The sequence below is a fragment of the Streptomyces subrutilus genome, from assembly GCF_008704535.1.
Classification (GTDB): Bacteria; Actinomycetota; Actinomycetes; order Streptomycetales; family Streptomycetaceae; genus Streptomyces; species Streptomyces subrutilus.
The window spans coordinates 7,303,195-7,360,865 of record NZ_CP023701.1; the positions used below are offsets into that span (position 1 = coordinate 7,303,195).

Consider the following 57,671-nt stretch of genomic DNA (forward strand, 5'->3'; position numbering starts at 1 on the left):
GGCGGGGCGCTCGCGCCAGCGCGGCCTGGTGATGTCGATCTCGCCGACGCACCGCATCCCGTACCGGTCCAAGTAGGCCTCGATGGCGTCGCGCGCTTCGCTCCCGCCCGCGAGCTTCGCCAGCTCGTCCAGGAAGCCGTCGTCCTCGACGCCCTGGAGGAACGCGACCACCTCCGGCCGGGGGCGGATCACGTCCGCGACGTCCAGCAGCGCCAGCCCCATCTCCGACGTGATGTTGCCGGGGGCGGAGAGCGTGAGCGTGTCGGCCGCGTTCTTCTCGCCCAGCCACTCCCGCAGCGTGTCGTTGAGCCACCACGTGGCTTCCATCCCCGCCATGATCACCTGCATGCTCAGCGGATCGGCGAGGACCCGCTTGTGCTCCTCGAAGGCCTCCAGCAGGAAGTCGAACAGCGCCGGTCCGCTCTTCGTCCGGATGTCGCGCTCCACGGCGGCGACGGACACCCGGCTGCGCTCGATCAGCTCGGCGACGAGCGCCGGATCGGTCGCGATCGGGGCGGGGGCGCCACCGGCCGGCGGCCCGCCGGGGCCCGTGTCCGGAAGGGTCGGGACGAAGTCCCCACGGTCGAGCACGGTCTCCAGCGCATCCCTGACCAGCGGATCGCCCTTCCCCATGACGTCCAGCAGGGCGGCGCGGCCCGCGGTCGAGGCCAGGCGCCCGGTGACGTCGACGAAGAGCCTGCCACCGGCCGTGAGCATCGGCGCCATGGCGGTCAGCTGCCACATCGAGAGGCCCAGGGGCCGCATCGGGTCGGTCATCATCTGCTGGTGGCCGACGGAGACGTAGACGTGGTTCTCCCCGTCGTCGGTCTCGGGGACGGGGAACAGCGTCGTGATCGGCCGGCTCTGCACGATCTGGAAGCCGTCGTCGACCAGGCACCATTCGATGTCCTGCGGGCGGCCGAAACGCGCTTCGATCCGCCGGCCGAGCCGCACGAGCCGTACGGCCTGCGCATCCGTCAGCGCCGGCTGCTCCCGCAGCCGCGGATCGACCGCCACCTCCCGGGTCCCGCCCTCCGGCAGGGCGTGCAGGGCCCGCCGTTTCGCGGCGATCACCCGGCCGACGACCTCGTCGTCCCGCACCGTGAAGACGTCCGGATCCACCAGGCCGGAGACCAGTGCCTCGCCGAGGCCGAAGCCCGCGTCCACGGTGGCGACCTTCCGGTTGCCGGTGACGGGGTCGGCCGTGAACAGGATGCCGGAGGCGTGCGGGAAGACCATCCGCTGCACGACCACGGCCATCCGCACCGCACGGTGGTCGATGCCGTTGCGCCGGCGGTAGATCACGGCCCGTTCGGTGAACAGCGAGGCCCAGCACCGGCTGACGTGCCGCAGGACCGCCGCCGGCCCCACGACGTTCAGATACGTGTCCTGCTGGCCGGCGAAGGAGGCCGTCGGAAGGTCCTCGGCCGTCGCGCTGGACCGGACGGCGTACGCGGCTCCTCCGCCGAACCGCGTCAGCGCGCCGGTGATCGCCGCCGCCGGCTCGTCCGGGACGGAGATCCCTTCGATGGTGCGGCGGATCTCCGCGCTGAGCGTGCGGATCGCCTGCCGGCCCCCGCGGTCCTCCGGGTCCAGGCCCGCCAGCGCGTCGATCCGCTCACCGATCGACGGCGCTTGCGCCATGACCCGCCCGAAGGCCTCCGTCGTCACGCAGAAGCCGACCGGCACGCGGACGCCCTCGATCCGTGACAGGGCGCCGAGGTGGGCGCCCTTGCCGCCGACGAGCGCGACGTGCGTCTCGTCGACCTGTCGCAGATCACGTACGTACTGCTCCGACGACAACAGCCCAGACACGTCGTGGCCCCATTTCCGCAGGTAGTGGCGTAGACCGACGATTCTGCGCCGTCCCCCCGGCCTTGTGGCAAGCCCCCCTGTGCGCTATATGTTGACAGTGGCGGGGAGAGTGCTCTCACCGCCCTTTCTTCTGTCGCCGTCCCGCACTCCTCGCGGCGGCCTCCGGCGTCGCCCCGGGTCAGCCCACGAGGTCCGGCGCCCGCAGCACGGCCGACGGGATGCCCCACGCGTCGACGAGGTCGACCGCGAGGGGGCGCACCTTGCGGCAGAGGTCGTTCACCTCGCGGCTGATCGCCTTGGACCGCTGCACGGTCAGCCGCCCGTGCTCCATGAACCAGGCCCGGTCCGCCTCGATCGTCGAGAGGGCGAACAGGTCGCAGAGCAGGCCGAGCGCCTCCTTCTCGCCGCCTTCGGGCAGCGCGCGCACCTTGTCCACGAAGGACTCCGTCACCAGCCGCTCGACGTGCGCGCGCGCGAGCGCGATCACATGGTCCTGAACCTGCGAGAAGACGGCGCCCGGGTCGCGCTTCTGGTCGATCCCGCGTTTGATCCGGCGCGCCAGACCGGCGAGCATGTGCTCCTCGCGGAAACGGACCATGGCGAGCTGGTACTCGGAGTCGAGCAGGCCGGCCTCGCGGTCCCATTCGTCGCCGCCGGGCAGCAGGTCGCGGACCCGTTCGAGCAGTTTGTGGGCCGAGGTCCGCTCGATGACCGTCTCGACCGCGAGGCCGGTGACGTAGCGGACCATGCCGAGCTGGTCGAGGTCCTCGAACTCGCTCGCGTGATCGGTGAGCAGCCCCTTCGCCACGAGTTGCAGCAGGACGTGGTTGTCGCCCTCGAAGGTGGTGAAGACGTCGCTGTCGCCCTTGAGGGCGGCGAACCGGTTGACGGCCAGGTAGCCCGCGCCGCCGCACGCCTCGCGGCACTCCTGCACGACCCGGGTGGCGTGCCAGGTGGCGAGCGCCTTGAGGCCCGCGGCCCGCGATTCCAGCCGGCGCCGCGCCTGCGCGTCGTCGTCGATGCCGGAGAAGACCTCGTGCAGCTGGGTGCGCACGCCGTCCTGTGCGAGGTGCAGGGCGTACGTCCGGGCGATGAGCGGCAGCAGGCGCCGCTGGTGCAGGCCGTAGTCGAGGAGGACCTGTTCCCCGGTGTCCGCGGCCGCCTCGAACTGCCTTCGCCGCACGGCGTACTTGGTGGCGATCGCCAAGGCGACCTTGGCGACCCCGACACCGGCGCCGGCGATGCTCACCCGTCCCTGCACCAGGGTGCCGAGCATGGTGAAGAAGCGTCGGTTCGGGTTGTCGATCGCGCTCTCGTAGACGCCCTCGGCGCTGACGTCGGCGAACCGGTTGAGCAGGGCCTCGCGGGGCACGCGCACGCCGTCGAACCAGATGCGGCCGTTGTCCACGCCGTTGAGCCCCATCTTGCGGCCGTCGTCCTCGATGCGGACACCGGGCGCCGTCGCGCCGTCGATCCGTAGCGGGACGACGAAGGCGTGCACGCCCCGGGACCGGCCGCCCACCTCCAACTGGGCGAAGACCACGGCCAGTTCGGCATGGCGCGCCGCATTGCCGATGTAGTCCTTGCGCGCCTGGTCGTCGGGGGTGGTGATGACGAACTCCCGGCTCGCGACGTCGTACGCCGCGACGGTGCCGAGCGCCTGGACGTTGGAGCCGTGGCCGGTCTCGGTCATCGCGAAGCAGCCCATGAGCCTTCCGCCGACGATGTCCGCGAGGTAGGCCTCGTGGTGGCGTCCGGTGCCGAGCTGCAGCACGGCACCGCCGAAGAGTCCGAACTGCACGCCGACCTTCACCAGGACCGACAGATCGCCGAAGGCGAGCGTCTCGAACGCGGCGATCGAGGCCCCGACGTCCCCGCCCCCGCCGTACGCGGCGGGGAACCCCATGCCGGTCTGGCCGGTCGAGGCCATGTCCACGACGACCTCGCGCACGCGCTCGCGGAACGCGTCGATGCCGAGTTCGTCGGCCTCTTCGAGGACGGAGGCGTGCTTCGCCAGATTGGTGCGGACGAGGTCGCGGATGCCCGCGTACTCGCCGTCGAGCACCTCGGTCAGCGTCGAGACGTCGATCTCGGGCCGGAGGTAACCGGTGGCAGGGGTGGAAGCGTTCTCGGAGGCCATGGCGCTCCGCTACCCCGCCGCGGGACGATCAACCGCGGACGAACGGCGGCGCGTCCCCGACCGGTGCGGCGACGGGGCACCGGGGGTCCCGGTGGGCGCCGCGCGTCACTAGGGTGGGCCGATGGCAACGATCAGGCAGTTCCAAGTCACCTTCGACTGCGCGGACCCCGAGCGCGTCGCCCATTTCTGGTGCGAGGTGCTGGGGTACGTCCTACCGCCGCCTCCGGCCGGGTTCGCCACGTGGGAGGAGTTCCGCGGTTCGCTGCCGCCCGCGGACCGGGGAGCGTGGTCGGCGTGCACGGACCCCACGGGTGCGGGTCCGCGCCTGTTCTTCCAGCGCGTTCCCGAGGGCAAGGCCGTCAAGAACCGGCTGCACCTCGACGTGCGGGTCGGCACCGGGCTGGTGGGCGAGGAGCGCGTCGCCGTGCTGGAGGCCGAATGCGCGCGCCTGGTCGCGCTCGGCGGGGCGCGCGTGCGCCTGCTGCTCGCCGACGACGACAACGAGTCGTGCCTCGTGATGCGGGACGTCGAGGGCAACGAGTTCTGCCTCGACTGAACGGCGCCGACGCGTCCGCCCCGGCCCGCGTCGACGGGCCGCCGGTCCCTCGGCCGCCGCCGTGTGCGGCGGCGGCCGTGCGGGCCCTATCCGTCCGGCGGCGGCGTCCAGACGAGCGGGAACGCCCCGCCGCCCGCCCGCTCGACCCACCGCAGCCGCTCCTCCAGGACGGCCCGCCGGCTCGCGGGCGCGTACCGGGCCAGCCGGAGCAGCAGGTCGCGCAGCCTGCGCAGGACCATCGCGGAACCGGCGGCGGCGTAGCCGACGTCGTCGACCGCGGTACGGACGTACCGCTCCCAGTCCGGCACGGGCACCGTCACCCGCAGCCGGCCCGCGTCGTCCCGGAAGCCGCCCACGTCCAGCTCGCGGCCCACCAGACGGGCCAACAGGTCCTCGACGCGGTCCAGGGCCTCCACCGCCGTGGCCGGATCGTTCACCGCCGGCGACAGCGCCCGCAGGGCGATGTCGGCCAACAGCCGCAACGGCAGTTCGGGGTCCTGGTCGAAGGTCCGCTCCACCCCGGTCACCAGAGCCCTCCCCAAGGCCGTGCGCAGGGCGGCCTCCGCCGCTCCGCCGGCCGTCACCTCGGCGATGGCCGCGCCGCGGGTCAGCGTCACGCCCGGGGCGACGCGGAAGGCGACCGAGCCGCCGTGGTCCGCGGCCGCGCGCACGAGCGCGGTGACCTCGATCCGCTGCAGTACGGCCGCCGCTCCGGTCCAGTGGACCGTGATGGCGGGGGCCGTCGCCGTGGGGGCGCGCGGCCCGGGACCGGGTGGCGCGCCCCCGCCGTACGGCCGTTCGTACAGGGCGTCGAAGACGTGGTGCGCGCGGTCGACGATGGCGCTCAGCACGTGGCCGAGCTGGATCGAGGCGAAGGCCCTCATCTGGAGCGTGCGCATGAGGGCGAGCGCCACCAGGGTGAGGATCATGGCGGCGCACGGGACGGCGGCGGAGACCTCCGGCCGGGCGCCGACGGCGAGGGCCGAGGTGATGCAGAAGACGAAGACGCCCACGGTGAAGGCGAACGCGCGCCAGACGATCGGCTCGTCCCGGAAGAGCCCCAGGCGGGGCGTGAACGTGCTCGCGGAGAACTGCACGACCAGGAACAGCATCGAGTAGATGATGCTCGCCAGGCTGATCACGCCGAAGCCGATGGTGAAGAGCATGCTCACCACCCGGTCCGAGGCCACCTGCGGTCCCGCGTCGACCAGCGGGGTCAGCAGCCCCAGCAGCAGACCGGCGACCGCGCAGACCAGCTGGGACAGGTCCCGTCGCAGCGCACGTCCCGGCAGCCCGAGCGGCGCGCGGGACCGCCGCCGTACGCGGGGCCCGTGCGGCTCGGACGGCTCACCCATGGCACTCCCGGGGACGGTTGGGGCGCGAAGCCGCGTGCGTCCATTGCAGGGGGCCCGGGCCCGCGGCGCATCCCGGGGTGGGCCCATCGGGTGCGTCGGCCGCGCTTTCGCGGGTCCGTCACCCGCGGGCCCGCCGGATGGTTGACTGGCCCCATGCCGCTCGATGCCTACGGGGTCCTGTCAGGGACGCTGCACCGTCACTTCCGCGACCAGCCCGACGCCCGGGGACACTGGCACCACGTCAACCTGGAGGTGGACGCGCCCGGCGGGCGCCACCGGTGCGCCGTCGACGTGGACGGCAGTCGGCCCGGCACCGCCGTCCAGTGGAAGGCGTTCCGGCTCGCCCCGTCGATCCTGGAGCCGGTGCCCGCCCTCGGCGAGGGGTACCACGAGCTGTCGACGAGCTCCGGTTCCGGTGCCCTCGACCACCTGCGCCACCCGGCCCTCGTGGACCGCCCCGGCTTTCTCTTCGTCCGCCGGCCGCCCGCCCCGGTGCGGCGCTTCCTGGACCGGATCAAGCCGCCCCGCCCCTGGGTCTCGGGCTCGCACCTCGACGCCACCGCCGCGCTGGAGTCCCTGCTCGTACCCGGCCGGCAGGCGATGGTCTTCGGGGAGCCCTCCGCCGAGGGTCCCGGCATGCGCAACGTCCACCAGAACCAGGGCGACCCGGTCGACTCGCCCTGGTGGCCGGAGAACGGCGTCTGGCAGGACGGCGCGGTCCTCACGCGCCGGCCCGACGGCTGGTACGACGTGTTCCTGAGCAGGTTCACCGGCCAGGCGGAGCACACGGACGAGGCCGGACACCCCTGAACCGCACCCGGCAACGGGCCGGGGGCCCCGCCGGTGACGGGGCCCCCGGAGGCAACCGGTCGAGCGGCCGGCCGGGTATCCGGCCGGCAGGGGTCAGCGGCCGGCGGAGAGGCGCGCGAACTCGGCCCACTCGCGCTCGCCCTCGGCGGCACACGAGCTGGTGTACGCGGGGCCGAAGCGCGCCGGAACCGCGGCGGCCGAAGAGCAGGTGGAGGCGAAGCGCGACGCGCCTCCGTCGAAGTACTCGCCCTCGACGCCACCGTTCGCCAGGGCCGCGCCGGCGCCCCCGAGGAGGATGCCGGCGGCGAGAACGGACGCGGTCAGGGCGGAACGCATGCGCATGATGACTCCTATGGATCTCGGAACGACGCGTCATGAAGCAGCCGCGTCAGACCGGAGAACGCCCTCCGTCCCGGCCAGGACATGCCGGATCACCCCAATGGCCCGTCGTCGGACGTGAAGTATCGGTACTCCTTTACGCCGGACGGGCCATCCCGCAGCGCCCGGGCGCCCCGCGCACCACGCCACGCGCCGGGTCGGCGCCCCGGCCCGGCGGGCCGCGGTGGCTGCGGCCCCGTGCGTGACGGCCGTGCCGGATGCGTCCGTCAGGCCTGGTGCGACTCGCGCACCCGGCTGAGCACGGCCTCGCGCTGCCGCGCCCGCAGCGTCCCGGGACAGGCGTGCGCGCCCCACGCCGCACCGCCCATGGCATGGGTGCCCAGGCCGCGCCCGGTGGGGGAGTCCGTCACCTCCAGCGGCCAGCCGTGGGCCCGGGCGCCCCAGGCGTAGACGCGGGCGACGGCGTCGACCTGGGCCGCGGTGAGGGGGCGGCCGGTGAAGCCCGAGGTCTCCACCGACACCCAGTCGACATTGCCCGCGCTCTGCGTCCAGGCGCGGTCGTGCACGGAGACGTACTGCTCGATCTCACCCGCCTGTGACACCCAGAAGTGCGCCGAACTGCGTGTCCTCGGATCGGAGAACCGCTCGAACAGCGACCCCTCACCCTCCTGAACGTGCAGGACCAGGCCCCGTTGCCCGGCTCGACCGCCCTGCCCGAAGTTCGCGCCGATCGGCTTCCGGGTGGCGCCAGGCATCCACCCGGGCGGCGGGGGAGCGGGGGAGGCGGCCGCGAGACGGGGCGGCTGGACGTCCTCGGCCTCCGGACCCGCCGCCGGCTGCCGCCGGGGCCGCTCGTTGCCGAGCAGCACGACCACCGGCAGCGGAGCGAGGAGCAGGCCGCCCACGAGGACGAGCACGCGGCGCCGGGGCGGTCGCCGGTGGGCCGCCGCCGTCACGGGCAGCACCGGGTCGGCGGGCCGGAGGGGAGGGGGGTGTCGCGGGGGGTGGGCATGCGGTCCAACGTGACCCGCGCATGTGATCGCCACTGCACCGAGATGTGATGAAACGGCAACAGCGGCTGCGCAGGCGGCACTCGACCGGCGGCGCGGTCCGGCGCCCGGCCCTCTGCCGGGCGACCGCGCCCGGCGAGGGGTACCGGTTCACGCTTTGGTGAGAGGGTGTCACGAAACCTCTTGACGATGGCCACTCGCAACCGTTACAACTTCTCACTAACGGCACTGCCGCTCACGTCGCCTATCCGCGCCGGTCCCTGCCCGGCCCGTACGAGGGGGAACCCATGTCAGCCTCGTCGAACCCGCCCGCCCGCGCGGACCGGCCCGTCCCGCGGGCGGTGGCCGTCTCCGCCTGGGCCGTTCCCGTCATGGTCCTCGCCCGGTTCGCGCTGCTCGCGGTGGTGCCGGTCGCCGTGGCCCTCGTCGGTGCCCTCACCCGGGTGCGCGACCGGGCGGTCCGCGGGTCGGCCGCGCTCGTCGCCGTCGCCGTCGCCTTCGCCGTGCCGCTCGTGGTCTGGCCGGCGCGGCCCGACGGTGCGCCCAGCCTGTCCGAGGACATCCACCCCGGTTTCGTCGGCCTGATCGTCCTCGCGTCCTGCGCGCTCGTCCTCACCGTGCACCGGGCGCGCCGGGGCTGACGCGACCCGCTCCTCCCGGCAGCCGGCGTCCTTTCCGGCGCCCGGCGCCACCGCACTCACGATTCCGAAGCGAAGGGAACACCATGTCCTCCAACCACCCGCAGGTCCCGCCGAACGGCCGCACCTCCCGCCGCCCCCGTCAAGGCGGCCGTCTCGCCGCCCTGGCGCTCCCGTTCGCCGTGGCCGGCGTCCTGGCGGCGTCCGTGTCGACCGCCCACGCCGCCCCCGCCCCGGCGCGGGAGGACCGCCACGGCGGCTCCGCCACCTGCCGGGGAGAGGGCGTCGACCCCGGGGCCCGGGTCCGCTACGCCGCCGACATCGTGATCGACGCGCCCCTGAGCACCGTCTGGACGCTGCAGACCGACGTGGCGCGCTGGCCGTCCTGGCAGCCGCCCGTCCTCACGGCGAAGCGCCTCGACCCCGGCCCCCTGCGGAAGGGTTCGCGGTTCCGGTGGACCACCCCCGCGCCGCCCACCGTCCCCGCCGACGCCATGACGATCACCTCCACCGTCGGGCAGCTCAGGCCCGGCAGCTGCCTCCTGTGGCGCGGGCCCGCCGTGGGCGAAGGGGCGCGCATCGACGAGGGCGTCCACCTGTGGACCTTCACGAAGGTCGGGGGCGGCGTCCGGGTGCACACCGAGGAGACCTGGACCGGTGCGCAGGTCGACGCGGACGTACCGAACTCCACCCGGCTCCTCGGGGAGGGGCTCGAAGCGTGGCTGCGTGATCTCAAGGCCACCGCCGAGGCCCGCTCCGGCCACCCGCGCGGCTGACCCGTACCGGCCCCGGGGCGCCGCTCGGCGGGCGGGGCCGGTCAGGCCCGGCGTGCGGCCCAGACGGTGCGCTCGGTGCGCAGGGCCAGGTCGGACCGGTGCGGGAGGCCGTGCGCGGCCGTGGTGTCCAGGAGCCGGTCGAGCGCGTCGAGGTCCTCGGGCGCCAGGCCGTCGGAAGCGCTGTCGCGCAGGCGCTGCAAGCTGCGCAGGGCGTAGTGGCCGACGGCCTCGGAGTCGGCAGCCGCGATCTCCACCGTGATCGTCCGCTCGGCCTCGACGCCGAAGCCGGCGGCGTCGAGCATCGGCCCCCAGTCGGCGCCGCGGTGCGGTACCAGGCCCTCGTGGCGGCGCTCGCTCGCGGCGTGGAGGCGGTCCTCCAGCCCGGGCCGGTCCTCCGGCGCGGTAGCGGGCAGGAAGCGGGGGTAGCCGGCCAGTTCGACGACGGCGAGGAGGCCGCCGGGCGCCAGCGCGCCGTGGGTCTCGCGCAGGGCGCGCCGGGGGTCGGCCATGTGGTGCAGGGACGCCGACGCCCACACCAGGTCGGGGCGGCCCAGGTCGGGCCAGGCGGCGTCGAGGTCGGCCTGGACGGTGCGGACGCGGTCGTCGACCCGCTCGGCGCAGGCCTTCTCCTGCAGGCGCCGGAGATGCGCGGCCGAGGAGTCGACCGCGGTCACCCGCGCCTCGGGGAAGCGGGCCAGGAGGGCGAAGGTGCCCGCGCCCGTGCCGCACCCCAGGTCGACGATGTGCCGGGGCGGGGCCGCGACCGGCAGCCAAGCGGTGACGGAGGTGAGGTGCTCGGCGAGGACGGTCGCGTCGAGGTCCAGGATCTCCGAATGATCGACCTGATCGTGGGTGTGGTCGTGGTCGTGGGCATGGGTCGGAGCGGGGTGCGCGTGCGATGTCATGCGGCCAACGTAGGCGGACCATGCCGTTTCGGCACAACGTGTTGCCGAAAACGCAAGACGCGGTCCCGCTGCGGTGCCGCACGCGCAACCGCCCTCAGGCCGGGGGAGCGCCCCGGTCGTGCGGCGCGCCCGCGTCGGGGCCGTCACCGCGCTGATGGCCGCGCCGGGCGTCGCGGTCGAAGATGCCCATGATCTCGCACGGGCCGCCGGCGGTGCCGATGGCGTGCGGCAGCATGGTGGGGAACTCGGCCGCCTGGTGCGTCTCGATCCGGATGCGCCGGTTTCCCAGCAGCAGGACCGCCGTACCGGAGAGGACCACGAGCCACTCGCGGCCGGGGTGCGCCCGCAGACGGGCGGGGCTGTCCGGCGGTGGTTCGGTCATCCGCTGGCGCACCACGGACAGGCCGGGGTCGGCCTTCACGGCCCAGCGCATCAGCCCGTGGGCGGCGTCGATCACCGGGCTGGAGATCACGTCGTCCGTGGCGTTCTCGACCAGCTGGTCCAGCGAGGTGTCCAGGGCGCGGGCGAGGGTCACCAGCTGGTCGAGCGCCAGGCGGCGCTGCCCGTTCTCGATGCGGCTGAGGGTGGACTGGCTGACGTTGGCCCGGCCCGCGAGCTCCTCCAGGGACCAGCCCTGGGCCACGCGCAGGGCGCGGATGCGTTTGCGGACCAGGCCGTCCAGCTCGTCCTTCTCCTGCGTCATGGGCAACAGCGTATGCCCCTGCCGCAAGACAGGCGGAGGGCGCGACGGCCGCCGGGTCACACGGGCGTCGGGCGGGAGCCCGGGAGGTCCTCCGGGAGCAGGAGGCGCAGGTCGTCGAGGCCGGGGGAGGACACCGCGCCCAGGCGTCGCGCCTGCTGGGTCATCATCTGCTCCACCAGGATGCGGCCCGTGCGGGCGTTGCCGAACGAGCGGTCGCGCGGCAGGGCCGTCACGTACGCGCGCAGCGCCTCCACCGTCGGGGCCGGACAGTCGTACCCCGAGTCGGCCGCCTGCGCCGTGATGATCCCCACCAGTTCCTCGGAGGTGTAGTCCTCGAACTCGACCGTGCGGGTGAAGCGCGAGGTCAGCCCGGGGTTGGAGTCGAGGAACCGGCGCATCTCGGCGGTGTAGCCGGCGGCGATGACCACCACCTCGTCGCGGTGGTCCTCCATGAGCTTGAGCAGCGTCTCCACCGCCTCGCGGCCGAAGTCCGACGGCGAGCCCTCCGGGGTCAGCGTGTACGCCTCGTCGATGAACAGCACACCGCCCAGGGCGCGTTCGAAGACCTCCTTGGTGAGCTGCGCGGTGTGGCCGACGTAGCGGCCGACGAGGTCGGTGCGCGCCACCTCCACCAGCTGGCCCTTGGGCAGGACCCCGAGGGAGTGCAGGATGCCCGCGTACAGCCGGGCCACCGTCGTCTTGCCGGTCCCGGGCGGCCCGGAGAACACCAGGTGCTGGCTGATCCTCGGCGCGGGCAGCCCGGCCGCCCGGCGCTGCCGTGCGGTGGCGAGCAGGTGGACCTGGTCGGTGACCGCCCGCTTCACCGCGGACAGGCCGATCATCCCCTCCAGCCGGGTGAGCAGTTCCTCGGAGCTGGCCGCCGTCCGCTCGCCCGCGTCCTGCTCGGCCGCCACGTCCTCCGGCAGCAGCAGCGACAGGTCGCTCTCCGCCGGATCCCGCATCGCGCCCAGCCGGAAGGCCTGCCGGTCCACCATCTCCTCGAACACCCGGCGCGCCGCACGGCCGTTGCCGAAGGCGGCGCCGCGCTCCATCCGCCCGTAGTGGCCGGCGAGCGCGTCGAGGGTGCCGGGGTCCAGCGTGTAGTGGTGCGCCTCGCACATCCGCCGGGTGATGGTGACCAGCTCGTCCACCGCGTAGTTCGCGAAGTCGATGGTGCGGGTGAACCGGGAGGCCAGGCCGGGGTTGGAGTCCAGGAAGGCGGCCATCTCGTCGGTGTAGCCGGCGGCGATGACCACCACCTCGTCGCGGTGGTCCTCCATGAGCTTCAGCAGGGTGTCGATGGCCTCCCGGCCGAAGTCGGCGCCGCCGCCCTTGCCGTCGGACAGCAGCGTGTACGCCTCGTCCAGGAACAGCACCCCGCCGAGCGCCTCCTTGAACGCCTCGGTGGTCTTGATCGCCGTACCGCCGATGACCTGCGCGACCAGATCGGCCCGCGACACCTCGACCAGATGGCCCGAGCGCAGCACCCCCAGCTCGGTGAGAATGCCCCCGTACAACCGGGCGACGGTGGTCTTGCCGGTCCCGGGCGGGCCGGAGAACACCAGGTGACGGCTCATCGGGGGCATCGGCATGCCGAGCCGGGCCCGGCGCTGGGCGAGCTGGTTGAGGTTGACCAGGGTCCGCACCTGGTGCTTCACGTCCGCGAGGCCGATCAGCGACTCCAGCTCCTCCAGCGGGCCCCGCGGAGCGGCACGGGAAGGGCCGTGCGCGTCGCCGGCGCCTACGGCTGCGGCACCCCACGCGTCGGGGGCGCCGTTGCCCGAACTGGTCAGGTCCTCGACGGTGAGCCGGTCACCGGCCCGGGTCTGCTTCAGGCCGGCGCCCCGGTTGTCCCGGACCGCGCAGCCGGTCGCGCTGACCGCCTCGGCGCTGTCCACCCGGATGCCGTCGCCGAGACTGCCACTGACCAGACAGGCCTCCAGGGCGAGCCGGGCCCCGTCGGACGCCATCACGCCGTGCGCCCCCGACCCGGTGATATCGGTGCGCACCAGCGACAGTTCGCCGCCCTTGTCCACACCGATGCCGGCGGCCCCGGAGCCGTGCACGCGGCAGTCCCGCACGGTGCCCAGCCCGTCCGCCCCCACCCGTACGCCCGTGTCCGCGGCGCCGAGCACGGAGGTGTCCCGCAGGTGCGGGTTGCCGCCGGTGGCCACCCGTACGCCGCACCCCCCGGCTCCGTCGATCTCGCAGTGCTCCAGCCGGCCGCGCCCCTCGTCCACGACCTCCACGCCGTGGCCGCGCGCGGACGTCACGCGGGCACGGCGCAGCAGCGGGTTCCCGCCGCCGCGGACCAGGATGCCGGTACCGGCCGCGTCCGAGACGTGCAGCCGGTCGAACTCGGCCACGGAATGGTCGTCCAGCACCACGGCGCCCAGCGGATCGGCGCAGTCCCGCACGGTGGTGTCGGTCAGCGAGGGCGCGCTGGAACCGATGACGCGGATGGCCGCGCCCCCGGCCGAGTCGAACTCGCACTCCCGGAACGCGCCCCGGGACCGCTCGGTGACGGCCAGTCCGTTGCCCTTGGTCCGCGAGGTGCGGCAGCGCACCAGCTCGGGAGCGGCACCCGAGGCGATCACGATGCCGGGGCCGCCGGTGTCGGTGACCGTGACCTCCTCCAGCAGCGGGCGGGAATCGCTGGTCACGTAGACGCCCACCGCCGCGCCGTGGATCCGGGTGCGCAGCACGCGGGTGGCGCTGCTGCCCTCCAGGGCCAGGGCGGGCTTCTCCGTGCCGGTGATCTCGCAGTCCTCCACCACGCCCTGTGCCTCGCCGTTGGCGAGCACCCCGTTGCCCCGGGCGTCGCGGATGCGGCAGTCGCGGACGGTGGTGCGGGCCTGCTCGCCGATGACGACGCCGGAAGTGCCCAGGTTCTCGATGACGCACCCGGAGACCACCGTGCCGGTCGGCGCCGTGTCGACCACGCCCGCCCCGGCCGGGTTGCTGATCCGGCAGTCCCGCATGGCGAGCGAACCGGACTCGCGGGCCAGCAGGGCCGTCCACCCCGAACCGACCACCGTGCAGCCGTCCATGGCGACCTGGCCGCGCGCCGCGTCCACCACCGGTACGTCCTCCGTGCCCCCGCGCAGCGTGAGGTCGCTCAGCATCACGGCGTCGGCGATCAAGGAGACGGCGCTGCCGCGGCGCGGGCAGATCTCGACGCTGCCGCGCTCGCCGTCGGCGACGATGGTGACCCGGTTGCGGACCGTCAGGTTCTCCGGGTATCGGCCGGGCCGCACGCGGATCACTGCTCCGGTGCGGGCCTGCGCCAAGGCCTCACCGATGGTCCGGAACCCCTGCGGCTCCTCCGGGCTGACGGTGAGCAACTGCCGTGACACGCTGGTCCTCCTCGCTCCGACGCCGTCTCCGCCCCCCACGGGAACGGCGCGGCGCACCGCTTGCAGGCTACGTGAGGGGAACCGTGATCTACCAGGTGGAGCAGGCCAGTTCACGACTTCGCGCCGATTCGGGCCGAATGCGCACGGCCGGCGGACGCGCCGTCCCACCGGGCCCGCCCACCCGCCCCGGACAACGCGGGCGCGAGCGGCACGATCCGAAGCGGACGGCCTAGGATGCGCGCCATGAGACACGCGCTGACCCGTGCACCCGCCCCGGCGGCGGCGGTGGCCGCGGTGGTGCTCTCCGCGCTGTGGCCGGTGCCCGCCGCCGCCGACTCCGATCCCATCAGCCTGCCCGTGGTCCGCTCCTCGCTGGACGCCGGCGAACCCTGCGCGGCGGCCTCCGGCCAGGTCGCCAAGGTCGAGCCCTGGTCGGTACGGGCGCTCGGACTGGCCCGCGCCCGGAGCCTCTCCGAGGGCGCCGGGGTGACCGTCGCGGTGGTCGGCACCGGTGTGGGGGACGGGGTGCCCGCACTGGCCGGGCGGGTCCGCCACATCGGCCCGGCGGCCCTGGACTGCGTGGGCCACGGCAGCTTCGCCGCCGGACTGATCGCCGGCGCGCCGCTGCCCGGAGTCGGCGTCGTCGGCGTGGCGCCCGCGGCGCGCCTGCTGGCCGTACGGGGCACGGACGAGCGCGGCGCCGCGACCCCGGAGTCGCTGGCCGCCGCGATCCGCGCCGCCGCGGACGAGGGCGCCGGGGTGGTGTACGTGGCCTCGGCGCTGCCGACCGGCGGCACGGTGCTCACCGAGGCCGTCGCCCACGCGGCGCAGCGGGACGCCCTGGTCGTCGCGCCCTTCGCCCCCGACGCGCTGCCGGACGCGTCGGGCGGCGCGAGCCCGGCGCAGCAGCCCTGGTACTGGCCGGCTGCGGCCCCGCAGGCGCTCTCCGTCATGGACTACGGGCCCGGCGGGGGCCGTCCGGAGCGTGCGCCGACGGCCGTCGGCGCCGACCTGGCCGCGCCCGGTGACTCGGTGGTCGGGCCCGGGCCGCGGGGCGAGGGCCACTTCCTCGGCTCGGGCTCCTCGCTCGCCGCCGCCCATGCCGCCGGGGTGGCGGCCCTGGTCCGCTCGCGCCATCCCGAGCTGACCGCGCAGCAGGTCCACGACCGGCTCGTCGTGTCCGGGTACCCGGACACGACGCCCCGGCTGGACCCGTACGCCGCGCTGACCGCCGTACTGACCGACAGCGCCGCACCGGCCCCGCCGCCCCCGCCCGCCCGGGTGCCCGACCCGGCCCCCTCCGCGCCCCGGCAGCGGGCCCTGGTCGTCGCCGCCGCCGGAGGCGGGCTGGTCCTGCTGGTGGCCGCCGCCGCGGCGGTCGTGCCCCGCGGCCGCGCCCGCCGCTGGCGGCCCCCCACCCGCGATCCGCAGGCCCCGGCCGGCCCGGCCCCGGGCTGACCGCGGCCCCGGTCAGGATTCCGGGTCCCCCAGGAACGCGGTCTGCACCTGCACCGTGCGCCGCCGGGCGATGCGGGTGGCGCGTCCGGGCGGCAGGAGGCGGCCCTTGGTGTTCCCGAGCACGTACCCCTCGGACGGGGGGCACGAGAACAGCAGGGACGGGGTGTTGACCTCCTGCAACCGGCGCATCAGCGGGTCGCTCATCCCGCGTCCGGCGCCGCTGGCGGAGCGGGCCACGATCAGGTGCAGGCCCACCTCCCAGCCCAGCGACAGGTGCGGCAGCAGCGCCTCGAACGGCGGGTGCGCGGGACTGCTGCCCACCATGTCGTAGTCGTCCACCAGGACGAACAGCCGCGGGCCGGTCCACCAGTCGGCGAGCCGCATGCGGCCCGGCGCGATGTCGGGCCCCGGCACCCGGGTCCGCACCGCGCGGGCGGCGCCGTCCACCAGGTCCTTCAGCGCGTCGATGGAGACCGCGTGCCCGAGCCGATAGTCGTCCGGGACCGCCTCGACCAGTTCGCGCCGGTAGTCCACGACCATGATCCTGGCCTCGGCCGGGGTGTATCGGTCCATGATCGCCCGTGCGACCAGCCGCAGCAGGTTGGTCTTGCCGCTCTCCGTGTCCCCGACCGCGATCATGTGCGGGCTCTCGCTGAAGTCGTGCCACACGGTGGACAGCTCGTCCTCCTCCAGCCCGATCGGGATCCGGAAATCACCCTCGGGAGCGGGGAGCCGCGCCAGGGCGAGCTCGGTCGGGAGCATCCGGACCTGCGGGGCCGACGGGCCGTTCCAGCTCTCCCGGACCGCCGAGACCAGACCCGCCACGCCCTCCGTGAGGTCGTCGGTCCGCTCGCCGCCGTCGATGCGGGGCAGTGCGGTCAGGTAGTGCAGCTTGCCCTCCCGGGTCAGACCCCGGCCCGGGACCCGGGGCACGGTCGCGGCCCGCCGGATGTCGATCTCGGAATCCATCGCGTCGCCCATCCGCAGCTCCAGATGGGTGCCCGCCTGGTCACGCACCGCCGACGGCAGCTCCACCCACCGCGCCGTGGTGACGACGAGGTGGACGCCGTAGTTGAGGCCCCGGGCCGCGATGGCGCCGAAGGTGGAGACGTGGCGGTCGTAGTCCTGCCGCACCGTCGACCAGCCGTCGATCACCAGGAACACGTCGCCGTGCTCCTCCGCGGGGAACTCGCCGGCGGCCCGTCGCCGCCGGAAGGTGGCCATGGAGTCGATGCCGTGCTCCAGGAAGAACTTCTCCCGGGCGGCCAGCAGCGTGGTCACCTCGGCGATCGTCCGGCCCACCCGCTCGCCGTCCATGCGCGCCGCGACGCCCGACATGTGCGGCAGCCCCGACAGCCCGGCCAGGGTGCCACCGCCGAAGTCCAGGCAGTAGAACTGCACTTCGCGCGGGGTGTGGGTGAGCGCGAGGGAGGCCAGGATGGTGCGCACCATGGTGCTCTTGCCGCTCTGCGGGCCGCCGGCGATGGCGATGTGCCCGCCGACCCCGGACAGGTCGACCGTCAGCAGGTCGCGCAGCTGGTCGAACGGCCGGTCCACGATCCCGATCGGCACCCTCAGCCGCCCCCGGTCCGGGGAGTCGGCCGTGGTCAGACCGCGCTCCGGGTCGGGCGTCAGCGGCGGCAGGATCTGGTCGAGCGTCGCGGGCAGGTCCAGCGGCGGGAGCCACACCTCGTGCGCCGGCGGGCCCGCCGCCCGCAGCCGCTCGACGGCCACGGACAGCAGCGAGTCGCCGCCCTCCTCGGCCTCGGGCTCGGGCACCGGCAGGTCCGGCGCGGCGCGCGGCACCACGTACCCGGTGCTCCAGGGCACCGTCTGGCCGGCGGCCCGCGCCTGGCCCGCTCCGCCCCGCCGGTGCCGGTAGGGCCCGGACACGTACGCCGCCCGGAAGCGGGTGAGCGCGTCCACACCGGACTTGAGGAAGCCGCCGCCCGGCGCGGAGGGCAGCTCGTAGGCGTCCGGTACCCCCAGGACCCCGCGGCTCTCCATGGCCGAGAACGTGCGCAGACCGATGCGGTACGAGAGATGGCTCTCCAGCTGGTGCATCCGGCCCTCGTCCAGGCGCTGCGAGGCGAGCAGCAGGTGCACGCCGAGGCTGCGGCCCAGCCGTCCGATCATCACGAACAGCTCCATGAACTCACGGTGGGCGGAGAGCAGTTCGCTGAACTCGTCGACGATCACGAAGAGGCTCGGCAGGGGCGCCAGCGGGGTGCCGGCCGCCCGTGCCTTCTCGTACTCCAGCGCCGAGGTGTAGTTGCCGGCGGCCCGCAGCAGCTCCTGGCGCCGGATCAGCTCGCCGTGCAGCGCGTCCTGCATGCGGGTGACCAGGGCCGCCTCGTCGGCCAGGTTGGTGATCACCGCCGAGGTGTGGGGCAGCTCGTCCAGGCCGAGGAAGGTGGCGCCTCCCTTGAAGTCCACCAGGACGAAGTTCAGCGTCTCGGAGGAGTTCGTCAGCGCGAGGGCCAGCACCAGCGTGCGCAGGAGCTCGCTCTTGCCCGAGCCGGTGGCGCCGATCAGCATGCCGTGCGGCCCCGTGCCGCCCTGTGCGGACTCCTTGATGTCCAGCTCGACCGGCACCCCGTCCGCACCCACGCCGACCGGTACCCGCAGCCGGCTCGGTCCCGTGCCGCGCCGCCACAGCGTGTCCGGCTCGTGCCCGTACAGGTCCGTGATGCCCAGCAGCGTCGTCAACTCGACGTCGGTGGAGAGCGGTTCGGCGCTGTCCGTGCCGATGCCCATCCGGTACGGCGCCAACCGCTTCGCCAGCGCGGTCGCACCGCGGGTGCCGAAGGCGTCGGGGCGGCCCAGGGGCGCCACCTGCTCCTTGCGGTCGCGGTCGGTACGCACCAGGCGGAAGTCGCCCCCGGCCACCTCGAAGCGCAGCGTCACCCGCCCCGGACGCCAGCTCAGCGCACCGGACAGGTCGAGCACCACGGTGTTGCGCAGCCCTGGCCCGTCCAGCCGGTGCCCGCCGGGCACCGTGCCGCCGTCCACCACGATCACCGTGTACGGCTCCTCGCGCCCGGCCGGCGCGTCCGGGTCGAAGGGCGGACGCTCCAGGAACTCCGCGCCCAGCAGGTCCTCCAGCTCGCCCAGCGTCGAACCGGTCATCCGGGCCGGCCCCGCCCCGTCGGTCTCCTGCGGGTGGAGGTGGTGGGGGAGCCACTTGGCCCACTCCCAGTCCGCCCGCCGCTCGTCTGACACGCACAGGGCGATCCACAGGTCGTCGGGGGAGTGGAAAGCGGCCAACTGTGCGACGAGCGCCCGGGCCAGCGCGCGGATCTGCTCCCCGTCCCCCCGGAACAGCACCCGCGCCCAGGCCCGCATGCTGATGGCGATCGGCTGGTCGGGCACGGTCGCGTACGCCCGGATGAAGCTGCGCAGCGCGTGGGCGGCGAGCGGCTCCAGGTCCTCGACCGGGCTGGTGGCCATCGGATTGAGCCGCAGCCCCAGCTTCTGGTCGCCGACGGCCACCCGCACCTCGCCGAAGTCCTCGTCCTGCGGGCGCCGTTCCCACAACCGCGTGGTGCCGACCATCGACCACAGGGCACCCGGGGCCGGGTGCCGCCAGGCCAGGGCCCGCTGCTGGTCGATCACGGCGGTCCGCACCTTGCGCCGGGTCTGGGTGAGGTAACGCAGGTAGTCGCGCCGCTCGCCCTTCACCCGCTGCTTGCGCTCGCTGTTGCGCCGCATGACCTGGCCCAGCATCATCGCGGCCGACGCGATCACCATCATCCCCAGCGCGAGGTAGATGAAGCCGCTGCCGCCGGCCGCCCCCGGCCGGATGAACATCAGCATCATCGACACCGACATCAGCGCCATCGGCAGGTACGTCCACACGGCCGAGGAGTCGGGCACCACCTCCGGGAGCACGGGCGGCTCCTGCAGGGTCAGTTCCCCGTCCGGCATCTCCGGGCCGCGCCTGCGGGCCGGCCTTCGGAACAGCACCACACTCACCGAACGGACTCCTCGCGCCAGGGTCGCGGGCCCCGCCGCACGCGGGAGCGGCCGGTACCTCGGACAGGTGAGTGATACTACGATCGTTCGTGCTGACCGCCCAAGGCCCCAAACGGCGTCCCGCCGATGCCTGTTGGCCTGCCGACCGAACCCGGAGAGGCGTGAGCCAGACCGATGAGTGACAACCAGGTGGCCGGACTGTGCCGCCTGACCGTACGCGCCCCCGCCCGCACCGTCGACCTCGCCGTCCCCGCCGACGTCCCGGTGGCCGACCTGCTGCCCGCCGTCCTCGGCTACGCCGGGGACGACCTGGCCGAGGCCGGCATCGACCACGGCGGCTGGGTGCTCCAACGCCTCGGCGGCGAGCCGCTGGACGAAGAGCGCACCCTCGACTCCCTCGACCTGCGCGACGGCGAGACCCTCTACCTGCGCCCGCGCACCGAGGCCCTGCCCGAAGTGCACCTGGACGACCTGGTCGACGGCATCGCCACCGCGCTCCAGCGCCGGCCGCACGGCTGGACCCCCGCCGCCGCCCGCGTGACCCTGCGCGCCCTCGCGGTCACCGTGCTGCTCACCGGCCTGGCCGTCCTCGCCCTCCCGGGCGGCTCCGGGACCGTCCGCGCGGTGTGCGCGGTGGTGGCCGCGCTGCTGCTGCTCGCCGGGGCCGCGGCGGCCGCGCGCGCGGTGGGGGACGGCGGCGCGGGAGCCGCCCTCGGCCTGCTGGCCGGCCCCTACCTCGCCCTGGCCGGCTGGCTGCTGCCCGGCGGGGCCGTCACCGGCCCGCACGGCCAGGAGGGCCTGGGCGCTCGGCTGCTCGCCGCCTCCGCGGCCGGAGCCGGCGGCACGGTCCTGGCGCTGGCCGCGGTGGGCGCCTACGCCGCCTGCTTCCTGGCCCCCGCCGTGCTCGCCGCGTTCGGTGCGCTGACCGGCGCCGTGATGCTCACCGCCGGACTGCCGCTGCGGGAGACGGTCGCCGTGACGGCGCTGCTCGCCGTCCTCCTCGGTGCGTTCGTCCCCTCGTTCTCCTTCCGCATGGCGGGCCTGCGGATGCCACCGCTGCCCACCAACGCCCAACAGCTCCAAGAGGGCATCGAACCCCACCCGACGGGCGTGGTCGCCGCCCGCGCGGTCCTCGCCGACGGCTGGATGAGCTCGCTGTACGGGGCGGTCGGACTGGTCTGCGCGGGCTGCCTCACCGTCCTCGCCCGCGAACCGGGACTCGCCGAGGTGATCACCTCGGCCGTGCTGTCGCTGCTGCTCCTGCTCCACTCGCGCGGGCTCGGCAACGTCTGGCAGCGGCTGTCCCTGGTGGTGCCGGGCGTCTGGGGGCCGGTGCTGCTGGTGTGGACCGCGGCCGGATCGTACGCGCCCTCCGGGCGACTGCTGCTCGTGGTGGCCCTGCTCGCCGGAGCCGCCGCGGCCGCCATCGCCTCGTGGACCGTGCCCGGCCGCAGGCTGGTGCCCTACTGGGGACGCGCGGCGGAGCTGTTCCACTCGGCGGCCGCCATCGCCCTGCTGCCCCTGGTCCTGTGGGTGCTCGGTGTCTACGGGGCCCTGCGGTCCCTCAACGGCTGATCCGGGGGGAGCGCCACAGTGCAGTCGAAACGCGACCAGGTCCAGGCCCACATGTTCGTCATGGGCCGTCTCACCTCCGCCATGCTCCGCAGCGACCCGGACGCCCCGGAGAGCCCGCAGGGACGCACCAACCGCGGCATCGCCATCGGCGTCGTCATCGCCGTCCTGCTGTCGGCCGGAGCCTTCGTGTTCGGCCTGTTCAAACCCGGCACCAAGGACTCCTGGCGCCGGCCCGGCACCCTGGTCGTCGCCAAGGAGACCGGCTCGCGCTACCTCTTCCTGGACGGCCGGCTGCGGCCGGTGCGCAACTACGCCTCCGCGCGCCTGCTCGCCGGCGCCGACCTCAAGGTCGCCTCGGTGGGCAGCCGTTCGCTCGCCCAGACCCCGCGCGGCGCGCCCGCCGGCATCGCCGGCGCACCGGACACCCTGCCCGCCGCGGGCAGCCTGGACACCGGACCCTGGCAGGTGTGCTCCGGAACGCCCGGTGGCCCCGCGAGCACCGTCCTGGCGCTCGGCGCGCCCACCGAGGGCCGCGGACTGGGCACCGACGAGGCCCTGCTGGTGAGCGGCCCGGACCAGGCGGAGTACCTGGTGTGGCGCGGCAGCAGGCTGCGCCTGGACGCCGGTGCCCGGGCGGCCCAGGCCCTGGGCTACGACGCCCAGCCCCGCACCCGCGTCTCCGCCGCCTTCCTCAACGCCCTGCCCGAAGGCCCCGACCTGACCCCGCCGGCGGTCCCCGGCGGCGGCGCGGCCGGCCCCGAACTCGGCGGCCGCGAGACCCGGGTCGGCCAGGTCTTCCGCATCACCGTGCCCGGCTCGACCGCCCGCTACTACCTGTTGCGCCAGGACGGCCTCGCCCCGCTCACCGCGACCGCCGCCGCCCTCGTCCTGGGCGACCCGCGGACCCGCGGCACGGCGTACGCGGGCACCGCCCCGGCCGCGGCCGACCTGGGAGCGGACGCCCTGAACGGACGTACGGCCCCGCTGCCGGACGGCGGCGGCCCGGCCGCAGACCTGCCCGAGGCGCCGCCGCGGGCGGTGGCCCCCGCGGCCGGCACCACGGCCTGCGCCCGCATCGAATCGGGCGGCTCCGGCAGCCGGGTGAGCGTCGCGCTCTCCCCGGTGTCCGGTCTCGGCCCGGCCGCGCAGCCCGCCCCGGAGGGACTGACACCGGCCTGCACGGCAGTCGAGCGGATCACGGTCCGGCCGGGCGGCGGCGCCCTGGTGCGGGCGCTCGGCGCCGGCGGGGGCGAACTGGGCTCCACGCTCTACCTGGTGACCGACAGCGGCATGAAGTACCGGGTCGTCGGCGCCGACGCGCTCACCGCGCTCGGATACGCCCCGGGGCAGGCACGGGGCCTGCCCTCACCGCTGCTGGCGATGCTGCCGACCGGACCCGACCTCAGCCCGCAGGCCGCGGCCGCCGGCCGGGGGACCGCCACCGCGGCGCCCTGCACGGCCGGCGGCGGCGACCGGCCGGTCGACCCCGGGTCGCGACCTTGACCGGAAATCGGCGAACCGCGCGGGGAAATAAGACGTCTTCCCCGTGTAGTCGACGCAAAATGCGGTGCCCAAGGCCTGCCGAGGTGGATTCTCGTCCAGTCATCACAGAGAATCCTGAGGGCGGCCAGGGTCCGGCAGGCTGCAACCGGGCCGTACGGCGGCCCAGTTGTGCGCACGGTCCGCGGACGACGGCTGTCCCACCGGCGCCCATCCGGCGCCACCGCGGGACTCGGTGACAACCACCAGGAGGTGCGGCACATGGCAGGCTTCCAGCAGTCACAGGAACAGGCCACCCGGAACGGCATCATGGCACTGGAGCAGGCGTTCACCGGTGTGCAGAACTGCCGGCAGGACGTGGAGAACATGAAGTTCAACCTGTCCTCCGGTCTCAAGGGCTCCGACGGCAAGGCCTTCCAGGACCTGCTCAAGCTCTGGGACGACCAGGCGGAGATCATCTCGCGCAACGTGCGGGACATGGTCGACACCCTCAACGAGACGCTGCGCACGCAGGGACTCACCCAGGGGTCGAACAACGAGAGCATCACCACCGCGTACAACCAGTCGCAGTCGGTCTTCGACACGCTGAGCGGCTGATCAGGCCCTCCTCCCGGACCGGACCGCCGTCCCGGAGGGCCGGGCCCGGCGAGGACCGACTTCCGTTCCGTCCCCTCCAGTTGTGAGACGAGGCACCACGATGAGCGACTTCACCGACGGTCACATCTACGTCGACTACCGGCACATGTCGAACGCGGCGGACGACATGGTCACCCAGACCAAGGCCATCGCCGGCGTCCTGGCCAACCTGGAAGCCGAGCTCCAGGAGCTCAAGCAGACCTGGGAAGGCGAGGACCGGCAGGTCTACAACACCAAGCAGCAGGCCTGGGACAACGCTGTCGAGGCCATGAAGAACCTGCTGGCGAACCACTCCCGTCTGCTGACCGACGTGTCCGACAACTACCAGTACAGCGAGAAGTCCCTCACCCAGATGTGGGGGGACGTGCGCATCGGCCGCTGACCCGGCCCTCGGAACACCCACGTCGGTACGGGCCTTCCGGGCTCCGCGGGGCGCGCCGCGAGCGCTCCCCGCGACCCGGTGGCCGGCCGGGCGAAGGACGGCAGCGACGGCCGGAACGCCGGCGGGCGCACGAGCGGGATAGGAGCGGGACATGGCGGAGAACGCCCCGGTCAACCTGGACAAGGCCTGGCTGGAGAAATTCCTCAACGAGGACGTCAAGGAGTTCATGGCCGCGATCAAGAAGATCATGGGCGACGGCGTCGGGGCGGACGGCGTGGTCATCCCGTCCCTGGACTCCCTCCTGTCCACGGGAGACCACGGCGACTGGGTGCTGCCCGGTGCCGAACTGCCCCTCACCATCGGCGGGATGACCAAGGACGGCGCCACCAACGGCCAACACCTCAAGCAGGCCGTGGAAGAGATCATCGGCGCCGTCACCACCATCCTGGAAGACCAGAAGCGCCTCTTCGACGACATCGACGACAACCTGCGCACGAGCATCGAGAGCCTCTTCACCACACAGGGCGAGAACCTGGGCAAGATCGACGGGGCCAAGTTCAAGGACATCTTCTCGGACGTCGACGAGTCCCTCGGCGGCAGCAAGAAGAAGGACGACTAGCCGCCGCCCGGCCCGCCCGCCCCGCCGCCCCCGACCGAGTCCCCGGAGCCCGACCGTGCGCGAAGAGAACATCAAGCCGCTCACCTCCGACAACGATGCCTGGCATCAGGCCATCAAGCTCTTCACCGGCTACGACGCGCCCCAGCGGCACACCCTCTTCGACAAACTGGTCGGCAACGGTGGCATCCCGCAGATGAAGGTGGAGGTCACCAAGCAGTCGAGGGTGGACTACGCCGACCCCAACGACTTCAACTGGCGCGTGGAGAACGCGGGTTGGCGGATCGAGAACACCGACTTCGTCATCCCCTTCTACCTCACCGGTGGCGACAACCCGTCCAGCGGCGACCAGGTCTCCATGTACAAGGCGCGGATCACCCTGCTGGGCAACCAGGGCGACGGCCCGCCGGCCGGCGGCGTCGTGGAGGGCGGCGAGTTCAAGAGCCAGTACGACAACCACCTCGGCCTGACGGGCGACGCGGCCGTCTGGACCACCCAGCCCCTCACCCAGTACAGCTACGGAACCGGCCGCGCGCTGGAAGCGCTGCTGTTCGACAAGGACGGCACGCACGGCTTCCACTGGAACGGGAAGAACGTCAACAACGACCAGGCCGTCACCCTCGCGTCCTTCGACACCGCGGCCGCCGCCTTCGACCGGGTGGCCCAGTTCTTCGTCGACCGGCGCACGGAGGTCGAGGAGTGGGAGCGCCGCGTCGGCACCGAGAAGAACGAGGCCTGGCTCGGCCAGGCCGCCGCCGTCTTCTGGAACCTCGTGCACATCATCGGCAAGCAGTACGACGGCTACGCGAAGGACATGCGGCCCGCCGGTGTGACCGGGTCCAAGCAGGGCAACGAACTGCGCCAGGCCAAGACCGACTTCCGCAACGCGGCCTCCACCCTCCAGCGCAGCTGGGCCCGGTGGGAGTACATGGAGGGCAACCCGCTGCGCTGGCTGCACGACCTGCTCGTGGAGATCACCGACCACGTGTGGGAGCGCAACATCAAGATGATCACGTACAAGGTGCACGCCAACCGGTACGGGTCCAGCGTCACCTACCACACCACGTCCGGCTTCGACCAGACGGCCACCCGGTTCGGCAAGAGCGACAACTTCGGACAGCTCGACGACCTCGACACCTGGAAGAAGGTGGGGGAGCGGGCGATCCAGCTCTGGCAGGCCTCGGTCATCGAAAGCCTGGAGGGGCCCGCCAACGAGGCGCTGCGGCTGGTCCACAACAGCTGGAGCACCAAGAACTTCGACCTCGGATCCGTCCGCACCCGCGGCAACGCCGACCTCACCAGCACGTACAACGAGGACAAGGCCAAGAAGGACGCGAACCAGGCGAAGAAGGACGCGGACCAGGCCAAGAAGGACGCGGCGGAGCTCAAGGCGAAGCAGGACGCCTTCCTGGCCTGGCAGAAGGAGCAGGCCGCCAAGGCGGAGGCGGAGGCCAAGCGCAAGGAGTTGGAGGCCAAGGCGGAGCAGGAGCGGCGCGACAGGGAAGCCGCGGAGAAGGAGGCCAAGGCCAAGGCGGAACAGGAGCGCAAGGAGAAGGAGGCCGAGGCCAAGCAGCGCGAACTGGAGGCCAAGCAGGAGGCCAAGGAGCAGGAGGCCAAGGCCGAACAGGAGCGCAAGGAACAGGAGGCCAAGGCAGAGCAGGAACGCAAGGAGAAGGAAGCCGGCGCGAAGGAGGCCCAGGCCAAGGCCGAACAGGAGCGCAAGGAAGCCGAGGCGGAGGCGAAGGCCGGCCAGAAGGAGGCCGAGGCCGAGCGCAAACAGGCCGAGGCGGAGGCCAAGGCGGAGCAGAAGGAAGCGGAGCAGGAGCAGAAGCAGGCCGAGGCGGAGGCCAAGGCCGAGGAGAAGCAGCGCGAGCAGGAGGCCAAGCAGGAGGAGGCCCAGCGCAAGCAGGACGAGGCCCAGCAGCGTCAGGAGCAGCTGCAGATCGGCCAGGTCAACCAGGCCCGTGTCGACCAGGAGCGGGCCCGCAAGGAGCAGGCGCAGAAGGAGGCCGAGGCGGAGGCCAAGGCCGAGCAGAAGGAGAAGGAAGCCGAGGCCAAGCAGGCGGAGGCGGAGAAGGAGGCCGAGGCCAAACAGGCCGAGGCGGAGGCCAAGGCCGAGCAGAAGGAGGCCGAGCAGGAGCGCAAGCAGGCCGAAGCCGAGGAGAAGGCCCGGCAGAAGGAGGCCGAGGCCGAGGCCGAGCAGGCCGAGAAGGAGAAGGAGGTCCAGGCCAAACAGGCCGAGGCGGAGGCCAAGGCCGAGCAGCGGCAGCAGGAGCAGGAACGCAAACAGGCCGAGGCCCAGGAGAAGGCCGAAACCGTCCAGAGGCAGCGGGAAGAGGAGCAGGGACGGCTCCAGACCGAGCAGGAGCTGCGGCAGGAGCAACTGCTCACCGAGCAGGAGAAGCGCGAGGCCGAGCAGCGCGCCGAGGCCGAGGCCCGGCAGGCGGAGGCCCAGGCCCGCCAGCAGGCCGCCGTCGAACAGGCGCAGGCCGCCCACGAGAACGCCCGCGGCGACCAACTGCCCGGCGCAGAGCGTCCCGGCGGTGAACGCCCCGGCTCCGTGGACCTTCCGGGCGGGCAGCTGAACCCAGGTGACCTGCCCTCGCACATGCCCGGCCCCACCGGTGGGCCCGTCTACGCGGACAGCGGCCTCACCATGCCGGACGGCAGCGCGACGACCATCGACGACCACGGCCGGATCGTGACGCACCACCCCGACGGCAGTACCGTCACCATCGACCCCGACCTCCACACCGCGACCGTCACCCGCCCCGACGGCACCTCGGTCACCGGCCCCCTCAACACCGGCGACCTCCTCCCACGGCCCGACGGCAGCGTGTCCCACATCGGCGGTGACGGCCGCGTCGTGACCGACTACCCGGACGGCACGACCACCACCATCGACCCGCACACGGGCATCGGCATCACCACCCGCCCCGACGGCACGGTGATCAGCGGAGACCTGAACGGCGACGGCACGCTGCCCGGCGGCCCCGGCTCCCACTCCTCGCTCCCCGGACCCCACCGGTCGCCCTCCCCCGACGGCTCCCTGGGCTCGTACGAGGAGGAGCTGTACGACCACACACCGTACGAGCCGTCGTTCGCCGGCAGTTCCTCCGGCTCCGGCCCCGTGTACGGCGCCCCGGGCGACATGGGTACCCAGCTCAACACCGGCTCCCTGCCCGGTGCCGGCTCCGGTGCGGGCTCGGCGTCCGGCGCGGGCGGCGCCCCGGGGCCCATGGGCTCGCCGATGGGCGGGATGGGCGGCCCGATGGGCGGGATGGGCGGCGGTGGCGGGGCCGGCGGCTCCGGCACCTCCGAACGCGTCCGCAACGTCATCGACGACGGCCGGACCAACGGCGGCCAGCGCGGCGGACGGCCCCGCCCGGGCGGCCCCCGGGGCGGACAGGAGGAGAACGACGTCCGGGTCTCCGCTCCCCGGACGGCCACCACCGGCGCCACTCCCTTCACCCCGATGGGCGGCGGCGCCGCGCCCGGCGGCCAGCAGACGCAGAGCGGAGACCGCACCCGGGACGCGTGGGTGCATGAGGAGGAGGACGTCTGGGGCACCGACGAGGGCGGCGCCCCCGCGGTGATCGGCCGATGACCCCCGCGCCCGCCCCGACCACGCCCCCGACCCGGCCCTCGACCACCCGCCCGGGCACCGGCCCGGCAGACCGGAGGTACCACCGGTGACCGAACCGATCGAACAGCGCATCGCCCAGGCCATGGCCGAACTGGAATCCGTCAAGGCGGCCGTGGCGCGGGCCGAGGAGCAGCTGACCGACGCCAGCGCGACCGTACGCTCGCGCGACCGGTCCGTGGAAGTGACGGTCGGCCCGCAGGGCGAGCTCGCGGGGCTCACCTTCCTGGACGGCAAGTACCGTTCGATGAACGCGCCCCAACTGGCCGCGTCGGTGATGGAGGCCGTCGGCCGCGGACGGGCCCAGATGGCCCGCCAGGTCATGGACCTCTTCGACCCGCTGACCCGGCCCAGCACCACGGTGCCCGAACTGCGCGGCGTCGACATCGACTGGGAGCGCATCTACGGCTCCGATCTGCTCGACGAGGCCGGTGCCGGGCGTACGCGCCGTCCCGGGGACCGGCTGCGGGACGAGATCCACGAGGACGCGGACGACGCACACGGAGAGAGGGGCCGGTCATGAGCGGTGTGTACGAGGCGGACCCGCAGGCGCTGCGCAGGGCCGTCGAACGGATGCGGCGGCTGCCCGAGCTGGCACAGGGCCTCGGCCGCAGCTTCATCTCCGACGAGCGCAACTACACGCCGTGGCCGGGCTGGACGGACGACTTCGCCGGCCAGGTCCGCCCGGTCTACGAACGGAACAACGAGTACTGCCTGAACACCGGGGAGGTGCTGTACGAAGCCCTGGACGGGCTCGTGCGGGCCACGCTGGCGAACCTGTCGAGCATCGAGCGCACGCAGTCGGACTCCTCCGAACGGATCGCGGACCACCGGCGCAGGACCCCCGAATCGGTCTTCGACGACCAGGGCACCGGCGGTCGCCACTGAGGCGGCGCGGCACGGGGCAGACCGGCCCAGGGCGGCCGGGACACGGGTGAGCGGAGGTTCGGGTGCAGGAGATCAACTTCCCGGAAGACGTCCGGAGGATGCTCTGGATCCTCATCGGCGAAATGCCGTTGGAGGCACGGGAGAACCTCGCGTACAACAGCCGTGAGCTTTATCTGAGGTTCGGCCGCGGCATCCGCGAACTGCAGGACGAGATCCAGCTCTCCATCAGCGAGGCCGCCACCGCGCTGCCGAAGGACGTGGCCGACCCGTACGTCCGGGCGCTGTCGCTGCTCACCAACGACGGCGGGGTGAACCACCTCAACTCGATGGTCGACAAGCTGGACGAGATCGCCATGGGCCAGATCGACCACTCGATGCGCATCCAGCAGGCGAAGTGGGAGATCATCGCCGAGATCATCGCCCTCCTCATCGAACTGGCGCTGCTGGCAGCGCTGTCCGTGATCACCGGCGGCACCTCCGTCTCCCAGATGATGCTGGCGCGCGCGAGGAGCCGGCTGGCCGTGCTGTTCGTCGTGGACCGGCTGCTGCGCATGTCCCACTTCGCGCCCACCCTCACCGGCGCCATCGAGGAGGCGCTACAGGTCCTCGCCGTCCGGCTCGCCCAGATCGCCCTGAACCCGGGCGACCGCAAGCCCCACGGGATCGACTGGCAGGACGTGGGCAAGGGGGCCGCCTTCGGCGCCCTCGCCGGCGCGTTCGGAAGCCTCCTCGGCGGAGCCTTCGACTTCGCCGGCAAGTGGTTCAAGAAGAACGTCGACATCTTCGACGACTTCACCAAGAAGAACCCGTTCACGACGAAACTCTTCGACGGCTTCAACGACCTGGGCAAGGCCTTCGTCGTGGGCGCGGTCAGCGAGTCCGCGGCCGAGGTCCTGATCCGGGGCGCCTTCGACGGCGTCTGGGAGTTCAAGTGGGAGACCTTCGTCGGCTCCGGCACCAGCTCGATGTTCGAGGTGACGGCCGACGGGGCGCTCGGCGGCGGCGGTCTGTGGCTGCACAAGTGGCTTTTCGACCCCGAGGACTTCACCGATCTCAACCGGGTGGACCCGCCCGACGGTCCGGGCCCCCGCGGCCCCGGTGACTTCGAGGGCCCGCCGCGCTCCGGGCCGGTCCCCGTCCCCGTGCCGCCCCCCGCCCCGGTGCCCGTCCCCGTGCCGCCCGCGCTGCGGTCGGTGAGCGTGGGCGAGGACGGCCCGTTCACCGGCCCGCCGCCCCTCCCGACACCGCCGCCGCTCCGGCCCCCGTACCCGGTGGCGCCCGCGCCGCTGCTCACCAACGGTGCGCTCCCGCCCCCCGCCGCCACCGGGCCCACCGGCCCCGACCCGCGTCCCTCCGGCCCCAACCCGTTGCTCCGCACGCCGGACCCGCTGCCGCGCGTCGGAGCCCCCGACCCGACGGGGGCCGTTCCCGGGCCGCCGCTCGGCCTCCCGCCGTCCTCGGACCCGTCCCGCGTCCCGCCCCCGGACCTCTCCACGAACCTCCCGTCCGGCCTCACCCCCGACGTGCCGGTGGGCCCGTCGACCGCGCCCCCGTCGCCGTCCCCGGTGACGGGCGGCCGGGCGGGCGATCCCGCCGCGCGGTGGAGCCCCGCGCCCGACGAGCCCACCGGCACACCGGACGCCCCCGACGTGTTCGGCGGCCTCACCGGAGACACCGGCCCGGCCACCACCACACCTCCGCCGGGCACCACCGCCCCGGGGACCGGGGGCCGTCCCCTGCCGGTCGGCGCCGGACCGGGCGGTGGCCAGGACGGCCAGGCCCGGACCGCCTTCCCGGACCCGGATGCCGTGGTGGACACGGACACGGACACGACGTCGGACACGGGCGGCACCTCGGACACGGAGGCGCGGCCCGTCGGGCCCGAGCCGTCCGGGCACGACGCAGCCGGCTCGGCACCCGTCGTCGAAGGGCAGGGGCAGGCACCTCCCGCCCCGGCCCCCGCCGCCGATGCTGCCGTGCCCCGGCCCACCACGTCCGGCGGCACCCCCGAACCGCTCACCCGGGTCCGCGACTCCTCGGCCGACACCTCCGCCGCACCCGCCGACGACTCCGCTGACCGGGACACGGCGCGGCCCCCGGCCGCCGCACCGGACACCACGGCCGGTCCGGTCCGGCACGGCGGGCCCGCCCCGCTCACCGGCACCCCGGCCTGGGAGGCCGCGCGCGCCGCGGCAGCGCCCGTCACCCGTACGCACACGTGGACCGCCGAGACGGGGCCCGCGTCCGGCGATCCGGCACGGCCCGGCGAGGGCGGCCGCGCCCCCGTACGGTCCACGTTCGACGTACGACGGGTCGAGCACGAGGGCCAGGGGGTCACCGACGTCACCGTCCGGATCGCGACCGGGACGGACGGCCTGCCCGGGGACGCCTGGCACCACGTCCGCTCCGGGGCCGAGGCGTACTTCAACGCGCCGGGCCACCGGCTGCCCGGCGGCGACCTGCTCCACGTCACCGTCGAGCAGGTGGCGGAGGCCGCCCACCCGGACGGCGTCACCATCACCCCGGTCGGCCGCGACCTCCCGATGACCGCCACGCAGTGGTGGAGCGACGCCGACCCGGCCGACTACGCGGTCCGGATCGCCCAACAGCTCGGCCTGCCGCCCGAGGCCCCCGGCCGCCCGGCGCCCGCGGGCCTGACCGGCGGCCGGCTGGCACAGCTCGCCGCCCGTCTCGGGGACCCGGGCGCCACCCCGCCCGCCGAGGCCGCCCCGGACTCCGCGCCGGCCAAGGTGACCACGGTCGGCGGCCCGGCCCCCGCCGATCCGCACACCCCCGCGCCCCCGGAGCCCCGTACGACCACCGGCACCGGCACCGGCACCGGCACCGTGGAGGGTCCGGCGACCGGGCAGCCCGTCACCGCGCCCCCGGCGACCGCCTCCGGCACGTCCGCGCCGCAACCCGCCCCCGGCGCCGACCCGGCGGGCCCGGACGCCGAGGAGCCCGCGCAGGTCCCCGTACGGCTCGCGCAGTGGAGGCACCGGCGCCCGTCCGCGCCGGCGGCCCCGCTGCACCTGGACTGGTTCGACCCGGCCGCGGACCCGCTCGACGGGAGGCGCGCACCCGGCACGCTGCACGGCCGCACCACCCTGGTCCGCGCCCACGTCCGGCGCGTCCAGGCCGACGACGGGCGCTGGGTGCGCAACGTCGGCCTGCGGCTGCCGGTGCGCTTCGGGCCCGGCTTCGACCCCGCCGAGCTGCCCGCCTTCCAGGAGCGGCTGCGCGCGCTGCTCGCCGTGCACGCCAACCACGGCCTGCGCCTGCCCGGTTCGGGTGACCACCTGCACCTGGACCTCGCGCTGACCCACGCCCCCGAGCACGCCGAAGCCGTCGAGCTCAGCCGCGCCGACGCTCCGGGCCCCAGCGACCAGCTGCACATCCGCCTCGGCGGCGACCCCGGACACGACGACGCCGTGGCCCTGCACGAGATCCTGCACTACGCCGGGATGCGCGACCGCGGACGCGACCCCGACGCCCTGTTCCGCCGGCTGGCCGCCGCGACCAGCGGTGTGATGGCCGGCGCCGACGGGCTCCCCGCGACCGGCGCCGTCACCGAGGCCGACCTGCGCACCCTGGAGTCGGCCCTCGACTCCGGCCCCGTGGTGCGCGACCACCCGCTCACGGCGGAGGTCCCCGCACCCGCCGCCCCGGCCGCGGACGCGACGCCCGCCGACCCGCTGCCGCCGGACGAGCACGACGGCCGCTGGGAGTCCAGCCGGGCCCCGCGCGACTGGAGCGCGCCCCTCTCCGCCTACGCCACCGGGTACGGCACCGGCTACGACGGCACGGTCGGCCTCGTCCACGTCGAACCGCTCTCCGACACCGTGGTGGACGGACTGCACCGGCAGATCCTCACCGCCCTGGGCATACCCGCCGGCGCCCCCCAGGACCACCCCGTACGGGTCCAGCTCAGGGAGCGCGCCAACGCCGTCGAACTGGCCCGGCAACTGCCGTACCTGCGCAGCACCGGCCGGAGGTTCACCGTGACCCACCGGGGTCGCGAGCACACCGTGGACGTGCGGCTCGGCCTGCGGGACCCGGTCCGCTCACCCCGGTACGGCGAGCACAGCGTCGAGGACCCCGAGGGCCGCGTCGAGCGGCGCGGCCAGGGCGGCTCCGAATCCTCGGTGTCCCAGAACGCGGGGAACGCCCGCACGGTGCCCGTCACCTGGTCCGGTTCGTTCACCATCGGGCGGGAGGGCGTGGTCAGCCGCATCGACGCGGCGCTGGCGGCCACGCTGACCCACAACCAGTTCTCCACGAGCACCACCGTCACCTCGGCCGTCCAGACCATGACCGCCCAGCGCAGCAACGAGCTCTCGCAGCCCGTGGAGTTCGTCTCGGACTGGCAGATCCGGCTGGACCGGCCGGCGCCCGCCGTACCGGAGGGCGCGAACGGCGACCCGGACGGGAGCTGGGGCGAGGGCGAACGGCACGGACCGGTCACCGTCTGGTTCCCCCAGCACCTCGCGGTGGAGCCCAGCGGTCCGATGCCGGCGCCGGCCGCCCTCGACGACCTGCCGGTGTGGGGCGTGGACACCGTCCAGCAGCCGGCCCGGCTGCTCACCGAGGTCCGCGACGCCTTCGAGGACGACCTGTCGGACCTGTCGGACGCCTCCGCCGAGGAGCTGGAGGCCTTCCTGTCCGAACCGGTGCTGCGCGGCACCCTGCCGCTCCAGCGGGGCGGCGGCCTGTACTCCCCGGTCCTGCTCGACAGCCATGGCAAGGCGATCGGAGTCTTCCGGCTGACCGCCGTGGTCGAGCCCGATCCGGCCCCCACCCACCGCTCGATCGACGGCAAGATCAACCTGGAGGCGCACGTCTCGCAGACCGTCAAGGTGGACAGCTCCGTCAAGTACGCCAGCGGCATCGGGTTCGACGGCAGCCTCGCCCCGGTGTTCACCTCCGACACGGCGAAGGGCCACCCCGCGGCCTCCTCCCGCGCCCAGGGCAACATCACCTTCAAGGGCGGCGGCCGGTGGCAGACCAACACCGCACTGTCCAGCGGCGGCTCCGCCACCCTGGCACACGCCGTCCGCAGCAACCGCAGCCATCTGCTCACCCCGGCGCGGGTCACCTACCGGGTCACCCTCGTCCACGCCCGCGGCGGCAGCAGGACGCACCGGGCGGGCCCCTGGGACGGGGGCCTGCGGATGCGCATGCTCGCGCAGGCCGACGCGCTGGGCCGGGAGCACGCCCCCGGCACCGGACCGCGGCAGCTCCCCGACGAACTGGAGAACCTCGACGGGCTGGGCCTGTCCGCCGCTCCGCTGGCCGTCACCGGCGCCGAGCCGATGTTCCGGCGCGCCGAGGCGTGGCTGCGCGAGGAGGGGTTCCTGCCGCCGCTGCAGCGCCCCCGGGCGCCCTACGTGGAGGACGAGGAGCGGGCGCAGGCCCAGCTCACCAACCTGCGCCGCTTCGAACAGGCCCGCTCCGACGTGGGCCTGCGCGCCTCGGCCGACGCCCTGCTCGACGGCGGGGCGCCGCTGTGGCTGGACCTGCCCTCGCGCACCGGCGGCACCCGGCGGATCCAGCTGCGGCTGAGCGCCACCCGCGACACCGCCGCGCCGACCCGGCACCGCCGCACCCTGCCGGGCATCCAGGTCATGGGCATCTCCTCGTTCGGCGTGCCGGGCACCGAGTCCAAGGGGCGCTCCCACGGCTGGCAGCTCGGCTTCGGCGGCGGCCCGTCCGGCCCGGTCGGCGATCCGAAGTGGACCATCGGCGGCTCCCTCGACTACACGTACAGCCGGCAGGGCGCCGACACCCTCACGGCCGGTTCGGGCAACAACCAGGACCAGTTCTTCATCGGCAGCGGGCAGGACACCGAAGTCTTCGAGGTGCCCGCGCTGCTGTCCCTCGACCTGTACGAGGACGGCCCCCGGCCGAAGCAGCGCTTCGCCGACCCCGGAGCCCCGTCCGGCACGCGGCCCCGGCCGGCCGACGAGGAGCGCCCGCCCGTCCACACCGTCCCCGGGCGGCTGACCCTCGCCGTCCCGCACCACCGCACCCAGCCGGCCGGCACGGCACGCCCGGCGCCCGCCGCCGCCCGCCGGGTACGCGCCGTCAACCCGGCGGACCGGGCCCGCCTGGCCCTGACCGACGCGGCCGGCAACCCCGTACCCCACGTCGTCCGCCTCCCCGACGACGCCATCGTGGAGCACCTCGCCGGCTCGGCCGCGCTCATCGACGCCTTCGACCGGATCGTGACCGGCACCTACCCCGGCCACCCCGGCAAGGGCCGCGCCCACACGGCCTGGGACGCGACCACCGGAGTCGTGTCGGACCTGGCGAACCGGGCCGGCGGCATCTCCGACAACCTGGACGGCGCCGACCCCACCGACGAGAGCACCCCGTTCCGCGAGGCCCTGCGGACCGGCCTCGGCATCGGCAACCTGCTCGGCCGCGCCCACCAGATCTTCAAGGGCGGCTACGTCCTGGAGGGACTGACCCTGCCCGGCCTCGGCGCCGACCACGAGTTCTCCGTCGAACTCCAGGGCTACCTGCACGACCCGGAGCACGCGAACAGCGCGACCCAGTACCTGGAGACGGACGTCGGCGCCACCGACACCACCGCGCACCAGACCGGCACGAGCACCGCCCACCAGGGCGCCGGGGCCTTCACCGCCGCGCAGCGGCCCGCCCCGGCGCCCAACACGGCCGAGCAGGCCTCGAAGGGCGGGACGGGCAACGAGCGCCGGGGCGGACCGGGCAACGAACGCCGCGCGGCCGAGAAGGAGAAGCCGGACCCGGAGGCGACGACGCTGTTCAACCCCTCGGGCCGCCAGGCCCACACCCGCCGCACCGACCACGGCAAGACGGTCACCTCCTCCACCGGGGTGACCCGTACCCCCACCGAGGGCGGGGTGCAGCACCGCATCGGCAGCGGCGCGACGATCCTGATCACCGTCCGCCACGGCCGGCGCAGCCTGGCCGGCAACGCCCTCGGCATCACCGGCTCGCGACCGGTCACCCTCGCCGTCGAGATCCCCCGCGGCAGCCAGTTCCTCATGAGCGACACGCAACTCGGCCGGGACGCCGCGTGGTTCGGAGGCATCGGCTCCCTGACCCCGACCGCGCGCCCCGCAGCCGACCTGCCCCTGCCGGACCGGTTCGCCCGGACCGGGGAACCGGGACTGGCCGGCATCCTGTCGGTCCGGCAGTTCGCACCCGCGCCGCCCGCGGCCGTACAGAACGGAACGGGCCGGAACGGGGCGGGCCACAACCAGAGCGCGCCGCCCGCGGCCGGCTCGACCCCCGCCACGTCGCAGCCGGCCGCGGCACCCGCCCAGGCCCAGACGGGCCAGCACCCGCCCGCCCCCGTCGAGCGGCGCGACGCGCTGCGCACCGAACTGACCCGGCTGGTCGAGCGGGAGGCACCCGGCTCCACCGACCCCGGCCACGCCGCCTACCTGTCCGGCGTACGGACCCGGATCGCCGACCTCACCACCTCCACCGCCCTGCGCGCCCTGCCCGCACGCGGCCCCGGCCACCCGCAGCGCTTCCACTTCCTGCACGTCGCCAAGGGCGGTGCCCGGCTCGTCGAGGTGTCGCTCCAGGCCAGGCCCCGTCAGGACACCGCCGGACTGCGCACCGTGCGCGGCCGGCGGGCGGGCGCGGGGGCCGGTCAGGAACAGGTGCACATCCACGCCGCGTCCAACACCTCCGTCAGCGCCACCACGAGCCGCCAGAACGCCAGCACCTTCACCCCCAACGCCCGCTACACCCGACCCGCCGACGACACCCGCACCGACCGCACCGGCCCCGCCCTGACGTACACCACCAGCAGTTCCGACGCCGTCCGGAACTCCGCCACGGAGGAGGACCGCTACTGGATGCGCACCGACAACGCCGCCGACTTCGAGGTGGAGTACGAGTACACCGCCTCCGTCCGCTCCGAGCTGGTCACCGAATGGCCGCTCAACATCCCCGGCGGCATCGTCGAGGCCGGCGTGATCGGCTGGTCCGACGAGGACACCGGCTGGATCGAGTGGGCCCGGCGCACCCTGTTCGGCCGGCCCGAACGCACCGCGACCGTGCCCGCCCTCGTCACCCTGCGCTTCACCGGCAGCGAGGCCACCGATCCGCCCGTGCCCGTCGACCCGCTGCCCCCGAGCGTGTCGGCCGTCGACCCGAGGACCGCCACCGCACCCGCCACCGCACCCGCCGGCGGCCGCCGCATCGGCGACGGGCAGCGCATCGTGCCCGGCGGCCCGGCCCCGGTGTTCCACTTCAACGCCTACCGGGAACTCGCCCAGGCCCTCACCGAAGTGGCCCCGGGCCTCGCACCCGGCCTCGCCTCCACCTCGCTCTCCCAGTCCGCCGAGGCCGCCGCCGTCCGCATCGGGGAGCTCATCCAGGCGCGGACCATCGGCGTCGACCTGCCCCGCGCCACCGGAATCACCTCCACCATGCCCGGCGCGTACCCGTCCGAGGAGGACCCCGACGCCCCGCCCGGCCTGCGGATCGAGATCCGCAACCCCCGCAGGATCACCGACGCCGGGGACGTCACCCTGGACCGGCTGCGCCTGCCCGGCACCACCGCGTCCACCGCCCTCGCCGTCGGCGGCGCCTCCAGCACCACCCTGCAGACCGCCCATACCGCCGACCCGCTCGACTCCAGCCACCTGTTCGGCGTCGGTGTGCCCGTGCTCGCCCAGCAGCCCCTGACCCAGGGAGCCGGCTCGACCGTCACCGCCAGCCGCCGCGAATGGTTCAAGACCGGCGGCACCGCCCTGCCGGCCGACGGCGGACGCGGCACCCGCAGCTACGAGACCGTGGTCGACGTCCTGATCGCCGTCAACGGTCCGGGCGGCACCCGCTACGTCACCGGCAGCGCCGAAATGCGCCTGGCCGAACGCGACGTGCTCGGCCACGGCATCACCCCCGCCCGCACCGACCCGCAGGTCTACGACCTCCGGTCGATGCTGGCCGGGCAGCCGGCGGCAGACCTCCGCGACTGGACCAGGCACCCGCTCGGCGACCTGCCCGCGGTGCTGGCCGGCGCACTCGCCCCGAACGAGGACGCCGCACAGATCTGGCTCGCCACCGGACCGGACGCCGACGGCTCGCGCCTCGGTCGGGCCCTGTACGCGGCCTCCCGAACCGCCGTCCTCGCCGGCCGGCCCGTCGAGCTGGTCCTGCGGACCGACGACGGGCTCCAGCACTGGGAGTTCGCCGCGAACGGCTCGTTGGCCGGTACCGACGCGGCCACCGTCACCGCGTGGAACGCCCTGGCCGACACCGTCACCGCGCACAGCGACGCCCGGCGGGCGCAGCTCGCGGCCGGGCGGCAGGAGACCGGACGGCACGCGCTGCGGCCCGACGCCGTCACCGACCTCGCCGCGGCCGACACCGCACTCGCCACCGCACGGACCGACCTCCTCCACGAAGGCCGGATGCTGCGGGACGCGACCAAGGCCCGCACCCGGGCCCGGACGGCGCTGAGCAACGGCAGGACCGCGGGCGCCCGGGCGCGCGGCCGGATACGGCGGCTGGAGAAGGACACCGCCGCCGTGGAACGGCGGCTCGCCGCCGCCGCGCCCGGCGAGCGGGCGCTGTCGGTCGAGGCCCGCACCGCCGCCGCCGAACTGCGCCACATGACCCGCGGGACGGGAACCCCGCCGCCCGTCAGCGCGGCGGCCGTCCAAGCGCGCGAGCAGCGCGCCCGGGCCGCCCTGGCCCGGATCCAGGGCCTTCGCGGCCGACTGGACCGGCTCCGGACGGACCTGGCAGCCGCTCGCGCCGACGCCCGGACCGCTGAAGGGCGGCTGCCGGCCCTCGAAGGGGCCGTACGGGCCGCGCGGACCGCCGAGGGGGACCGCCGCAAGGACCTGCGCACCGCCACCCGCCACCGGGACCGGGCCGCCGGGCTGCGCCACCAGAGCCACCGGCGCCTGACCGCCATCGACGCGGCCGTCGAGGCCGCCCGACACGAGCAGACCCGACAGGCGGGGCTCCAGACCGAGGCCGCCCGCCGGCTGCCCGGCCTCGCCCGCACCCTCGGCGCCACCCGCCGGATCACGGGCGGGGGCCCGGTCCGGCCCGCGTCGTCCTCGGTGACGTCGATCCCGGCCCGCGGCCCGCGCACCGCGCTGGCCGCACGCTCCACCACCACCCCCGGACCGTCGCCCGTCCCGGCGGCCTCCACGAAGACGACCGGGACGACAGGGGGGACAGGGGGGACAGGGGGGAAGGACGTGGGGAAGGGCGTGGGGAAGACGTCGGTGAAGACGGGAGCGAAGGGCGGCGCGAAGACCGGAGTGACCGCGGGCATGACCACCGGAGTGAAGACAGGGCCGAAGACCGTGCCGCCGCCGCAGCCCAAGGGCACGGTGGGCGGCAGCCACTCCGGTGCCGTCACGGTCGGTACCGGTACCGGTACCGGTCCGGGCACCGGCACCGTCGGCGGTGTGGTCCCCGGGACCGTCAGCACGGACGGCGGCCCGTCGCGCCGTCCTCCCGCCGGTGCTCCGCTGCGTACCGTCGCGAACGGCGAGTGCCTGCTGTACGCGTTCCTCGCCTCCGCGCCCCAGGTGGTCCGCGACCGACTGCCCGGCCTGGCCGCAAACGACCCGGAGGCCTTCACCTGGCTCTCGGACACCACGGGGGTCCGCACCGACCTGTCCGCCCAGGCCACCGCGCTCTCGTACAACGGCACGCTGCCCGGGCACCGGCCTTCGCGGGCCGCCGTCACCGCCCTGCGCACCCTCGTCGAGGACTACCTGCTGCACGCCGCGGCCGGGCAGCCGCTGCCGGACCAGGTGCTGCTCCAGCTGCGGGCCTCCACCGCCGGCCCATTCGCCCGCCTCCTGCGCGCGCCGACGACGACCCGGGCCGACCTGACGGCGCTCGCCCGGGCCCACGGGGTCGCCAACCCCGCCCTGCTGAACGACGCCGCACTGCGCACCGCACTGGAGAACGCCTACTGGTCGAGCACCGCTCCGCCGAGCACCGCCGAACTCCAAGGAATGCTGGGCGCGGTGCGGACCTGGGAGACGAGTTGGGCCGGAGACCACGGGGACGTCTTCCTGATGCTGACCGCGCACGCCCTCGGGGTCGGCGTCGACGTCGCGCAGTGGGACCTGGACGGCAACCCGCCCGTCGTCCCGGACCGGTACGGTCCCGCGGGCGGGCCCGTCGTCGAGGTCCACTACTCGCCCCGACTGCGGCACTATCAGGGCAGCACCGCCCTGCCGGCGCCCGCGCCCGCAGTCGGCCCGGTGGTCACACCCGTCCCTCCCTTCGCGCCCGTCCCGACCCGCACCGCCGGCGAGGCGCTGACCGCCCTCGCCCGGTCGGCGGGGGCCCAAGGGGTGGACACAGACGACGCCCTGCGGGCTGCGCTGGCCTCCCCGGACGTGGTCCGGCTGCTGGACCGGGCCCGCCCCGTCCCGTTGCCGGAACTCACCCGCGCGGGCGTGGTCCCCACCGCCGGACAGACCGCCCAGGCCGTGCTGCTCGGGCGCGCCTCGACCGTCGACGAGCTGGGGCTGACACCGCTCCAGCACCTGCGCTGGCTGCTGGACGGCGCCCGTGACACCAAGGCGCTCGTGGCGGTGTGGGAAGCCGTCGCACGGTCCCTGGGGGTCGAACCGGGGACCGCCCCGCTGAACCAGGACGGCACGGCGTACGTGGTCACAGGAGGTACGCCATGACGGGCCCGCACCCCCCACCAGCGGCACCGACGGCGGCCGCAGCCTTAACGCCGCCGTCAACTGCAAGACGCACGAGCAAGGTTGACTCGCACAGCCGGTCGAACGCCGTCCGGCCGGCCCGGATCGGAACGATGACGACAGCGATGACGACGACCAGCCACGAGGGCCGCGCCGCGGCGACGGACGGGGACCGCCGGTGATGCTCTGGAACCGACGCAGGGACGAGGGCACCCCGCCGGGCGGCCCGAACGAGGAGCGCGCGGCCGGGGGTACGGGCTTCCTCGTGGAGGAGTACGACCGGGTCCTGCTGCTCCGGCAGCCGTCCGACGAACTGCTCGGTCCGCAGGAGATCGCCGACCTCGTCCGGTGCGCCGAGTCGGACGACCCCGGCACCGTCACCGTGGTCGCCGGCGCCGACGAGGAGTCCTCCGCCGCGCTGTGGCCCCGGCTCGGAACCCTGCTCGACTGGGTCCGCGACGAGGGCGCCACCGCCGTACGGCTGGTCATGTCCGGCTCCGGCGACGGCCGGCCCGGAGCCCGTCCGGCGGTGGCCCAACGCATCGCCGACGCCTGGGAGCTGGAGGTCGTCGCCCCGGACGGCACGGTGCTCTGCGTGCCCGGCGGCGGACTCTTCGTCCACGGGCCGCCCGGCGGGGAGGCCGCCGGGGAGCGCGGCTGGTGGCGCTTCCGGCCGGGTGCGGCGCCCGTCCCGCTGGGCCTGCGGCAGCCCGTACCGGCCTGGCAGCCCGGCCGTCTGCCGTCCCGCACCCGAGGCGGCTGCGTCGTCGAGGAGATCCCGGCGGGCGTCCTCATCCGCTCCGACGGCGGCTCGGCTCCGCAGCCCGGCGACCTCTACCACGCGGTCCCGATGGACGACCGGGGCCCGCTCCTCGTGCTGGGAGTACCGGACGGCGAAGAGGTGGGCGCCGAGGACGTGTCCGACGTGGTCGCCGCCTTGCCCGACACCGCACGCTCCGCGCTGCGCGTCGCCCCGGGCGGCCGGCGCGACGCACTGGGCGCCGGGCGGGCCGTCGCCGAACTGGTCGGCGCCGGCGTCGTCGTCCACAGCGGCCTGCCGCTGCTCACCGGGTCGGATCCGGACTCCGAAGGGACCGTGCGGTCCGTGGTGGTCGGCCGGGACGGCGCCCCGCGCTGGCAACCCTTCGTCGACTCGGTGCTCTGCGCCCCCGGCGTGACGGAGCCGACGCTGCTGGAGTGGAGCCCGCCGCTGCCGCGCCGGGAAGCGGCCGGGCACGGGGTGGTGCACCTGTCGGACCGCTGGCAGGTCGCCGTGAGCCGGGCGGGCCTGCTGGTCGGCGCCCGGGACGGCGCGGTACGGCCCTTGGCGGACCTCCCGGTGGACGCGGACGGTCCGGCGATCGAGGTGGGAATCCCGGGCGAGGAGCTGGACCCCTCGCTGTGGCCGGCCCTGTCCGAGCTGCTCGACGGGCTGGATCCCGACGTGTGCACCAGGGCCCGGCTGCACGTGCACGGCAAGGCGTCGGACGGCGGCCGCGAACTGCGCCGCCTGGCAGCCCTGCACGGGCTCCGCAGCGTGCGCTTCGCCTCCTTCGGCCGCCAGGCCCAGGGCGCGGCCCGAGCCCAGGGCGCGCCCCGGTCCGCCGGGACACCGCGCACCGAGACCGCCGCAGCACCGTCCCCGGCCGTCGCGAGCCCGGCCGCGGCTGCCGTGGCCGCCCCGGCGGGCGCACCGGCGCCCGACGCGGGTGCGCGGGCACCGGCCGGGCCCGCGGTGAACGGATCGGCCGGCGGTACGGCGCCCGGCCCGGCCGCCGGTACGCCGGTCGTACCCGCCGTGCCGGTCGTGACGGGCTCCGGGCCCGGAACGGTGCTCGGTGCGGTGCCCGGTGGGGGTACCGAGACGGCGCCGGTACCGGCCGCCGGGGCTCCGGTCGCGGCCGGTGGGCCCCGGAGGGGCGACGGCGTCGCCTCCCGCCCCGCGACGGAGCCGGTACCGGCCCTGCGGTCCGTGCCCCTCCCCGCCACCGGTTCGGACCCGCTCGCGGGCCCCGGCACGGCGGGCGGAGCGGACCCAGGGCGGGCCGGTGCGCCGAACGCCCCGCGGCCCGTGGTCACCACCGCCGCCGCCCCCCTTCCGGATCCCGCAGCCGCGGCGCGCACCGCCGGTGCGCCCGCCCCGGCCGCGCGCCCGACGGCGGGTGCGGCCGGCGGCGGCGCGGTGGCCTCGGGCGGCGCCCCGGCGGCCGCCGGTCCGGGCCGTGTGCGGGCCGGCGGGGCACCGGGCCACGGCGCACCCCGTACGGACCCCTCGGCCGGCCCGCCCGCGACGCCCGTCGCGCCGCCGGTCCCGCCCGCCCCGGACCGGGCCCCCGACCCGGTTCCCGACCCCGCGCCCGCCACGCGACCCGCCATCGGGCTGGAGAGCGCGCCCTCCCCGGTGCCCGCGGTCCCGCCGCACCCGCGTCCGGCCGCGGCCCCCGCCGCCCCGGCACCGTCGTCGGCGCTGTCCCGGGGACCGCTGCCCCCGGTGCCCGTGCTGCCGGAGCACCACAGCACCGAGGCCGAGCGCACGGCGTTCCGTACGCTCACCGACACCGCCTGGGAACGCCACGCGGCCGCCGTGGCCCGCACGCTGACCCGGCTCCCCGCACTGCGGGGGGCCGAACAGGCCGCCGCCCGAGCCGACCTGGTGGCCCTGCTGCTCTACCTCGGCCCTCCGGACGAGCCGTTCGGCCACCGCGAGCTGGACCGGGCCCTGCGCGCCGGCGGCGGCCGGCTCCTGCCGTACGCCGCCTGCGCCGCGTCCGCGCTCCGCCGCATGCCGTCCTTCCGGGGACTGGCGCTGCGGGGCTCGGCGCCCGGGCGCGAGGTCGAACCGCCGAGGCCCGGCACCGTCCTGCGCGACCCGGCCGCGGTGAGCGCACTGCCGTACGGCGCGGCGGGACCGGAGCCGGGCAACGCCCGGTTCGCGATCTGGTCGGTGACCGGCCGCCGGGTCCGGCAGCTCTTCGGCGCCGCGGGCTCCTCCGCCGCGCACGACGAGGTCGTCTTCGCCCCGGGCACCGCCTTCCGCGTGCTCGACGTACGGTCGGACGGCCCCGAGCCGCTGGTCCTGTTGCGACAGCTGTCCGTCGCGGCCTCCGCCGCGCCCCCGGCCCGGTACGCGGAACCGGACGCCGAGGACCGCGCGGTGCTCGCGCGCCTCGACGAGGCCCTGGGCGCACGCCCCGCCGCCCCGACGGCCGGGTTCGCCTGGCCCGAGCGGTGCGCGGGCCCGCTGGGGGAGGCCTGACCGGGCCGGCCGATCCCCCGCACGGGCCGGGCCCGCCCCGGCCCGCCCACGAGAAGACCACCATGGCGCACCACCGGAAAACCGACCGCTCGAACGAGGCACGAGGAGTGTCCATGCCCCAACAAGAAGGCGGCTCGCGGATGTCGAGCCCAGCCGTACGACTCGCGGCGGTCCTGCCCGCTGTGCCGGGCGACCCCGGATCCGCACTCGGCCCCCGCGGATCCGGTACGACGCAGGAGCGGGCGACCGCACCCGGTCCCGCGGTCCAGGAGAGCGGGGCGGGCCCCGCCGGGTCCGCGGAGATCCGTACGGTCTCCACCGCGACCACCGCGACCACCGGAACCACCGCGGAACGGACCGCGGCCCCGGCCGCGTCGCGCAGCGCGTCCCGGCCGGCCGCCCGCGCCGGCGGCGCGGTGGCACGGGCCGCCGCCACCTGGCGCGGGAGCGGCAACCCGGCGGGGCGGGGGGCGGCCGCCGCGGCGCCGTTCGAACCGCACGTCGCGGCCACGGCCACGAGGGGCGACGAACCGCCCAGCGGACGGCCCAACAAGCCGCTGCTGGCCGCGGCGGCGATAGCGGGGACCGTGCTCATCGGCACGCCGTTCCTCTTCCTCGGCCTCGGCAACGACGACCACCGCAACGAGGCGCGCGTCCAGGAAGTGCCCGTCGGCGGCACGGTCCTGGAGAACCTCGCGCCCAACGGGGGCCAGGCGCCCGGAAACGACTACGCGACGGCCGCGCCGTCCCGGAAGCCCGTGACGCCGCCCCGGACGGCGCCCCAGCCCGGGACGGCCGAACGCCCCGGCTCCGCCCCGAGCCTGAGCCCCGAAGCGGAGAAGCGCAACGACGGGCGCACCGGCACCGGCGGAGACGCCGCGGCGGACGGGACGGCGCCGAGCACGCAGACGCCGCCGGAGTCCGTGGCGGACACGAAGGACCTGGAGCAGGACAAGGCCGCTGGACGGCAGGGCGGGCCCGAGGCCGCGAAGGAGCCGTCCACGGTGGTGGACGACACCGCCGGGGTGGGCGGCGTGAAGCCGGTGACCGCGCTGGGGCCGGAGAAGACCCCCGAGTCGCAGCAGCCCGCGGCGGTTCCGCCCGCGAAGACGGTGCCGGAAACGCTGAAGCCCGCTCCGAGGGAGGAGGCTCCGAAGGAAGCGGCTCCGAAGGAAGCGGCTCCGAAGAAGGAGGCGCCGAAGGAGGAGGCACCCAAGAAGGAGGCGCCGAAGGAGGCCGCTCCGAAGAAGCCGGCGCCGGCGAAGCCCGCCGCCCGTGCGGGCGGCGCCCTGCCGCAGAGCGCGAACTTCACCACCGTGCGCGGCGTACCGCTCAAGAACGCCATGACGGGCATGTGCGCCGACGTCCCGAACTACGGCAAGGGCACGGTCGACGGCCCGGTCAACCAGTTCACCTGCAACACGACGGCCGCGGACAACCAGCTTTGGGACCTCGTCGTGGCCCAGCCCGGCGCCGGCCCCGGCGGCGCGGACCTCTTCACCATCCGCAACAGCAAGGACGGCCTCTGCCTGGACCTGCCCAACTTCGCGGGCCAGCCGGCCGGCACCGGCGTGAGCGAGTTCCACTGCCGCACCACCAGCGCCGACAACCAGCTCTGGTACCTGGACAAGCGGTCGGACGGCAAGTTCTGGATCCGCAGCCAGTCCAGCGCCGGACGGTGCCTGGATGTGTCCGGTTTCTACGGCAGCGGCGGCAAGGACGCCCGACTGACGATCTTCGACTGCAACAAGCGCGACGACCACCTGTGGTCCTTCTCCTGACCCGACTCCCGTCCCGCGGGGACGGCTGACGCGCACCACCCCACACCGTGCCCCGGGCGCCCTCCGCCCGGGGCACGGCCGTCTCCGCACCCGGGTCCGAGGCGCCGGGAAGCGCGCCGGGGTGCGTCGACTTAAGCCCGGGGAAAGGCGCCCGGAACACTTGCCCCGTCCCTGCACGCGGAACATGCGAAAAGCCGTGCCTCCGGACATTCCTCGCTGGGTTCCGGACCGTCCCGAGCCCTAGCATCAGGCGACCCGCCGGACCGGCCCCCGTCGCGGCCCGGCACACCCGCCGAACGGAAGCTGCCGGGCGGAGCGCTGGATGCAGGAGATCGACTTCCCCGAGGACGTCCGGCGGATGCTCTGGGTGCTGATCGGCGAGATGCCGGTCCAGGCCCGGGAGAACCTCGCCTACGACAGCCGCGAGCTGTACCGGCGGTTCGGCCGGGGCATCCGGGAACTGCGCGACGAGATCCGGCTCTCCATCTCCGAGGCGTCCACCGCGCTGCCCCGCGAGGTCGCCGACCAGTACGTCCGCGGTCTGTCGCTGCTCACCGACGACGGGGGAGTGAACCACCTCGACGCGATGGCCGATCAGCTCGACGACATCGCCCTCGGCCAGGTCGACCACTCCCTGAACATCCAGCAGGCCAAGTGGGAGATCATCGCGGAGATCGTCGCGCTGCTCCTGGAACTGGCGCTGCTGGCGGCCCTCGCCGCGATCACGGGTGGCACGTCCCTGTCGCAGATGGCGCTGGCCCGCGCCCGCAGCAGGCTCGCCGTACTCCTCGTCGTGGACCGGCTGCTGCGCACGACCCACCTCGCGCCCAGCCTCACCGGGGCCCTTGAGGAGGCCCTGCAGACCCTCGCCGTGCGGCTCGCGCAGATCGCCCTGAACCCGAACGGCCGCCGACCGGACGGGATCGACTGGAAGGACGTCGGCAAGTCTGCCGCCTTCGGCGCGGTCGTCGGCCTGCTCGGCGGCGCGCTCGGCGGGGCCGCCGACCACTTCCGCAACTGGTTCAAGCACGCCTTCGGCGACTTCGACCGCTTCGCCAAGAACCATCCGCGGTTCACGACCCTGCTCGACGGGGTGAACGACGTGGCGGGGGCGTTCGTGAACGGCGCGCTCAGCGAAGCCGCGGGCGAGACCCTGGTCCAAGGCGCCTTCGAGGGGACCTGGGACTTCTCGTGGGACACCTTCCTCGGATCCGGCACCAGCTCGATGTTCGAGACGGTCGCCGGGGGCGGGGTCGGTGCCGGCGCCCTCTGGCTCCACCGCACCTACCTGTCGGACCCCGGCGCCGCCGACCCCTCGTCCGTCAACCGGCTCCCGCACCGGGGGAGTCCGGAGGGAAACGGCGGCCCGCACGGCCCCGGCCCCACCACCCGACCCGTGCCCACACCCTTTCCGGTCCCGGCGGACCTGCCGGTTCCCGTACCGCGGTCGGCGGCGGAGCCCGCCCCCGCGCTCACCGGGCCGCTCGCGCCCACCCCGCCCGGATGGTCACGCACCCCTCCCGCCCCGGCCCCGCCCGCTGCGCCGGTCCGCGTCCTCACCGCGAACGTCCCCGCGGTCGCGTACGACGGCCCCCACGCCGAACCCCCCGCCGTCGCCCCCGCCCCCCGCCCGGCCACGAACCGTACGGCCGCCCACCCGACCCTCACCACGCCCCCGGCCCCCCTCGCACCCCGCACCACGCTTCCCACCCCCCTCCTCGCCGGTCCCCCCGACAGCCCGGCGGACCGGTGGACGGCCCCGGCCCGGGGCGGTCCGAGCACGGGTCCGAGCACGGGTCCGAGCACGGGTACGGGTACGGGTACGGGTACGGGTTCGAGCTATGGCAGGGAGAGGGAAGCGAACGCCACGGAACCGGAATCCATCGCCCCGGACGGTACGGAGGCCGCCCCCGCCCCCGACCCCGCCGCACCGCGTCCCGCCGCGTCCGGTGCCGGCACCGGCCGGGGGCCGGCCACCGGCGCTCCCGCACCGCCCGGCCGCGCCCTGCCGGAGCGGGACCCCGCCGAGACCGCCGGCACCACCGGCACCCCCTCCGAGGGGGACGATGCCCCGGACCGGACGCCCGGGCCGCAGGCGGCGGACGGTGCGCGGATCGCGGGGGCCGGCGTGCACCCCGTACCGGCCGCAGCGCCCCTGACCGGCACCCCGGCCTGGGAGGCCGCGCGGGCCGCCGTACCCCCCGTCACCCGCGCACACACCTGGGTCGACCCGGTGTCCACCCCCGACGACCCCGCGCGGCCGGGGGAGAGCACGCGGTACGCGGTGCGGTCCAAGTTCGACGTCCGGCGGGTCGTCCACGACGGAGACCGGGTGACGGACCTCACCGTCAGGATCGCGACCGGGCCGGAGGGCCTGCCGGCGCACGTCTGGGACAAGGTGCGCGGCGGGGTCGAGACGTACTTCAACGCACCGGGGCACCGGCTGCCGGACGGCGACCGGCTGCACGTCACCGTCGAGCGGACGGCCGACGACCCGCACCCCAACGGGCTCACCGTCACCCTGACCGGCCGCGACCGGCCGATGACCCGTACGGACTGGTGGGCTGAGGCCGACCCGGTCGACTACGCCCACGAGATCGCCCACCAGCTCGGCCTGCGCGACGAGTCCCGGGGCGGCGACGCCGCCACCCGCCGCCCCGACATCCCCGGCAGCCTGCTCGGCGACTACACCCGGCCCGCCCCGGCCGTCCTCGCGCAGGGCGGACTGCGCGGCCGCCACCTGAGCCTCCTCGCCGCCCACATCGGCGACCTCGCCGACCCCGCACCCGCCCCGCCCGCCCGCACGATCCCCGGCCCCCGGGGCGCGGAGCCGCGCGCACCCCGGCCCGCGGAGCCGGTGGCGACCACGAGCGGACCGGCGCCCGTCGTGGCGCAGCCACCGGCCACGACCTCGGCCACCCCCGCCCCGACAGCCTCCCTCCCGGGCCCCGTACCGCCACCGGCCGCGGCCCCCGCCCCCGTTCCGCCCGCCGAGCCGCCCACGCCCCCACCGCCCCGGCTCCCGCCACCCCCACCCCGACCGCCTCCGCGTCGACCACCGGCACCGGCAACAGCCTGGACGGAACCCGGCCGCCCCGGACGGACCGGGGCGCGGCGGCCCCCGCCGACCGGGGCCGGCGAACCTGGTTCGCCGACGGCAGCGGCATCCCCGCCTACATCGACGACCTGGCCTCGCTGCTCGCGGACGCCCCCGCCGACCTGATGGAGGAACTCCTCTCCCAGCCCGCCACGTTCGGCCAGAGCAGCGTGATCCTGCGCGGCACCGGACTGATCACGGCCGAAGCCGAGGCCCTGCTGCTGCGCGACCCGTCCCTGCGCCCCAGGACGCCCGCGCCCGGCTCGCCGGCCGGCGCCGGCCCGGTGGCGGATCTGCGCGCGGCCCTGCGGCAGCGGCCCCGCGCCCTGATCGGCGGGCTGGACTTCCCGTACACCAACGCGGCCGGAGAGGCCCGGGTGCTGCACGTCACCGCCCGCCACTACGGGAACTGGGAGCGGTTCGCCGACACCTACGGCAGCCCCACCAAGATCGACACCATGGACCGCGCCACCGTCCAGGCCGGGCGCAACAGCAGTGTGCAGTCCACGACCCAGATCGGCCTGGGCGGACCGTTCCTGGGGCCGTCCTCCGCGGCCGCCTTCGGCGGCTTCGGCCGGCTCGCGCTGCGCGGCGGCTTCGGCACCAAGGTGGGCTACGGCCTGGCCGACCAGGCCGGGGCGCAAGCGGAGACGCGCACCCTCGACGGCTCGCACGTCTACCTCGACGACCTCCACCTCACCCTCCGCGTCACCGACGCCGACGGCCGCCCCATCACCGAGGACCCGCCGCCCGGGACGGCCGGCCCGGCCCGCGCGGCGCAGAGCGCGTTCGCCGTCCGCGACGGACTCGCCCTGCGCCTACCGGACAGCGCCGTGCGGCCGTCCCAGCCCGGCCGGACACCCCGGACCATCGCCATGGACCACGAAACCCAGTACCGGCTGGTGCGCACCGAGGGGTTCGGCCCGGTCAGCGGCATCCGGGACTGGGCCGCCGCCCGGATCGGCGCCGCGCCCGGCAGCTCCGCCCACCGGGAACTGGACGCCTTCTTCTCCGGCGACTCCTTCCAGCGGCACGCCCGCATGCTGGCCGCCGGCCGGCTGACCACCGCACCCCTCTTCGCCGACGACCGACGGCGCACCCCGCTCGGCGTGTTCGTCGTCGAGCGCGTGGTCCCCGTCCGCGCCACCCTCGTCACGGAGACCTCGGACGCCGAACTGCGCGACATCGCCACCTCCACCGTCCGCAACGACCGGTCCCTGACCAGGACCGCCAACATGGGCATCGACGGCGTCCTCGGACCCGCCTTCAACTTCCTCGACCTCGGCGGCTCGACGCTCAACCTGCGCCTCCAGTTCGGCCCCGCCTTCCGCCACCTGTACTCCGTCTCGCGCACCACCGCCCTCGGCGGCTCCGGCGGCCTCAAGACCTCCGGCCAGGTCAAGGGCGCCGCGACCGGGCTCTACCTGGTCCGCAAGACGGTGTACGTGCGGCACGCGGGCAGCGGCGAACCGGCCCGGCGCTTCCAGACGTGGAGCCTGGACCGGATGACCCGTACGGAGGCCCGCCGGCTCGCCGGCTGGGACGACGGCACCACGCTGCCGCTCCGCCACGGCCTGCCCGAGCCGCACGCGCCCGCCTACCTCACCCCCGACCACCCGCCGACCCTCGGCATGCACCGCGTCGAGGAGTTCGCCCACGCCGACGGCCGCCGCACCCGGGAGGCCGACGGCCGTCCCCGCACCCTGCCGGACGAGTTCGCCGACACCGTCCTCGCCTCCCTGGCCCGCACCCACCCCGGGATGGTCGCCCCGCTCGACGCACTCGCCCCGCCGGTCCGGCGCGGCCTCCTCGCCCGCGTCAGGGCCGCGACCGGGTCGGCCACCGCACTCGGCCCGGCCCGGCCCACCCCCCACCACGGCGGCGACGACGCCTACCAGACGGCCCTGTCCAACACGCTGACGGTCCTCTCCGCACTCTCCCACCTGAGCCTGGCCGCCGGGCTGGAGGCCCTGGTCACCACCGGCATCCGCATCCGCCTCACCGAACCGGGCACCTTCGGCCAGGGCCACCGCTTCGTATGGGTCCACGGCGAACTGACCAACCGGCGCTACGAGGGCCGCCAGGACGACCTGAGACTGCGCCACAGCGCCCCCGGGGCCCAGCGGCTGGACGGGCAGGAGAGCCGCAAGCGCACGACGGGCGGCGGAGCCGACGTCCACCTCGCCTTCCGCGACCCGGACCCGGGGGCCGGCGAGGCCGTCGGAGCCCCCGACAACGCCGGGGTGCTGTCCCTCGGCTGGCGCTCGACGGTCCAGCACGACTCCGAGTCCGGCCACGGCTCCACCGCCGCCAACGAGCCGATGTCCGTGAGCACCAAACCCTCCCACCTCTACCGCTACGACCTGGCGCTCAGCGTGAGCCACGGCGGCTACTGGCGCTTCCGCGGAGTGCTGCGCGGCATCGCCACCCTCGGGCTGCTCGGCACCCAGCCGTTCGTCTTCCGCAGCCCGCGGACCCCGCTGATCGGCGCCGGACCGCACGGCCCCGCCCCGCACGGCGCCCCGGTCACCGGGCAGGTGCTGATCAGCGTCCCCGACCGGCACGCCCCCGCCGTCGACCCGCACCGCCCCGGCGCCCCCAACCCGTACCGGTCACCCGGCGGGGCGCCCGCCGTCACCGCCATGACGCCGAGCCGGGCGCACGCCCTCGCCACCGGGAAGCCGGCGGCGACGGACGGCGCCGACGACCCGGACCGCGCGGACCGGCGCGGCGACCGCCTCTTCCGCGCCCTCCAGCAGCACGCCTTCCTCACCGTCTCCGTCCTCGTCCCGCCCGCACTGACCGACGCCGTGGCGCACGTCGCGCACACCGCCTCCGGCGGATCCTGGCAGTTCGACTACGAAGGGGCCCCGGCCCACGAGGCCGTCCTGCGCGCCTTCCAACCGCAGTACGCCACCGCCAACTTCGACCAGAGCTCCGGCCCGCTCGGCTTCGCCCTGGCCGGACTCATGGGCAAACCGCCGTACGGCACCCTGTGGGGCACCTTCCGGCACCACACGGCGGTCCGCGGCGTCCACGCGCTGACCGGACCGTTCGAGATGGACACCGAGATGGTCCTCGCCAGCGCGACCCAGGCGTCCGGCAAGACCGGACGCAGCATCACGCACTCCTTCGGCGGCCAGCTCACCTACGCCAAACCCCACGCCCACGCCCGCGGCCCCCTCGGCGCCTACGGCTTCGCCGCGAACCCCTGGTCCCTGAGCGCCCAGCACACCCGCACCCTCACCCGCGGCATCGTCGCCGACCTCAACCTCAAGAGCTTCGGCCACCAGGTCCTGGTCACCGGCACCGTCGAACACCGCACCGCGATGGTCTCCAGCATGCTCGGCACCACCGCCGCCCGGCTCCCGTTCGTCCCCTCCTCCCTCGCGGGCGCCGCCGGCGCCGTCGTCACGGTCCCCGGCGGCTGGCTCGCCCACGTACCCGAGAAGAGCGCCCACCTGCTAGGGCTCCTCGACGACGGCATGGGCGACGTCCCCCGCTACACCGCCAAGAGCTGGTCCCCGCAGCCCTGGACGCACGGCAACTCCTTCGGCGCCTACCCCGTCAACTCCCTCGACCCGACCGACGTGCTCAGCGCGTTCCAGGCCGAGGTGCGCGGCCTGGGGCTCGACGACGACGCCCGGGAGGACATCCGCCGGCACGTCACCTCCCGCGTCCTGCGCGCCCTGCACCGCGAGCTGACCGGCACCGGCACCAGTGCCCCGTCCCGGACCGGCGGCTGGGGCTGGGGCGGCGCACGGATCGGCAGCCGCCGGGCCCGCGTCCGGGTGGAGCTCCTCCCCGGCACCCCCGTCCTGGAGCTGCTCGACCACGGCACCGAGATGGAGGAGAACCGGCGGGCGGTCGAAACCAGCCAGGAAGGAGCCGAGTCCACCTCCGGCCGCGACATCGGCGTGCTCGTGGGGGAGAGCGTGTACACCGGCGACCCCACCGCCGTCGCCTCCGGCCCCTCCTACACCGAGACCGGCACCTCGCGGCGATCGGTCTCCACCGCCGTCACCGCGTCCACCAGCACCACCTACCGCGCGGCGGCCACCGAACCGCACGCCGAGACCACCACCCCCTACCGGCTGCGCCTCACCCTGGAGTTCGACGACGCCCCCGAGACGTCCGCCCCACCCGGCGCGGACAGTGGCCCCGGCCCCGCACGCACCGCGCTGCACCGGTTCACCGGCACCCGGCGGATCACCACCACCGGCGACATCGGCGACCTGCGCGAACACGTCCCGCTCAGCCTCATGGCCCCGGACCCCGACCCCGCCGACCCCGCGCCCGACCCCCGGCTCGCCCCACCCGACCTCACCGTCACGGCCCCGCCCCGCTCCGGCCCGCGCCCCGAACTCCTCGGCCCCGACACCCGCCTCGCGGACGGCACCACCGGTCCGTTCGCCTTCCCCGAGAACGGCTTCCACGTCCGCCGCATCGTGGGTCTCCAGCACGTCCGGGAGGCCGGCCGGCGGGCCATCGCCGAGTCGTACGGGATCGACCTCGCCGACCTGGACGACACCGGCGTCACCCCCGCACGCCGTGCCGAACTGCTGCGCCGCACGGCCGGAACCGCCCTCACCCGGCCCGGCGGCGGCGCCGCGCAGACCCTGGAGGACGGGACCACCGACACCGCGCTGTCCACCTTCTACGAACAGGCACTCACCCCCACCGGCTACGAGGTGCCCGGCCTCACCCACCGCAACCCGGCCGGCACCGACTCCGCCCGCCTTTCCCTCCACGCCAAACCCGACTTCTCCCGGGCCGTCCTGCTGACCGTCGCCGACGGCAAGAAGCTCGAAGTGCTGCGCGAGAGCGCCGAGGGCGCCGCCACCTCCGCGGCGCACGAGAACGCCCAGGACTCCGCGTTCGGCGGCGGCGTCGCCATCCGCAGCGAGGAGACCGGGCTCAACCCGCTCGGCGCCTCCGCCACCGGCCCCCACGCCGCGGACGGCGACGGCGCCCCGGTCGGCGCAGAACGCCTCTCGTCGCTGAACGTCAAACCCAAGACCGGCCGGGCCTTCCTGTTCGCCGTCCCCACCGACTGGCTGAGCGTCGCCGAGGTGCACCGCGGCATCAAGGACAGCGGCCTCGGGCGCTTCCTCGCCGGCGCCTTCGGACACGCGCCGCGCGGCCCCAGGAGCGTCTCCTCGCGCACCTACGCCCTGGCCTGGATCCGCGACGACGTCGCCCGGGAACTCGGCCTCGTCGACGACACCACCTTCCCCGCCCGGGTCTCCGCCGCCTGGGATGCCGTCGGCGGGGCGGCCAAGGCCTGGACCGGCGCCGACCAGGCCTACTGGAAGAAGCGCCGCGCCTCGGCCGGACTGCGCGAGGCGCGGGAGGCCGCACGCGCCGCCCTCGGCCCCGCCCGCACCGCCGCCGAAGCCGCCGCCCGCCGCCTCGCCCCCCACCTGGACGCCGCCGAAGCCGCCGACACCGCCCTGACCGCCGCCGAAGCCGCCGCCGCGCGGGACCGGGCCGCCGCCGACGCCCTGGACACCGCCGCCGACGCCCTCGACGCGGCGGCCGCCGCGCTGCGCCGGACCGAAGCCGACGCCGCCGCGGTCGGCCGCAGGACCCGCGCCGCCGAGGCCACCGCACGGGAGGCGCTGGACGCCCTGAACGGCTGGGCCGCCCTGCCCGGCGACGGACCCGACCCCGCCACCGTGCACCGGGCCGAGGACGCCCTCGCCACCGCCCGCCGCACCGGCACCGCGCTGCGCGACACCGCGGCCCGGCAGACGGCCGCCGCCCGCGTCCTCCACGACACCGCCACCACCCGACTCGCCGCGGCCGAACGGGCCGCGGCCGGTGCGCCCGCGTCCGGGACGGCCCCCGGGCCCGCCCCGGGCTCCGCCGCAGACGACGGGACCGGGCCCGAGCGGGCCCGGTCGACCGCCGGCCTGCTGCGCACCGGCGCCGACCGGCGGCTGACCGTAGCCCGGGACCGGCAGAACGCCGCCGCCCGCCGGCTCACCGGGCCGGTACGCGCCGACACCGCCGCCCGCGCCGCCCTCGCCCGGGCCGCCGCCCGGTCCGACGCCGCCGACCGGGCCTTCGACACCCGCAGGGCCGAACTCGACGCCCTCGCCCGGACGGCGGAGACCGCCGCCGCCGAATTCCACCGGGTGCGCGCCGCCACCGACCGGCTCACCCGCTGGCACCAGCTCGCCGCCACCGCCGAAGGCCGCCGGCACCTCGCCGGCCTCGCGGAACCGGCGCCCGTGACCCACACGGCCCCGCCCGCGCCCCCGCCGCCGGCCCCCGCCGTACGGCCCCCGGCCCCCCGCTTCACCCCGTCCCCCGACGGCGGGCGGCTGACCTCGCCCGACCACGTCGCGTACACCGTGCACGAAGTACCCCGCGACGGCGACGCCTTCTTCCACGCGCTCGCCGAGGGCCTGGCCAGGACCGCTCCCGCCCTCCTGACCCGGCACGGCATCGACCCGGCCGACCCGCGCGCCCCCCGCGCCCTGCGCCGGACCCTCGCGGCCCGCCTGAGCGACCCCGCGGACGCGGACCTGCTCGCCGCCGTCGCCCCGGACGACACCGACGTGTTCACCGCGGCCGAGATCGACGCCACCGGCCCGGTGGCGGACCTCGCCGCCGGCACCCCCGGCCGCCGCGAGTTCGACCAGCTCGGCGTCGTCCCGTACGCCGCCGCCCTGGACGACGCCGCCCGGGCCGCCCTCGCGACCGCCCAACTGGCCAGGACCGGCGACGCCGACGACGACGCAGGCTGGGACCACGCCGCCGCCGACCTCCTCCCCGTCCTCGCCGCCCGCACCTTCGGCACCGACGTCACCGTGGTGCGCGGCGACGGCAGCTTCCAGACCTTCACCCCGGGCCCCCGGCCGGGATCCGCGCACCTCCACGGCCTCGTCCCCCCGCCCCCGCCCCGCCCCCACGTCGTCCTCGTCCTGACCGACCGCCACTACCGCCTCGCCGTACCGGACCCCGCCCACCCGCCGCCGCCCCCGCTCCCCTGCTCCCCACCCGGGCGGCCCCTCGACGAGGCCCTGCTGGCGGCGCTCGGGGAGGGGGACGCCCGGCGGCTGCTGGACCGCCACCGGCCCGTACCCGTGGCGGAACTGGCCGGTGCGGGCGTCACGCTGACCGCCGGTCAGGCGGCGCACGCGGTGCTGCTCGGCGGCACGCTGACCGTGGCGGAGCTGGGCCTGACCCCGCTGCAGCACCTGCGCTGGCTGCTGGCGCGCGCCGCCGGCGCACCGGCCGACACGGGCGCCGCCGCGCTGCTGCTCGGCATCGCCATCGAGGTCACCGGCCCGGACGGCCGAACCCACCGCCACGGGCCCGGCTCCGGCCCCGCGGTGCGGCTGCTCTTCGACGGCGCGGGGTACGCCGTTGCCCGAGCCGCGGGCCCCGGCTGAAACGGGCCGGTTCCGCGGCTCGGGCGTCAGGGCGCGCGGCCCTGGTGGGGGCGCGGCCGGTCAGTGGCCCCGTACGGCCGAGGCGGCGAGTTCCGCGTATTCGTGCAGGCCGTAGGCCAGGCCCGGGGCCAGCAGGGCCGATACCGCCACCGCCGCGACCAGGCCGGCCGCCGCTGCCCGGGCCCCACGGGTCCGGGGGCCGACCGGCGCCGGGCGCAGCAGGGCCTCGACGCGCCGGGGGACCGGGCCGGCGCCCACCGAGAGCAGAGGGCCGCGACCGCGGCCCGGGCGCTCGGTCGTGGCGGCGGCCAGTGCGGCGCGGGCGATGGCGCCCGCCGCGAGGCGGCGGTCGCCCACCGAGGACGCGGCCCGCTCGTCCGCCCACCGTTCCAGGTGGAAGTCGAGGACCGGCCGCAGCGAGCGCAGCGCCGGATGGACCGCGGCGGCGAGGTGGGCGGTGGCGGCCAGCAGGTGGTGCCGGTCGGCGAGATGGGCCCGTTCGTGCCCGAACAGCACGTCGCGCTCCGCCGGACCGAGCGCCCCGAGCATGCCCGTGCTCACCACGACCCGTCCGCGCCGGCCCCGCCACCCCGGCAGCGCGAACGCCTCCGGTCGGGCCCCCGCCACCACCAGGAGGTCGCCGTCGGACACGGCGTCGCCGGTGGCCGCCCAGGCCCGCGCGAGCAGCGCGCGGCGCTCGCGGCGGCGGGCGGTCAGCAGCACCGCCTGCCAGACCAGCACCGCGCCGGCGAGGGCGGCGGCCGGTACGGCGGCCGGCCACGCGGCAGCCTCCCGGGACAGCGGAACCCGTTCCAGCGACGCGAGGAACGGTACGTGGACCAGGCCCACCAGCGCCGCCACCGTGCCCCCGGCCGCCAAGGCCCCGGCCCCCGTCAGAACCAGGCACGCCTCCCGCGGCGGCAGCAGCGCGGCCAGTCGGCGCCCCGCGGCCGCCGTACCCCACGGGAGCAGCAGCGCCAGCGCCACCACGGTCAGGAGCAGCGTCACGCGCCGTCCCCGGACTCGCGCAGCAGCCGCCGCAGCGCCTCCTCGTCGTCCTCGGACAGCGAGGACACGAACCGCTTCAGCACCAGGTCGCGGTGCGGCTCCCGTTCCAGCTCCCGCCGCATCCGCCCGGCCGCCAGACCCGCGGCGTCGTCCGCGGCCGCGTAGGCGAAGCCGCGGCCCGCCCGGGTCCGTACCAGCGTCCCCTTCTCGTGCAGGCGGGTCAGGATCGTCGTCACCGTCGTCCGCGCCAGCTCCCGCCCGAGCTCCGCGTTGATCTGCTGCGGTGTCAGCGGCTCCTCGGCCGCCCACAGCACCGCCAGCACCTCGGCGACCAGCTCGCCCTGCGGGCGCCGCGCT

29 protein-coding genes (2 of these 29 only partly in view) are annotated in these 57,671 nt (G+C 75.5%); 18 read left to right on the top strand and 11 right to left on the bottom strand.

All coding sequences use genetic code 11. The features are described from left to right. Window positions 1–1,815 carry the 5' portion of a rifamycin-inactivating phosphotransferase gene (rph, locus tag CP968_RS32615; RefSeq protein ID WP_229886455.1) on the bottom strand. The gene continues 807 nt to the left of window position 1, outside the view, so 1,815 of the gene's 2,622 nt are visible here — the first part of the coding sequence; it begins with the start codon at window positions 1,813–1,815; its stop codon lies off the left edge, out of view. Between the two features lie 178 nt (window positions 1,816–1,993). After that, window positions 1,994–3,955: an acyl-CoA dehydrogenase family protein gene (locus tag CP968_RS32620; RefSeq protein WP_150521397.1), complete on the bottom strand. Its 1,962-nt coding sequence runs from the start codon at window positions 3,953–3,955 to the stop codon at window positions 1,994–1,996. A 121-nt stretch (window positions 3,956–4,076) separates the two neighbouring features. Between CP968_RS32620 and CP968_RS32625 the strand changes: the two genes are divergently transcribed. Continuing rightward, a complete protein-coding gene (locus tag CP968_RS32625) occupies window positions 4,077–4,511 on the top strand; it encodes a VOC family protein (protein ID WP_150521398.1) in 435 nt (144 codons plus the stop codon). Between the two features lie 86 nt (window positions 4,512–4,597). Here the strand turns inward: CP968_RS32625 and CP968_RS32630 are convergent, their stop codons facing one another. Beyond that, window positions 4,598–5,866, bottom strand: a complete 1,269-nt coding sequence (locus CP968_RS32630; RefSeq protein ID WP_167536900.1) for a DUF2254 family protein — start codon at window positions 5,864–5,866, stop codon at window positions 4,598–4,600. A 153-nt stretch (window positions 5,867–6,019) separates the two neighbouring features. Between CP968_RS32630 and CP968_RS32635 the strand changes: the two genes are divergently transcribed. Then, window positions 6,020–6,676 (top strand): DUF2278 family protein, encoded by a 657-nt coding sequence (locus CP968_RS32635; RefSeq protein WP_150521400.1) that lies wholly within the window; start codon window positions 6,020–6,022, stop codon window positions 6,674–6,676. Between the two features lie 93 nt (window positions 6,677–6,769). Here the strand turns inward: CP968_RS32635 and CP968_RS32640 are convergent, their stop codons facing one another. Both CP968_RS32640 and CP968_RS32645 read right to left on the bottom strand, forming a co-directional pair. Beyond that, a complete protein-coding gene (locus CP968_RS32640) occupies window positions 6,770–7,018 on the bottom strand; it encodes a hypothetical protein (protein ID WP_189828924.1) in 249 nt (82 codons plus the stop codon). Between the two features lie 263 nt (window positions 7,019–7,281). Next, on the bottom strand, window positions 7,282–7,971 hold the full coding sequence (locus CP968_RS32645) for a peptidoglycan recognition protein family protein (RefSeq protein ID WP_229886456.1): 690 nt from the start codon (window positions 7,969–7,971) through the stop codon (window positions 7,282–7,284). Between the two features lie 341 nt (window positions 7,972–8,312). Here CP968_RS32645 and CP968_RS32650 point away from each other — a divergent pair, with 341 nt between their 5' ends. Next, complete coding sequence (locus tag CP968_RS32650; protein WP_150521402.1) at window positions 8,313–8,666, top strand: hypothetical protein; 354 nt, start codon at window positions 8,313–8,315, stop codon at window positions 8,664–8,666. A gap of 83 nt (window positions 8,667–8,749) precedes the next feature. Further along, on the top strand, window positions 8,750–9,439 hold the full coding sequence (locus CP968_RS32655) for an SRPBCC family protein (RefSeq protein ID WP_150521403.1): 690 nt from the start codon (window positions 8,750–8,752) through the stop codon (window positions 9,437–9,439). A gap of 41 nt (window positions 9,440–9,480) precedes the next feature. Here CP968_RS32655 and CP968_RS32660 read toward each other — a convergent pair whose 3' ends face one another. The 3 genes from CP968_RS32660 to CP968_RS32670 form a co-directional block, all read right to left on the bottom strand. After that, the gene (locus tag CP968_RS32660; RefSeq protein WP_150521404.1) at window positions 9,481–10,344 is read right to left on the bottom strand and encodes a class I SAM-dependent methyltransferase; all 864 of its coding nucleotides are present in this window, start codon (window positions 10,342–10,344) and stop codon (window positions 9,481–9,483) included. A gap of 94 nt (window positions 10,345–10,438) precedes the next feature. Then, window positions 10,439–11,047 (bottom strand): XRE family transcriptional regulator, encoded by a 609-nt coding sequence (locus CP968_RS32665; RefSeq protein ID WP_150521405.1) that lies wholly within the window; start codon window positions 11,045–11,047, stop codon window positions 10,439–10,441. 56 nt (window positions 11,048–11,103) lie between these two features. Beyond that, window positions 11,104–14,403: a right-handed parallel beta-helix repeat-containing protein gene (locus CP968_RS32670; RefSeq protein ID WP_150521406.1), complete on the bottom strand. Its 3,300-nt coding sequence runs from the start codon at window positions 14,401–14,403 to the stop codon at window positions 11,104–11,106. Between the two features lie 243 nt (window positions 14,404–14,646). Between CP968_RS32670 and CP968_RS32675 the strand changes: the two genes are divergently transcribed. Beyond that, window positions 14,647–15,861 carry a S8 family serine peptidase gene (locus CP968_RS32675; RefSeq protein ID WP_150521407.1) on the top strand — a complete coding sequence of 405 codons (1,215 nt, stop codon included), beginning with the start codon at window positions 14,647–14,649 and terminating at the stop codon, window positions 15,859–15,861. 12 nt (window positions 15,862–15,873) lie between these two features. Here the strand turns inward: CP968_RS32675 and eccCa are convergent, their stop codons facing one another. Further along, on the bottom strand, window positions 15,874–19,830 hold the full coding sequence (gene eccCa / locus CP968_RS32680) for a type VII secretion protein EccCa (protein WP_189828927.1): 3,957 nt from the start codon (window positions 19,828–19,830) through the stop codon (window positions 15,874–15,876). A gap of 180 nt (window positions 19,831–20,010) precedes the next feature. Here eccCa and eccD point away from each other — a divergent pair, with 180 nt between their 5' ends. From eccD to CP968_RS35455, 13 genes are all read left to right on the top strand, one after another. Then, the gene (gene eccD / locus CP968_RS32685; RefSeq protein ID WP_150521408.1) at window positions 20,011–21,411 is read left to right on the top strand and encodes a type VII secretion integral membrane protein EccD; all 1,401 of its coding nucleotides are present in this window, start codon (window positions 20,011–20,013) and stop codon (window positions 21,409–21,411) included. An 18-nt stretch (window positions 21,412–21,429) separates the two neighbouring features. Beyond that, complete coding sequence (gene eccB, locus CP968_RS32690; RefSeq protein ID WP_150521409.1) at window positions 21,430–22,914, top strand: type VII secretion protein EccB; 1,485 nt, start codon at window positions 21,430–21,432, stop codon at window positions 22,912–22,914. Window positions 22,915–23,172: 258 nt separating this feature from the next. Then, window positions 23,173–23,508, top strand: a complete 336-nt coding sequence (locus CP968_RS32695) for a hypothetical protein (RefSeq protein WP_150521410.1) — start codon at window positions 23,173–23,175, stop codon at window positions 23,506–23,508. A 100-nt stretch (window positions 23,509–23,608) separates the two neighbouring features. Beyond that, window positions 23,609–23,929, top strand: coding sequence for a WXG100 family type VII secretion target (locus CP968_RS32700; protein WP_150521411.1), 321 nt, complete (start codon window positions 23,609–23,611; stop codon window positions 23,927–23,929). 151 nt (window positions 23,930–24,080) lie between these two features. Then, window positions 24,081–24,548, top strand: coding sequence for a type VII secretion system-associated protein (locus CP968_RS32705; protein ID WP_150521412.1), 468 nt, complete (start codon window positions 24,081–24,083; stop codon window positions 24,546–24,548). 55 nt (window positions 24,549–24,603) lie between these two features. Then, window positions 24,604–28,152, top strand: a complete 3,549-nt coding sequence (locus CP968_RS32710; protein WP_150521413.1) for an AAWKG family protein — start codon at window positions 24,604–24,606, stop codon at window positions 28,150–28,152. An 85-nt stretch (window positions 28,153–28,237) separates the two neighbouring features. Beyond that, window positions 28,238–28,711: a YbaB/EbfC family nucleoid-associated protein gene (locus tag CP968_RS32715; protein WP_229886458.1), complete on the top strand. Its 474-nt coding sequence runs from the start codon at window positions 28,238–28,240 to the stop codon at window positions 28,709–28,711. Further along, the gene (locus tag CP968_RS32720; protein ID WP_150521414.1) at window positions 28,708–29,076 is read left to right on the top strand and encodes a hypothetical protein; all 369 of its coding nucleotides are present in this window, start codon (window positions 28,708–28,710) and stop codon (window positions 29,074–29,076) included. Before CP968_RS32715 ends, CP968_RS32720 begins: the two co-directional genes overlap by 4 nt. Window positions 29,077–29,138: 62 nt before the next feature. Then, the gene (locus CP968_RS32725) at window positions 29,139–40,751 is read left to right on the top strand and encodes a hypothetical protein (protein WP_150521415.1); all 11,613 of its coding nucleotides are present in this window, start codon (window positions 29,139–29,141) and stop codon (window positions 40,749–40,751) included. A gap of 199 nt (window positions 40,752–40,950) precedes the next feature. Beyond that, entirely contained in the window at window positions 40,951–44,025 is a 3,075-nt protein-coding gene (locus CP968_RS32730) for a serine/threonine-protein kinase (protein WP_150521416.1), read from the top strand. 113 nt (window positions 44,026–44,138) lie between these two features. Next, on the top strand, window positions 44,139–45,806 hold the full coding sequence (locus tag CP968_RS32735; protein ID WP_167536901.1) for an RICIN domain-containing protein: 1,668 nt from the start codon (window positions 44,139–44,141) through the stop codon (window positions 45,804–45,806). 322 nt (window positions 45,807–46,128) lie between these two features. After that, window positions 46,129–49,029: a WXG100-like domain-containing protein gene (locus tag CP968_RS34295; RefSeq protein WP_167536902.1), complete on the top strand. Its 2,901-nt coding sequence runs from the start codon at window positions 46,129–46,131 to the stop codon at window positions 49,027–49,029. Further along, complete coding sequence (locus CP968_RS35455; RefSeq protein ID WP_150521418.1) at window positions 49,029–56,306, top strand: hypothetical protein; 7,278 nt, start codon at window positions 49,029–49,031, stop codon at window positions 56,304–56,306. The genes CP968_RS34295 and CP968_RS35455 overlap by 1 nt, the downstream gene beginning before the upstream one ends. A 60-nt stretch (window positions 56,307–56,366) precedes the next feature. Here the strand turns inward: CP968_RS35455 and CP968_RS32745 are convergent, their stop codons facing one another. Next, on the bottom strand, window positions 56,367–57,314 hold the full coding sequence (locus CP968_RS32745) for a M48 family metalloprotease (RefSeq protein WP_150521419.1): 948 nt from the start codon (window positions 57,312–57,314) through the stop codon (window positions 56,367–56,369). Then, a protein-coding gene (locus tag CP968_RS32750; protein ID WP_150521420.1) for a BlaI/MecI/CopY family transcriptional regulator crosses the window boundary here: on the bottom strand, window positions 57,311–57,671 show its 3' portion. 20 nt of this gene lie beyond the right edge of the window; only the last 361 of its 381 coding nucleotides appear in the window; the start codon falls outside the window, past its right edge; its stop codon occupies window positions 57,311–57,313. Before CP968_RS32750 ends, CP968_RS32745 begins: the two co-directional genes overlap by 4 nt.

What these genes read in the sequence shown, in the direction of transcription:
- CP968_RS32620 (WP_150521397.1), bottom strand. Translation starts at nt 3,955, where the DNA reads ATGGCCTCCGAGAACGCTTCCACCCCTGCCACCGGTTACCTCCGGCCC.
- CP968_RS32625 (WP_150521398.1), top strand. Translation starts at nt 4,077, where the DNA reads ATGGCAACGATCAGGCAGTTCCAAGTCACCTTCGACTGCGCGGACCCC.
- CP968_RS32630 (WP_167536900.1), bottom strand. Translation starts at nt 5,866, where the DNA reads ATGGGTGAGCCGTCCGAGCCGCACGGGCCCCGCGTACGGCGGCGGTCC.
- CP968_RS32635 (WP_150521400.1), top strand. Translation starts at nt 6,020, where the DNA reads ATGCCGCTCGATGCCTACGGGGTCCTGTCAGGGACGCTGCACCGTCAC.
- CP968_RS32640 (WP_189828924.1), bottom strand. Translation starts at nt 7,018, where the DNA reads ATGCGCATGCGTTCCGCCCTGACCGCGTCCGTTCTCGCCGCCGGCATC.
- CP968_RS32650 (WP_150521402.1), top strand. Translation starts at nt 8,313, where the DNA reads ATGTCAGCCTCGTCGAACCCGCCCGCCCGCGCGGACCGGCCCGTCCCG.
- CP968_RS32655 (WP_150521403.1), top strand. Translation starts at nt 8,750, where the DNA reads ATGTCCTCCAACCACCCGCAGGTCCCGCCGAACGGCCGCACCTCCCGC.
- CP968_RS32660 (WP_150521404.1), bottom strand. Translation starts at nt 10,344, where the DNA reads ATGACATCGCACGCGCACCCCGCTCCGACCCATGCCCACGACCACGAC.
- CP968_RS32665 (WP_150521405.1), bottom strand. Translation starts at nt 11,047, where the DNA reads ATGACGCAGGAGAAGGACGAGCTGGACGGCCTGGTCCGCAAACGCATC.
- CP968_RS32675 (WP_150521407.1), top strand. Translation starts at nt 14,647, where the DNA reads ATGAGACACGCGCTGACCCGTGCACCCGCCCCGGCGGCGGCGGTGGCC.
- eccD (WP_150521408.1), top strand. Translation starts at nt 20,011, where the DNA reads ATGAGTGACAACCAGGTGGCCGGACTGTGCCGCCTGACCGTACGCGCC.
- CP968_RS32695 (WP_150521410.1), top strand. Translation starts at nt 23,173, where the DNA reads ATGGCAGGCTTCCAGCAGTCACAGGAACAGGCCACCCGGAACGGCATC.
- CP968_RS32700 (WP_150521411.1), top strand. Translation starts at nt 23,609, where the DNA reads ATGAGCGACTTCACCGACGGTCACATCTACGTCGACTACCGGCACATG.
- CP968_RS32705 (WP_150521412.1), top strand. Translation starts at nt 24,081, where the DNA reads ATGGCGGAGAACGCCCCGGTCAACCTGGACAAGGCCTGGCTGGAGAAA.
- CP968_RS32720 (WP_150521414.1), top strand. Translation starts at nt 28,708, where the DNA reads ATGAGCGGTGTGTACGAGGCGGACCCGCAGGCGCTGCGCAGGGCCGTC.
- CP968_RS32730 (WP_150521416.1), top strand. Translation starts at nt 40,951, where the DNA reads ATGCTCTGGAACCGACGCAGGGACGAGGGCACCCCGCCGGGCGGCCCG.
- CP968_RS32735 (WP_167536901.1), top strand. Translation starts at nt 44,139, where the DNA reads ATGCCCCAACAAGAAGGCGGCTCGCGGATGTCGAGCCCAGCCGTACGA.
- CP968_RS34295 (WP_167536902.1), top strand. Translation starts at nt 46,129, where the DNA reads ATGCAGGAGATCGACTTCCCCGAGGACGTCCGGCGGATGCTCTGGGTG.
- CP968_RS35455 (WP_150521418.1), top strand. Translation starts at nt 49,029, where the DNA reads ATGGAGGAACTCCTCTCCCAGCCCGCCACGTTCGGCCAGAGCAGCGTG.